Origin of the sequence: Mucilaginibacter sp. (genome assembly GCF_035492695.1) — a bacterium.
Taxonomy (GTDB): Bacteria; Bacteroidota; Bacteroidia; order Sphingobacteriales; family Sphingobacteriaceae; genus Mucilaginibacter.
Genome location: NZ_DATJJC010000006.1, coordinates 230687 through 288357, shown reverse-complemented (window position 1 = coordinate 288357; position 57671 = coordinate 230687). Strand labels below are relative to the sequence as shown.

At 45.3% G+C, this 57671-nt stretch carries 45 protein-coding genes (2 of these 45 running past the window's edge); 15 read left to right on the top strand and 30 right to left on the bottom strand.

Translation table 11 applies throughout. The features are described 5' to 3' along the window. The 14 genes from VL525_RS03700 to VL525_RS03635 form a co-directional block, all read right to left on the bottom strand. Positions 1-631, bottom strand: partial view of a nucleoside permease gene (locus VL525_RS03700; protein ID WP_325383475.1) — the 5' portion only. It extends 620 nt beyond the left edge of the window; only the first 631 of its 1251 coding nucleotides appear in the window; its start codon is at positions 629-631; the stop codon falls past the left edge of the window. Between the two features lie 19 nt (positions 632-650). Beyond that, a complete protein-coding gene (locus tag VL525_RS03695) occupies positions 651-1103 on the bottom strand; it encodes a c-type cytochrome (protein ID WP_325383473.1) in 453 nt (150 codons plus the stop codon). Between the two features lie 73 nt (positions 1104-1176). Continuing rightward, the gene (locus tag VL525_RS03690) at positions 1177-2385 is read right to left on the bottom strand and encodes an MFS transporter (protein ID WP_325383471.1); all 1209 of its coding nucleotides are present in this window, start codon (positions 2383-2385) and stop codon (positions 1177-1179) included. Between the two features lie 36 nt (positions 2386-2421). Next, entirely contained in the window at positions 2422-3477 is a 1056-nt protein-coding gene (locus VL525_RS03685) for a sugar phosphate isomerase/epimerase (RefSeq protein ID WP_325383469.1), read from the bottom strand. A gap of 55 nt (positions 3478-3532) precedes the next feature. Further along, positions 3533-4705, bottom strand: coding sequence for a Gfo/Idh/MocA family oxidoreductase (locus tag VL525_RS03680; RefSeq protein WP_325383467.1), 1173 nt, complete (start codon positions 4703-4705; stop codon positions 3533-3535). A gap of 124 nt (positions 4706-4829) precedes the next feature. Beyond that, positions 4830-5402 carry a gluconate 2-dehydrogenase subunit 3 family protein gene (locus tag VL525_RS03675; protein WP_325383465.1) on the bottom strand — a complete coding sequence of 191 codons (573 nt, stop codon included), beginning with the start codon at positions 5400-5402 and terminating at the stop codon, positions 4830-4832. A 91-nt stretch (positions 5403-5493) separates the two neighbouring features. Continuing rightward, positions 5494-6963 carry a Gfo/Idh/MocA family oxidoreductase gene (locus VL525_RS03670; protein ID WP_325383463.1) on the bottom strand — a complete coding sequence of 490 codons (1470 nt, stop codon included), beginning with the start codon at positions 6961-6963 and terminating at the stop codon, positions 5494-5496. Positions 6964-7034: 71 nt separating this feature from the next. Beyond that, positions 7035-8717: a GMC family oxidoreductase gene (locus VL525_RS03665; RefSeq protein ID WP_325383461.1), complete on the bottom strand. Its 1683-nt coding sequence runs from the start codon at positions 8715-8717 to the stop codon at positions 7035-7037. A 169-nt stretch (positions 8718-8886) separates the two neighbouring features. After that, complete coding sequence (locus VL525_RS03660) at positions 8887-10602, bottom strand: GMC family oxidoreductase (RefSeq protein ID WP_325383459.1); 1716 nt, start codon at positions 10600-10602, stop codon at positions 8887-8889. 1 nt (position 10603) lies between these two features. Further along, the gene (locus VL525_RS03655) at positions 10604-11188 is read right to left on the bottom strand and encodes a gluconate 2-dehydrogenase subunit 3 family protein (protein WP_325383457.1); all 585 of its coding nucleotides are present in this window, start codon (positions 11186-11188) and stop codon (positions 10604-10606) included. Positions 11189-11341: 153 nt separating this feature from the next. Beyond that, entirely contained in the window at positions 11342-12259 is a 918-nt protein-coding gene (locus VL525_RS03650) for a sugar phosphate isomerase/epimerase (RefSeq protein ID WP_325383455.1), read from the bottom strand. A gap of 32 nt (positions 12260-12291) precedes the next feature. After that, positions 12292-13827, bottom strand: coding sequence for a hypothetical protein (locus tag VL525_RS03645; protein ID WP_325383453.1), 1536 nt, complete (start codon positions 13825-13827; stop codon positions 12292-12294). A 167-nt stretch (positions 13828-13994) separates the two neighbouring features. Continuing rightward, positions 13995-15893, bottom strand: a complete 1899-nt coding sequence (locus VL525_RS03640; protein WP_325383451.1) for a tetratricopeptide repeat-containing sensor histidine kinase — start codon at positions 15891-15893, stop codon at positions 13995-13997. Between the two features lie 61 nt (positions 15894-15954). Next, on the bottom strand, positions 15955-16518 hold the full coding sequence (locus tag VL525_RS03635; RefSeq protein WP_325383449.1) for an acyl-CoA thioesterase: 564 nt from the start codon (positions 16516-16518) through the stop codon (positions 15955-15957). A gap of 375 nt (positions 16519-16893) precedes the next feature. Between VL525_RS03635 and VL525_RS03630 the strand changes: the two genes are divergently transcribed. Further along, positions 16894-17655 carry a hypothetical protein gene (locus VL525_RS03630; RefSeq protein WP_325383447.1) on the top strand — a complete coding sequence of 254 codons (762 nt, stop codon included), beginning with the start codon at positions 16894-16896 and terminating at the stop codon, positions 17653-17655. A gap of 15 nt (positions 17656-17670) precedes the next feature. On the opposite strand, the gene VL525_RS03625 is transcribed toward VL525_RS03630, so the two are convergent. Beyond that, complete coding sequence (locus tag VL525_RS03625; RefSeq protein ID WP_325383445.1) at positions 17671-18171, bottom strand: peptidylprolyl isomerase; 501 nt, start codon at positions 18169-18171, stop codon at positions 17671-17673. A gap of 24 nt (positions 18172-18195) precedes the next feature. After that, the gene (locus tag VL525_RS03620; RefSeq protein WP_325383443.1) at positions 18196-20214 is read right to left on the bottom strand and encodes a thioredoxin domain-containing protein; all 2019 of its coding nucleotides are present in this window, start codon (positions 20212-20214) and stop codon (positions 18196-18198) included. 160 nt (positions 20215-20374) lie between these two features. Here VL525_RS03620 and VL525_RS03615 point away from each other — a divergent pair, with 160 nt between their 5' ends. Further along, positions 20375-22342 (top strand): M1 family metallopeptidase, encoded by a 1968-nt coding sequence (locus tag VL525_RS03615; protein ID WP_325383442.1) that lies wholly within the window; start codon positions 20375-20377, stop codon positions 22340-22342. Positions 22343-22478: 136 nt separating this feature from the next. On the opposite strand, the gene VL525_RS03610 is transcribed toward VL525_RS03615, so the two are convergent. Both VL525_RS03610 and VL525_RS03605 read right to left on the bottom strand, forming a co-directional pair. Continuing rightward, positions 22479-23402, bottom strand: a complete 924-nt coding sequence (locus tag VL525_RS03610; protein ID WP_325383440.1) for a helix-turn-helix transcriptional regulator — start codon at positions 23400-23402, stop codon at positions 22479-22481. Positions 23403-23432: 30 nt separating this feature from the next. Beyond that, the gene (locus VL525_RS03605) at positions 23433-24476 is read right to left on the bottom strand and encodes an NAD(P)-dependent alcohol dehydrogenase (RefSeq protein WP_325383438.1); all 1044 of its coding nucleotides are present in this window, start codon (positions 24474-24476) and stop codon (positions 23433-23435) included. A gap of 219 nt (positions 24477-24695) precedes the next feature. On the opposite strand from VL525_RS03605, the gene VL525_RS03600 reads away from it, so the two are divergent. The 3 genes from VL525_RS03600 (at position 24696) to VL525_RS03590 (ending at position 28093) form a co-directional block, all read left to right on the top strand. After that, on the top strand, positions 24696-26975 hold the full coding sequence (locus VL525_RS03600; RefSeq protein ID WP_325383672.1) for an ATP-dependent helicase: 2280 nt from the start codon (positions 24696-24698) through the stop codon (positions 26973-26975). Positions 26976-27216: 241 nt separating this feature from the next. Then, positions 27217-27585: a helix-turn-helix transcriptional regulator gene (locus VL525_RS03595; protein ID WP_325383436.1), complete on the top strand. Its 369-nt coding sequence runs from the start codon at positions 27217-27219 to the stop codon at positions 27583-27585. A 220-nt stretch (positions 27586-27805) separates the two neighbouring features. Beyond that, entirely contained in the window at positions 27806-28093 is a 288-nt protein-coding gene (locus VL525_RS03590) for a hypothetical protein (RefSeq protein ID WP_147033617.1), read from the top strand. A gap of 85 nt (positions 28094-28178) precedes the next feature. Here the strand turns inward: VL525_RS03590 and VL525_RS03585 are convergent, their stop codons facing one another. Next, complete coding sequence (locus tag VL525_RS03585) at positions 28179-29621, bottom strand: tetratricopeptide repeat protein (RefSeq protein WP_325383434.1); 1443 nt, start codon at positions 29619-29621, stop codon at positions 28179-28181. A 418-nt stretch (positions 29622-30039) separates the two neighbouring features. Here VL525_RS03585 and VL525_RS03580 point away from each other — a divergent pair, with 418 nt between their 5' ends. Together VL525_RS03580 and VL525_RS03575 are read left to right on the top strand one after the other, a co-directional pair. Next, complete coding sequence (locus tag VL525_RS03580) at positions 30040-30273, top strand: hypothetical protein (protein ID WP_325383432.1); 234 nt, start codon at positions 30040-30042, stop codon at positions 30271-30273. Positions 30274-30618: 345 nt separating this feature from the next. Then, on the top strand, positions 30619-31992 hold the full coding sequence (locus tag VL525_RS03575) for a dipeptidase (protein ID WP_325383430.1): 1374 nt from the start codon (positions 30619-30621) through the stop codon (positions 31990-31992). Positions 31993-32071: 79 nt separating this feature from the next. Here the strand turns inward: VL525_RS03575 and VL525_RS03570 are convergent, their stop codons facing one another. After that, positions 32072-33169 (bottom strand): dipeptide epimerase, encoded by a 1098-nt coding sequence (locus tag VL525_RS03570; RefSeq protein ID WP_325383670.1) that lies wholly within the window; start codon positions 33167-33169, stop codon positions 32072-32074. 286 nt (positions 33170-33455) lie between these two features. Between VL525_RS03570 and VL525_RS03565 the strand changes: the two genes are divergently transcribed. The 4 genes from VL525_RS03565 (at position 33456) to VL525_RS03550 (ending at position 37720) form a co-directional block, all read left to right on the top strand. Continuing rightward, positions 33456-34184 carry a DUF4290 domain-containing protein gene (locus tag VL525_RS03565; protein ID WP_325383428.1) on the top strand — a complete coding sequence of 243 codons (729 nt, stop codon included), beginning with the start codon at positions 33456-33458 and terminating at the stop codon, positions 34182-34184. Between the two features lie 116 nt (positions 34185-34300). Next, positions 34301-35608, top strand: a complete 1308-nt coding sequence (gene murA, locus VL525_RS03560) for a UDP-N-acetylglucosamine 1-carboxyvinyltransferase (protein WP_325383426.1) — start codon at positions 34301-34303, stop codon at positions 35606-35608. 91 nt (positions 35609-35699) lie between these two features. After that, complete coding sequence (locus VL525_RS03555; protein ID WP_325383424.1) at positions 35700-37244, top strand: glycosyltransferase family 39 protein; 1545 nt, start codon at positions 35700-35702, stop codon at positions 37242-37244. A gap of 104 nt (positions 37245-37348) precedes the next feature. Continuing rightward, entirely contained in the window at positions 37349-37720 is a 372-nt protein-coding gene (locus VL525_RS03550) for a DMT family protein (RefSeq protein WP_147033625.1), read from the top strand. A gap of 44 nt (positions 37721-37764) precedes the next feature. Here the strand turns inward: VL525_RS03550 and VL525_RS03545 are convergent, their stop codons facing one another. Together VL525_RS03545 and VL525_RS03540 are read right to left on the bottom strand one after the other, a co-directional pair. Next, positions 37765-39696, bottom strand: a complete 1932-nt coding sequence (locus VL525_RS03545) for an LTA synthase family protein (RefSeq protein ID WP_325383421.1) — start codon at positions 39694-39696, stop codon at positions 37765-37767. A gap of 71 nt (positions 39697-39767) precedes the next feature. Further along, complete coding sequence (locus VL525_RS03540; RefSeq protein ID WP_325383419.1) at positions 39768-41129, bottom strand: pyridoxal-phosphate dependent enzyme; 1362 nt, start codon at positions 41127-41129, stop codon at positions 39768-39770. A gap of 110 nt (positions 41130-41239) precedes the next feature. Between VL525_RS03540 and VL525_RS03535 the strand changes: the two genes are divergently transcribed. Next, complete coding sequence (locus tag VL525_RS03535) at positions 41240-47104, top strand: carboxypeptidase-like regulatory domain-containing protein (RefSeq protein ID WP_325383417.1); 5865 nt, start codon at positions 41240-41242, stop codon at positions 47102-47104. A gap of 45 nt (positions 47105-47149) precedes the next feature. On the opposite strand, the gene VL525_RS03530 is transcribed toward VL525_RS03535, so the two are convergent. The 6 genes from VL525_RS03530 to VL525_RS03505 all read right to left on the bottom strand — a co-directional run bounded on the left by VL525_RS03530 (position 47150) and on the right by VL525_RS03505 (position 53567). Next, entirely contained in the window at positions 47150-48004 is an 855-nt protein-coding gene (locus VL525_RS03530; protein ID WP_325383415.1) for an AMP nucleosidase, read from the bottom strand. Between the two features lie 185 nt (positions 48005-48189). After that, complete coding sequence (gene clpX / locus VL525_RS03525) at positions 48190-49428, bottom strand: ATP-dependent Clp protease ATP-binding subunit ClpX (protein WP_325383413.1); 1239 nt, start codon at positions 49426-49428, stop codon at positions 48190-48192. A 91-nt stretch (positions 49429-49519) separates the two neighbouring features. Next, positions 49520-50236 (bottom strand): ATP-dependent Clp protease proteolytic subunit, encoded by a 717-nt coding sequence (locus VL525_RS03520; protein WP_325383411.1) that lies wholly within the window; start codon positions 50234-50236, stop codon positions 49520-49522. Between the two features lie 247 nt (positions 50237-50483). After that, complete coding sequence (tig, locus tag VL525_RS03515; protein ID WP_325383409.1) at positions 50484-51830, bottom strand: trigger factor; 1347 nt, start codon at positions 51828-51830, stop codon at positions 50484-50486. Between the two features lie 250 nt (positions 51831-52080). Beyond that, entirely contained in the window at positions 52081-52803 is a 723-nt protein-coding gene (locus VL525_RS03510; protein WP_325383407.1) for a head GIN domain-containing protein, read from the bottom strand. 137 nt (positions 52804-52940) lie between these two features. Beyond that, a complete protein-coding gene (locus tag VL525_RS03505; protein WP_325383405.1) occupies positions 52941-53567 on the bottom strand; it encodes a GIN domain-containing protein in 627 nt (208 codons plus the stop codon). A gap of 286 nt (positions 53568-53853) precedes the next feature. On the opposite strand from VL525_RS03505, the gene VL525_RS03500 reads away from it, so the two are divergent. Continuing rightward, entirely contained in the window at positions 53854-54222 is a 369-nt protein-coding gene (locus VL525_RS03500) for an iron chaperone (RefSeq protein ID WP_325383403.1), read from the top strand. Positions 54223-54486: 264 nt separating this feature from the next. Then, a complete protein-coding gene (locus VL525_RS03495; RefSeq protein ID WP_325383401.1) occupies positions 54487-54843 on the top strand; it encodes a helix-turn-helix transcriptional regulator in 357 nt (118 codons plus the stop codon). 193 nt (positions 54844-55036) lie between these two features. On the opposite strand, the gene VL525_RS03490 is transcribed toward VL525_RS03495, so the two are convergent. Beyond that, positions 55037-55645 carry a GIN domain-containing protein gene (locus tag VL525_RS03490; protein ID WP_325383399.1) on the bottom strand — a complete coding sequence of 203 codons (609 nt, stop codon included), beginning with the start codon at positions 55643-55645 and terminating at the stop codon, positions 55037-55039. A 990-nt stretch (positions 55646-56635) separates the two neighbouring features. Between VL525_RS03490 and VL525_RS03485 the strand changes: the two genes are divergently transcribed. Beyond that, positions 56636-56941 carry a hypothetical protein gene (locus VL525_RS03485; RefSeq protein ID WP_325383397.1) on the top strand — a complete coding sequence of 102 codons (306 nt, stop codon included), beginning with the start codon at positions 56636-56638 and terminating at the stop codon, positions 56939-56941. Between the two features lie 719 nt (positions 56942-57660). Here VL525_RS03485 and VL525_RS03480 read toward each other — a convergent pair. Continuing rightward, positions 57661-57671 carry the end of an ATP-dependent DNA helicase RecQ gene (locus tag VL525_RS03480; RefSeq protein WP_325383395.1) on the bottom strand. It continues 1879 nt past the right edge of the window, so the window shows 11 of its 1890 coding nt (coding positions 1880-1890); its start codon lies beyond the right edge, outside the window; it ends in the stop codon at positions 57661-57663.

The following is a 57671-nucleotide window of genomic DNA, read 5'->3' as shown; positions in this document are numbered from 1 at the left end:
AAGACCTTTTTTTCAGAAGGCCTATTGAATCCAGCCCCATTATATCGCCGATAGAAGTTTTCTGCCCTTTTTTCCCGGGCGGGGTATCAGGAAGTGTGAAACTTAAGAGGCCTAATATAAGTGATGCCCCGGCAGCCATTTTGAATGTCAGCGCCAGCGAACCTGTCTGTTCCCAATTGAGCCAGCCTATCACAAACCCAGCAACCATCCAGCCAGCAGTGCCAAAAACCCGAACCAGCGGAAAATCCTTGCTTGGGTCTGTCATTTGTTTAAACGAAACCGAATTGACGAGGGCAAGTGTGGGCATATATATAATCATATAAGCCAGAATACCTGGAAAGAACGTCGCGAAATCGGGTGCAGTAGACTCATAATATAACAACCCTGCCCCAACCAGGTGTAATACGGCCAATATTTTTTGTGCAGAAAAATATTTGTCTGCTATAAGACCAATTACGAACGGCGCGATAATAGCGCCAAAAGCCTGCGTAGCATAAGCGGTTCCATTTTGTTCGCCAGTTGCATGCAGGTTGTGGATAAGGTACGTTCCCATCGTTACAAACCACGCTCCCCAGATGAAGAACTCCAGGAACATCATTGTTGACAGTTTGACTCGGATGGTTGGTGTCATTGACCGGATTTTATAAATATTATTGCTTTTTTACTGACAAAATATATTTAACTATGGTACGGGCATCGTCCATAGATATTGAAGGGTGACCAACCATTGGTGTGGTGCCCCAGTTACCGCTGCCACCCTTAATGATCTTGTTGGCAAGTGTATCTACAATGGCATCGCCCTTGTCCTTATATTTATCGGCAACTTCGGCAAAGGCAGGGCCAACGATCTTTTGCTGTTCCTTATGGCAGGTGCTACAGTCCGATTTAGCGATCAGTTGCGCGCCGGGTGCAGCAGGCGTGCCGCCGGCTTTGTCGGTGCCATCATGGCTTGCAGCAGTGTCCTGAGCAGCGCTCGATTCTGCCGTCGCAGCGGTTTGATTAGCGGCAGACGTACTATCTGCGGATGAATCGTTACCCGATTTATTGCCACCACAGGCGGCTACTGCCAAACTCAGGCCAAGAACGATAAATACTTTTTTCATAATAAAATAGAAAGTTGTTGTGTTGTGATTTTATTTTTTGTTCAGCCTGCAATTTAAACAATCCGGCAATAATTTATACAGCTACCTGCTGCAAAGGTTTTGATTTATTTTTTGAGCGCATGTATAGGACAAGGCCACCAAATGCAACGATCAATACCAATGGGATAACTAACGTTGCCAGTAATATTTTTTGACCGGCAAAACTACTGTCGCCGTTAGCTTGCTTCACAATTTCATCATAGTGCGAACCCATGATAATGGTGTATAATGAAACAGCGAACATACCTGCGCCGCCCATTAAATTAAGTCCTAACGCTCCTGTTTTAGGCAAGTTTGTGTTAACGAATCCAAGCATAGTTGGCCAAAAATAGCAAACACCCATGCCGAAAATAATTGCGGCAGCATATATAGCAGGTCCGGTTACTGTACTTAGCATGTAAATACCCAGCGCTGCTAAAATGGTCGATATCAATAACAGTACTTCTGGCGGAATCAATTTTAATACAGGTTTGGCAAACCCCCGCCCGATAACCATCACCCCTGTATCCAACGTTAATATCAGTATCGCATTATCGGTTACGTTTTTGAGCAATACGTCTATCCACTGGCCAGTAAACAACTCTGTGATTGCAGTGCCGAACATGCAAATGAACATAAATATGAACAGTGGGTTCAAAAGCGCCCTATACATACCGCCAGTTGAAACTCCTGAAGAAACTCTTTCAGTAACGGGAAAATCTAATTTTGAGAACAGGAAACCATAGATAATTGTCGGTATTAACATCACACCTACTTGTACCTGCCATCCAATGTTAATTTTATTGAGCAATAAAACGATGAGTGTACCAATTACAATACCACCAGGGAACCAAAGGTGGAAATGGTTAAGTTTGGTGGTCTTATTTTCAGGATACAATGCTGTAACCAATGGATTACAAGCAGCTTCAACTGTACCATTTGCAAGACCAATTAGCAATGTTGACAGGAACAATGTCCAGTAACCCTGAGCAAACACCGTAAGCAATATTCCGGCAAGATGAAAAACAAAGGCCAGTACAAGCAACTTCTTCATGCCGATCATATCCACAATGATACCACCAAATACCACAGCTAATGGGAAACCCCAAAATGCTGTTGCCGTAATAGAAGCTAATTGAGCTTTATCCAATTGAAAATCTGTTCCCAGCTTATTCAGGATACCCGCACGGATACCAAACGAGAGTGATGTAACCAACAAGGAAAGGCAACTTGCCCTGAATAGTTGTGTACGATTGATCTGCATTGTTATAATTTTAGGTTAAAATTGGTTCATTTTTAATTAGTCTATCCCGAGCAATTTGCGGTTAAATCCTTCGTCGCCCCCCGAGGCGGCAAAATCGTCAAATGCCTTTTCGGTTACACGGATAATGTGATTTTTGATGAATTCGGCGCCTTCTCTTGCACCGTCCTCAGGATGTTTTAATGCACACTCCCACTCTAAAACCGCCCATCCCGGATAATCGTAAGCGGTTAATTTACTGAATATCGATTTGAAGTCAACCTGTCCATCGCCCAACGAACGGAAGCGGCCGGCACGGTCAACCCAGTTCTGGTAACCGCCATACACCCCTTGTTTCCCCGTTGGGTTAAACTCCGCATCCTTCACATGGAACATTTTGATACGTTCATGGTAGTTGTCGATGTATTCCAAATAATCCAGGCATTGTAAAACAAAGTGTGAAGGGTCATAAAGCAAACAGGCACGCTTGTGATTGTTTACCTTTTCCAGGAACATCTCGTAAGTTATACCGTCGTGCAGGTCCTCGCCGGGATGTATTTCATAACAAAGGTCGATGCCGCAATCTTCGTAAACATCCAATATCGGCTTCCAGCGTTTGGCCAGTTCATTAAAACCGGTGTCGACCATTCCAGGCGGGCGCTGCGGCCAGGGGTATACCATCGGCCAAAGTAATGCCCCACTAAAAGTAACGCTTGCGTTCAGCCCCAAATTTTGCGAAGCTTTTGCCGCATCCTTTACCTGTTGGACGGCCCATTTTTGCCTTTCCTTTGGATTATTTTTGAATTGATCGGGCGCGAAAGCATCAAAAAGTTCATCGTAAACAGGGTTAACAGCCACTAACTGTCCCTGCAGGTGAGTTGATAATTCCGATATTTCCAACCCGCATTCGGCTACCTGTCCTTTGATCTCGTCGGCATAAGTTTTGCTTTCAGCAGCCTTATGCACATCGATGAAACGCAGGTCGTTGGTGGGCAACTGGACGGCCTTATAGCCTAAACCTTTTGCCCATTTGCATATCGAAGTAAGATTATTGAATGGTTCCTGGTCGCCTATAAATTGTGCCAGGAATATGGCGGGTCCTTTTATCGTTCTCATTAAGCCTCTCCCCAACCCTCTCCAAAGGAGAGGGAGTTTTTATTTGTGCTAAAAGTTATTCTACTATGTGATCGTACCATTTTTTGTCCGACTGGCTCGAAGCGACCACGTTATCGATAAAGGCCATACCCCGGATGCCGTCCTCAACTCCCGGAAAATCCAACCATTCCTTATGGGGTTCCTCACCATTCATTTTAGCGCTAAGCGCCAAAGCGAAATTACGGTAAAGGTTCCCGAATGCTTCTAAATAACCTTCGGGGTGGCCTCCCGGCGTGCGGCAGTTACTTGTGGCATAAGATGATTCCCTGTCGCTATAATTTGAACCGGCGCGCAGCGTTTCGGCAGGCTTGTCGCTCCACCTCAATGTTAAAGTATTCGGCTCCTGTTGGGCCCATTCAAGGCCACCGTTTTCGCCATATACACGAATCTTCAATGCATTTTCCTCTCCGGCAGCTACTTGCGAAGCGGTGAGCACGCCAGTCGCATTTTCTTCGAAACGCAGCAGTATCGCGCCATCATCATCCAGCATGCGTCCTTCCACAACGGTGTTTAGCGACGCACACATCTGCTTGATCTTTAAGCCTGAAATATATTCGGCAAGGTGGGCGGCATGTGTACCTATATCGCCCATACAACCGCTTTTGCCCGATCGCTTTGGGTCGGTGCGCCAGGCGGCCTGCGCATTGCCTTCCCTTTCGGAAAGTTTACTCAGCCATCCCTGGTGATATTCTACATATATTTTTCTTACCTTCCCAAGTTTGCCACTTTTTACAACATCACGCGCTTCTTTCACCATCGGGTAACCCGAATAAGTGTGAGTCAACAGAAGCATCAGGCCAGTTTCTTCGAGCTTTTTCTTCAGTTGCTTTGCTTCTTCCAGCGTAAAGGCGATGGGCTTTTCGATAACCACATTAAAGCCATTATCCAATGCAAGCATTGCCGGGGCGAAATGTGCAAAATTTGGGGTAACGATAGTAACAAAATCCATACGCTGATCGGCCGGTAGCCTGGCTTCAGCATGGATCATTTCTTCAAAATTCAAATAGGTCCTGTTTTCGGGTAGAAATAGCATTTTTCCGCTTTCACGGGCCACATCTTCGTGTATGCTCAATGCTCCGCAAACAAGCTCGATCAGGCCATCCATATTAGCGGCTATGCGATGAATGGCACCTATAAAGGCATCCTTACCACCGCCAACCATACCCATGCGCAATTTTCTTTTGCTCATTTGTTGTATTTAGTTAAGTAATTATTAGGTAGATTGATTTGCGTTAAGTCAATTGGGTCGATCAAGTTCGGGCCGGAATGAACCCGATAACTTAATCAACCCAATCAATTCGGTCCATTTATGATCAGGACAGGGCCCAGGCTTTGTCGCCTTTTTTGTATGGGATACAACCATCATAACGGCCTGGTACCGGAACGTAACGCAGTGCTTTGGTACAGCCGACTTCCGACGTAAAATAGCCCAACAAAGTAAGCTCCTTCATCATCCTGAAATAATGGTTAGGATCCTTTGGTTTCTTGGTTTTTGAATATCCCTGTTGCTCTTTATCCAAATCGGTTAGTAAAGCAGTACGCTGGGTAGCGTCCAGGTCCATAAATTTTTTGCTGAATTTTTTGTTGCTGGCGTCATCGATCTGTGTTATACCTTTCAGGAATATATCCTGGTCAGGAGTTTCGTAACAATCACGCACCATCACCGCCATAAAGGCGCCTACTTTTGCGGCTTTTGCGCCAGGGCTGCTGGCTGTATCAGGCAAAATAGTATCGGCCACTTCGTCCATAAAGGCAACATGATCCTGGTCGAAAAGGTCAGCTACCTTTGGAGCGTTTGGTTTACAACCCGAGAGCAAAAATTCAGCACCTATCATAGTACCGCCCATTATCAGGGCTACTCTTCCGATGGCATCTCTTCTATTCATTGTAGTTATTGATTTACTAAATTAATGAATTATTGATTTTTAATTGGTTTGACGAATTAAATATAGGTAAAATCAAAGTAAATGCAATGCTTTAAACGGTTAATGCAAAGCCTTCGCGATAATTACGTTTCACGTATTGATTTACTTCGTCGAAGTTGGTTACCTTCATATTCGCATTGTCCCAAAGCAGTTTTACCTGGCCCGGGTAAGTATTGCGCCCGTTTGCACCTTTTACAGCCAGGTCGTGACCCCTTACTGCCAGGTTTGCCATCAGTAAAGCTTCGGTAAGCGGGCCTGCCTTATCAAACGGCGAGCTTAATTCGGTTTTTCCGTAACCGGCAATGCAACCTTCCACCCACTGTGCGTAATGACCGTTAGCGCCGCCGGGTACACGTGCCCAACGCTGTTTTGCATCTTTAACAGCCTCTTCCTGCATACGCGAGCTTGGCAGCAGGTGGGCAGCGTCCGAATAAGTACTTGAATACATTTTTCCTTTTGTGCCGATAAACAAGCAACCGTTGCCTTCTTCACCACCATAGGGCTCATTAGGTCCAAGTTCCTCCGGCCTTTCGGGTTCAATGCCGCCGTCCATCCAGTGCAATGTAACATCGCCTTTGGTTTTAGCGGTTTTGGGAAAAGTCATGGTAATATGGCTTGATGGCGGGCAGCTTTCAGGGAAAACACCTTTGGTGAATTCGCCTACATAAACAGAACCCACGCTGGCCTGCACATCTTTTACATACTCAAGGTCGAGCACCCTGAACGGCGCCTCCACCAGGTGGCAGCCCATATCGCCCAATGCGCCTGTACCGTAGTCCCACCAGCCCCGCCAGTTGAAAGGCACCAGGTTATCCACAAAATCCTTATATGGAGCATTACCTAACCATAAGTTCCAATCCAGCGTTGGCGGAACCTCTGCTTTAGTTTTTGGCCATGCAACGCCCTGTGGCCATACCGGGCGGTTAGTCCAGCAATATATCGTATGCACATCGCCTATTAAACCGGCATCATACCATTCCGACATCAAACGTGTGCCGTCGTTGGAAGCGCCCTGGTTCCCCATTTGGGTAACTACCTTAAATTTCTTTGCGGCTGCTGTAAGCGTGCGCGCTTCCCAAAGATCATGCGTCATTGGTTTCTGAACATAGACGTGTTTGCCGCGGGCCATGGCATTATAAGCCACTACAGCGTGGGTATGGTCGGGAGTTGAAACTGAAACGGCATCAAAATTTTTCGATTCTTTATCAAACATTTCGCGCCAATCCTTATAACGTTTGGCTTTAGGGAAGTTTTTAAACGTGGTGGCAGCTTGCTTATCGTCAACATCGCACAAGTAAGCAATATTAGCTTTGCCGCTCCTGGCAAACATAGCTATATCACTTTGCCCTTTGCCACCGCAACCTACACTGGCAACGGTAAGCATATCGCTTGGTGCGCGATAACCCTTGCCGCCCAGCACAAAGCGGGGAACGATCATAAATCCGGCTGCCGCGAGGGCGCCTTTCTTAATAAAATCCCTCCTTGTGGGATCCTGGGGTAAATTTTCAGGTTCTTCAGTCATTGGTATCTGTTTTATAATTATTGAATTACTGATTTATTGAATTATCGATAAATTGATCAATAATCCCTAAATTAAATATTCCCTTTTTTAAGCTCTTCCACGGCGTGGTTTGCTGCACGCGCAGTTAAAGCCATATAAGTTAACGAAGGGTTTTGACAGGCTGTAGAGGCCATACATGCACCGTCCGTAACAAACACGTTTTTTGCATCCCAAACCTGGTTCCATTCGTTCAGCACCGAAGTCTTCGGATCGCGGCCCATGCGGGCGGTGCCCATTTCGTGGATACCACGGCCCAGTACCGGTTCACTGACGAAAGTATGAACGTCCTTCACCCCGGCAGCTTCCAGCATTTCTTTAGCGTCGTTTGCCATATCAATACGCATTTTCTTCTCGTTATCTTTTACCGTTGCGTCGATAGCCAAAACAGGCAAGCCCCATTTATCTTTTTTGTCCTTGTCCAGGTAAGTCCTGTTCTCGTGGTATGGCAGTGTTTCGCCAAAGCCACCCATACCAAAATTCCATTCGCCCGGTTCAGCCAATGCGTCTTTGAACGCACCGCCAATACTTAATTCAGGAATAGTCCTTCCCCATTCATCGCGGCCACCGCCACCCTGATAACCAAAGCCACGGATGTAATCGCGTTTTTCGCCATTGAGGTTGCGGTAACGCGGAATATAAATGCCGTTGGCACGGCGTCCGAAATAATATTTATCGTCGTACCCTTCAACCCTGCCGCCTGCGCCTACACCCAGGTGATGGTCCATCAGGTTGTGACCCAATTCGCCGCTGCTGCTGCCCAAACCGTCGGGCCAAACGTCTGTTGCTGAGTTCATCAGCACCCACGCCGAGTTTAACGTTGATGCATTTACGAAAACTATTTTAGCGTGGTACTCATAGGTCTGATTGTTCTCAGCGTCCAAAACTTCAACGCCCGTAGCTTTTTTGGTGTTCTTATCGTAAAGTATTTTCGTCACGATAGACCATGGCCTTAGCGTAAGGTTCCCGGTTGCCATAGCAGCGGGTAATGTTGATGATTGTGTACTAAAATAAGCGCCGAATGGGCACCCCAGCCAGCACTTATTACGATACTGGCAGTTAGTACGACCGGGAAGCGGCTTGGTGATATTTGCCGTACGGCCGATGATCATGTGCCTGCCTTCTTTTTTATAATGTTCGTTTATACGTGCTGCAACGTCTTTTTCCACACAATTCATTTCCATTGGCGGCATAAAATTACCGTCGGGCAGGATAGGCACACCATCGCGGTTACCTGATATACCGGCAAAGCCTTCAGCATAAGTGTACCAGTGTTCCAGGTCCTTGTAACGGATAGGCCAATCGACGCCTATGCCATCTTTCAGGTTAGCTTCAAAATCGGTATCGTGCCAGCGATAGCTTTGACGGCCCCACATCAGCGAACGGCCACCAACGTGGTAACCGCGAAACCAATCAAACCGCTTGATCTCGACATACGGGCTTTCCTTTTCGTTAACCCAGTAATCCAGGTTGGTTTCATTGAGAGGGTAATCCCTCTTTAGTACGGGATAATCCTTCTCCATCTGCACGGTACGGCCTCCCCTATGTTCAAACTCCCAGGGCGCCTTATTGGCGTTTACATAATCCTTTACGTGTTTGATATCCCTGCCCCTTTCGAGCATGATCGTTTTCAGGCCCTTTTCAGTAAGCTCCTTTGCTGCCCATCCCCCGGATATCCCAGAGCCGATCACAATAGCGTCGTATGTGTTGGTTGACATGTTAAAAAAATGATTGTTTTAGTTAAATCTTGGTTAGTGCGACTAATGTAAAAAATTATTTTCCTTTTATATAAATCCCATTGCGTTTTTTTAACACAATAAGGGCTTTGCAATTACGTGGAGGCCTTTTTTCCTTGGTTTTATATAAGCTTTTTTGCGGCTTATAGGATCATAGATTCCCCTTTTTCGATTCGCTTACGGCATGGTCAACTGCGCGGGCAGTAAGAGCCATGTACGTAAGTGACGGATTCTGGCATGAAGTAGACGTCATACTTGCGCCATCCGTTACAAAAACATTGGTGCATGCGTGCAACTGGTTCCATTTATTCAGCATGGATGTTTTAGGGTCCCTGCCCATCCTTACACCTCCCATTTCATGAATATCCAATCCCGGCGCCTGGTGGTTGGTGGACGGCTGGATATTTTTGAACCCGGCGCTTGTGAACATTTCGGTAAGCTGTTCGATATAATCCTTTTTCATTTTCTCGTCGTTGTCATCATAATCAACTGAGATATCCAGCAAAGGCACGCCCCATGCATCTTTATTACTGTTATCAAGCTTTACAAAATTGGTTTCCTTCGGAATAGTTTCGCCCATCATGTGTGAACCTACGCGCCACGGCCCATATTCTTTTGTTGACAGACCGGCTTTGAAATCTTCGCCAAAGCCGTCGTAGCTGTGTTTGAAACCCCGATAGGCACTGAAGCCTGATGCGTAACCGCGCAGAAAATCAGTTTCCTGCTTATATACATTCCTGAAGCGCGGAATATATCCTCCGCCGGCTGGGTTGCGACCATCGGTTGCCCATTCTTCAAAGCCTTCCACCTCGGCGCCTATGTGTGCCGAATAATTATGGAATGCCACAAACTTACCCAGCACGCCGCTATCGTTGCCCAGCCCATTTGGAAAACGGTTCGATTTGGAGTTGAGTAATATCAGGTTGGTGTTAAGGGCCGCCGCGTTTACAAAAATGATACGCGAATAAAATTCTTCCGCTTTTTTGGTGTTGGTATCTACAATGCGGACACCGCTTGCTTTCCCCTTGTTTTCGTCATATATAATAGACTCGACTACCGAAAATGGCCTTATTGTTAGGTTGCCGGACTTAAGTGCCCAGGGAATGGTTGAAGCATTACTGCTGAAATATCCACCGAAAGGGCACCCGCGTTCGCAAATAGTGCGCTCCTGACACTGCGCCCGGCCCTGGTCGAGATGTATTTGGTTTGGTTTGGATAGATGCGCACAGCGTGCACTAATAACATGCCTGTTCTGGTAATTTACTTTAACGTGCTTGCTAAAGTATTCTTCCACAGCATTTAATGGAAATGCAGGCAAAAACTCACCATCAGGCAGTTCGGCAATACCGTCCTTATTACCAGATATACCTGCGAACTTTTCTACGTGACTATACCAGGGCGCAATATCTTTATAACGAATAGGCCAGTCGACCGCGAAACCGTCCCTTGCCGGACCTTCAAAATCAAACTCGCTCCATCGCTGGGTTTGCCTCGCCCAAAGCAGCGATTTACCACCCACCTGGTAACCACGTATCCAATCAAAAGGCTTGGTTTGTATATAAGGATGTTCTTTGTCCTTTACAAAAAAATGAGCGGCACTCTCGCCAAAAGCATAACAACGGTTCACTATAGGATTGGCCTCCTGCACATCCATGGGCAACTCGCCCCGGTGCTTGAATTCCCAGGGGTACATATTGGTGGTAGGATAATCCTTAATATGCTTTACGTCGCGGCCGCGCTCCAGCATCAAAACTTTAAGGCCCTTGTCAGTCAGTTCTTTGGCCGCCCAGCCTCCGCTTATCCCCGATCCAATTACAATAGCGTCAAAGGTGCGCTCTTTCGCGCTGTCTATATTCAGATTAGCCATTTTATGCCTTCATATTATTTTTAACAGGGAAATGTGCGTTATACCGGCCCGGCACCAGTTCATAAACAATTTCTTTAGTCATGAAATATTGGGATTGGGTGTAACCGAAAACCGTCAACCCTTTTACAGTACCATAAAATGCCTGCAAATCATCTTTCTTTTCGGCTTTGTCTCCTTTTTTTCCTGCAGCTCTGCTGCCGGCGGGTTTATCGCCCGGTTTCTTTTCAAAGGTGCCCAGAATCGCTGCTTTCTCGGTTTTACTACAGTCGGCAAAGCTTTTGTTATACATCTTTTTGGTAAGATCATTAAACTTATCCATGCCCTTGAAAAAGGCATCCTGATCCTCTTTTTTTGTACAATCATCCAGCATCAGCCAAACAAACTTATCGAGATTAAGATCCTTTGCCCCGGGTGTGGTTGTTTTGGGAATGATGGTTTCTGCCAAATCTGCCACCAATGTTTCCTGGTCGCCGGTGATATCAAAATGTTTGAAATGAGCCGTTGGATTATCCTTAGTACAAGCCGGTAATATTGCCGCGCTACTGAGTACCAGAGCTAAATTTCGGATCGCTGTACGCCTGTCCATTTGTTAAATTAGGTTATAATGCCTGTTTTAGGGGAAACACTGGCAATATAGTGTATAATTGACATGATAAAATAAAAACGCAAAAAAATACCCCTTATTCTGGCAATACGCCGCAACGGATTTTTTACCCGATGAAAAGTAACGAAAAAGGGGTTAGAAACCCCATTTTTTCATAGTTTGTAAATCAATTTTTACACAATCGAACGGATCCTTACCCTGGTACGATTCCTGCTCGATGATGAACCAGCTGGTGCCACCATGCTTGCGGGCTTCCTTCACAATATCCCTAACCGGCATAACGCCTTCGCCGAGTATGGTGCTATCGTAGCCATCCATACCCTGGCCGGTAGTACTTTTTATTTCGTCCTTTACATGCAACAGTTCAAAACGACCGGGGTATTTTTTCAGCAGATCCAGCGCAATACCGCCTGCGCCCAGCATATTGCCCACATCCATTTGCTGTGCAACCAATTCAGGGTCGGTGTTGGCTAAAATATAGTCGTATAGCGTACCATCGCCCACTTTGGTGCTGAACTCAAAGTTGTGATTATGATAACCGAATTTCATGTTATATTTTTTGCAAAGCTCGCCGCATTTGTTAAACTGATCCATCGTCTTTTTTAATTTATCAGGATCGTGACGCAAACCTTCGTCAAGCCACGGACTGATCACATAGCGCTGGCCAACTTCGGCTGCATCCTCAACGGTATATTTCCATTTATCAGTAAAATCGTTTTTTGCATCGTCCCAATCATGCGCTGTCATTACGGTATGGCCGCTATGCATTTGCAAGTCCATGCCCGATAATAGTTTTTTAAACTCCTTAGCGGTATACCCATAGAATTTACGGTTTACGTAATTGGCATGTTCCACATGAACATATCCCATATCGGCCAATTTCTTGAGCGAGCCTGCGGGATCTTTGTCCATGGCATCGCGGACCGAATAGAGCTGTAGTCCTACCCTTTCGATCTTTTTTGGTGCGGCGAACAGGTCGTTTGACGACACTAAAGCTGTACCGGCAACCACAAGGGCTGTATTCCTGATGAAGTCTCTGCGTGAATTATCCATTTTTTATCTGATTTTTTAGCGTGTTTCTTTTATTACTGTCCTATCGGAAAAGCCGGAAATAACAGGCTCGAGTTGCTCACCAACGCCAGGTGCTTGCTGTCCGGCGCCCACGACGGGGTATTGATGGTGCCTTGTCCACCATATAAATATGCCACCACCCGCGATGGGCCGCCGCTCACAGGCATCACCCTTAAATAAACATGTTTATAAAACGGGTGATCTCCGGGGGATACTTCATCTTTCAAAAAAGTGATATAAACTATCCACTTACCATCAGGCGAAACATGGGGAAACCAATTGTTAAAATCATCGTTGGTAAGCTGGGTCTGCTCGCTTCCATCCGCTTTCATACGCCATACCTGCATCAGGCCCGACCGCACCGAGTTAAAGTAAATGTATTTGCCGTCGGGACTGTATTCGGGACCATCATCTAATCCTTTTGCATCGGTCAGCCTTACTTCAGGACCACCGCCTGAAGGGATGCGGTAAACATCATATTCGCCATTCCGGTCGCCGCAGAATACGATGTATTTCCCATCTGGCGACCAGCCGTGCATGTAAGAGGGCCCGGTAGGCGTGATCTGTTTCGCCTCTCCACCGCCAATAGGCACGGTAAAACCAACAGAAGCGCCCTTTTCGCCGTTGCCACTGCTTACGGCCAGCATTTTGCCGTCGAAGGAGATCACATGATCGTTATTGTTGTGGCTGGCCACACCCGTATTGATAGCTGTTGGTGTACCAGTTGCCAGGTTGAAATTGTACAGGATGCCGTCGCGGTTATAGATCAGTGATTTGCCATCTTGCGTCCAGTTTGGCGCCTGAAGCGAATTAGGTATCTGGTAGATCACTTTTGCATTCTGATCTGCCAGGTCGAGAATTTCTATACTGCTTCCTATATAATTGCGGTATGGCACCAGGTTTTTGGGGGCCGGTACCACTATACGTACATTATTAAAGGTTGCCTTTTCGACCACGTCTGCGTTGTGCGAACAGATAAAAAGGCCCACATACACATCGTCACCCAAAAAATCAGCAGTATCCAGTTTTACACTAACAAATGTCTCGCCTTTATGCGCTACCGACATGGTATATATACCATCCTTCCGTTCCAGTTGAATCACATCGGCGCCGGTGAGCTCAAACTTTTTTTCGAGGGTGGCCCCGCCAACAGACGCTCGGTACTGCAACGATGTTAATCCGCTACCATGCACCACAGCGCTCAGATGTTTTGAATTTGTATCAAGCGAGGAGCGGACCATCCATCCCACTTTGCGATGCTCCTCAACCCCTTTACCGATAAAACTGATATTGGTGCGCAGGATGAAATCGCCCTTCATCTTTTTCCATAAGTAATGGAACTCATCGTGTGTGGCCCAAACATTAGTGCCTGCCCCTTCCACTTGATATTGCTGTACGTTGCTGTCGTACGTCGCGCCACCCTTATGCCTTACGAGGCCAATGTCGGACTGTCCGTCAAAAATGCCTACCGGGCCGGTTTGAGCATGGGTGCTAAAAATACCTGCGCATAAAAAGGCAAAAACAGCAACCAGGCGTATTTTATTTTTCATCAGGAAACGGTGTTTAATTGACACTAATAATTGGGTTAGCTAATTTATAAATTACATTGAGAAAAGATGCAAATAGCTTGTGTAAATTTTACAGCGACGTTTCGGAACCTGAATTTACAGCGTCGGTTACTTTGAATTAAGGAGAAAGGGCAGGGTAAAACCAAAGATCAGGCATACGCCCTGTTCAGCGGGAGGCTGAAATAAAATTTGCTGCCTTTGCCAGGAGCGGAAGATATCCAGAGTTTACCGCCGTTAAGTTCAACCAGCTCCTTACAAAGCATCAGGCCGATGCCAGTACCGCTTTCGCCGGAAGTGCCCCGTTGGGAAAAATGTGTTTGTATGGAGAATAACTTTCCCATTTCGGCTTCGCTCATACCTTTGCCGGTGTCTTCTACGCTGATAATGAGACCATCATCGCCAAAGGTAGAATTAAGGGTTATACGGCCTTCGTTATCCGTAAATTTAACGGCGTTGCTTACCAGGTTACGCAACACAACCTTGATATGGTTCTCATCGGCCAGGGCAGAATTACCGGTAACTGCCTTATTAATAAACCTGATATTCTTTTTTTCGAGAGCCTGGCTAAAAACCTGCTCCACTTCCGCCCCCAGGAGGGCAATATCCAGGCCGGATGAGTTGACACCGCGTTCCTTTATCTTGCTGCCTGCCCAGTCCAAAAGATTCGACAGGGTAAGTTCTGCGGTTTTGACCATCGGGTTTATATCCTTCATCAGGATATGAACCTCTTCTTTGGACAGGTAATCCACGCCAAACATGTCGGTGATATTCCGCAGGTTAGCCAGCGGTGTGCGCAGGTCGTGCGCTATGGTAGCCAGTAGTTTGTCTTTTATATTGGCAACCACTTCAAGATTAGCAGCCTGCACTTCTATCAGTTGCTTTTGTTTCATAAGACCTTCGTTCTGCTCGTTCAAACGTTCGCCCAATTTCTTTTTCTGCGTATAGAAATAATAGGTAATAAACAGCACAAAAACAACAACCAGCAGTGCAACAGCAAGCGTTACGATAACGGCACGCTGCCATTTCAGCATGGCCTTATTTTGCTGGCCTGCCCGTTCCATATCAGCAATATCATTCAGGTGCTTTTCGAGGGCGAAATAATCCTGTATCAGTTCGGTGTTTTTTATCTTATTAAATGTGCTGAGGCTATCCTCCATTTTGTTGAACCTTTTCTGGTAAAACATGGCCATTTTCAGATCGCCCTTTATTTCATAAGTATTTATCAGGGCCTTATAAGCGCCGGAAATAGCGTCTACCACTCCGATAGTATCGGCCAGGTTACCGCCTTTTACCGCATAAAACACCGCCTTTTCGTAATCGTGCAACTTATTATAAACTACGGCATATTCCACAAAAGTGGTAGCACGCAATCGTTTATTGTGTGTCGTAAAGCTCATTGCCAACGCGGTATCCGAATAAGCTATCGACTCCTTATACCTTCCCATTAAGGTATATATAGTGCTTAAACGGCCATATAATACAGCTGTATTAGGCTCGTCGTGTGCTTTCGCATTAAGTTTTAAAGCCTTTTTAGCATCGTCAAGCGCCGCCCCGTATTTACCCTGCCTGCGGTAAACTAAAGAGCGTTCACTATAAACTTCGGCCACCCGGTCCGGATCGCCGTGGGCGTACTGCTCGGATAGATTAAGATTATACAGTGCCAGTTTGAAGTTTCGCAGATCGGAGTAGGTGCGCCCGATGATATTGTAACAGCTTGAAATCAACAGATGATCCTCCTTCGGAATATTCATTAACGCTTTATTAAAATAAAACAAAGCGATGGGGTAATAGGATTGCGACCAGTAAACATGGCCTACGTTGAGGAAACTGCGGCCAATGCCATCGGCATATTTTACCTTTTCAGCAAGAATGAGTGCCTTTTCCGCTAAATGGCGGGCTGAATCCGGGGATTCCAGATAAATATTAAAACTAACAATATTGAGGCTGTCGACCGTTTTCTTCGGTGCGGGCGGAACCGCGACTATGGCTCGGGCAAAAACACTGACTTTTACCGCTAACAGAATGATTAAACCAAATAAAGCCCGCATAAATGCTATTACGATAAAAAAGTGTTAAGGTTTGGCAAATATCGCATAAAAACGCACATTATCAGGCTATGGTACAGCGTTCGCCTTCAAGCATTTCCCGGCACAGTTCCTCGTTATCCGGCATCACTATCTTATCGGCCTCCTGTTTATAATTATGTTTAAGCTGCTTACGGCGAACAGCTTCAAGAAAACGCCTTACCTGGGTGCGGTTCTGCAATACCAGGCCTGGTACCATAACAGGCAGGTTATCCTCGTTCTTTGCCACCATAGTAAAATAGCTGGTATTGGTATGGTGCACGGTATTGGTTTTGATATTTTCCGAAATGACCTTAATACCTACAACAAGCGACGTTTTACCCACATAATTTACTGACGCCATTAGCGATACCAGGTCGCCAACCTCTACCGGCGCCAGGAAATCCACAGTATCAATGGACGCTGTAACACAATAATTACCCGCGTGCTTGGCTGCGCATACGTAAGCCACTTTATCCATTAGCGACAATAAAATACCACCATGTATCTTGCCGCCAAAATTGGAGTAAGATGGTATCATCAATTCGGTTATAACCGTCTCGGAAAAACTTACCGGTTTATAGGCAGAGGCGTCGGTTGGAGTTGTCATCTTCGAAATAAAGGTATCATTATCCGGCAAAAATATATACTATCCGTCAGTAAATATACAGGGAGATCCTTTTAAAACATACAGCGCCTATGGAGCAATTCAACAACTGTTTTAAAGCCAAAAGCAGGGTTAACATGGTTAACACATTTTTGCCGTGAATGTTAATTAATCAACTGATTATCAATTACTTAATATAAATAACAGTAAAAACGTGTAACCCATCAATACCACAGGTTCTGTTTGACTTCTATGAATAAGTTTAAAAACTGCCCGGTTGCCGCCTCAGGTTAACCGGTTTGATGTTAAAAACGATTTCTCCGGGTAAACAGGGGTACAATTTGAATTTACGTGTCTATGCTTATATTGCCTCGTCTTATGTGCAACAAAAAATTACTGCTTTTTCTGCTTATTTTTTCCTTAAGCGCGAGGTGTTTTTCGCAGGACCTAATTGAAAAAAAAGAAAAACTGGCCGACAAGATGACCGCGGTTTACACCGTGCTGAAGAGTGACGAGCAAGTTAAAGACGGGCTTTACCAGGAGTTTTACAGGCGCAAGCATCTTATTGTGAGCGGTATATATAAAAAAGGCAGAAAGACCGGCGTTTGGCGCTATTTTAACCCAAAAGGTGTGTTAATGCAAACCTACAATGTCGACAAGGATTCCATCGTTTATGAAGCGTTTGAGAGCCGTGCATCTGGATTTGATTATTTGGTTGACGAGGAGTTGACCGACTCCGACAAAACCACCAAACCCTTAAAAATAGGTGGCCGTTATTATGGTTACCTGCCATACCTGGCTATTTATAAAACGCCTTTTATCAGTTATTACTGGGGTTCGGGATTATATGAGGGGAAAGTGGAACTTTTGATAAGCCCGCTTGGCCGCCTTGCCGACATGAAAGTAACGGTAATGGGCCCTGACCTTCTTCAGGGAACTCGCCTGTCGCTAAAGCTGCTTAAAGAAGAAGACAAGCAATTTGTACCCGCTACAATAAATCACAAACCGGTAATATGCCGGATCATTATCCACTGCCGGGTTGACGGCGATGGCGGCCTGGTGCTTTTTGACGATGATATGCGGCGGGGTGTAAAGTACGACCCGCCGCATATTAATTATGGAGTTGATGACGATTTTTGAAAGTCGCCTGAATATTTAATGATGATGGTGACCATCCGGACCATGAGCATGGCCGTGGGCCATTTCGTCGGCTGTTGCAGGGCGTACGTTGATAATATTTCCTTTGAAGTGCAGTTCGTGCCCGGCCATAGGGTGATTGAGATCGACTATAACTGCGTCTTCCGCAATTGATACGACGCGGCCCTGGAAACGGTTACCGTTGTTATCCTGCAACGGGAGCATGCTGCCTATTCCGGGCATATCTGTACCCTCAAACATATTTTTTGGCAGATTAGCTACCGCTTCTTCGTCATATTCGCCATAAGCATCACCGGCTGAAAGCTGGAAATCGTATGGGTCGCCCGTTGAAAGGGTACTCAAATTTTCTTCAAACTTAGGCAGCATCTGGCCCGCGCCGAATAAAAAAGTCAAGGGCTGCTCTTCGGTGGCGCTTTCTACTAAACCTTCTTTTCCATCCTCGTCTTTTACGTACAGATCGTAGGTTAAGGACACTACGTGTTTTGGTGCAATCTTCATGCTGTCTCTTTTTTTGATAAGTATCTAATTATTGATTTGTTTTAAAGCGTCGTGGATATTTTCGGAAGGCAATCCGCAGGTTTTGTCTTTACAAACAAAAATGCGGGTGTTTTCGGCTATCCTGCCCTGCAGCAAAGGTAAACTTCCTTTTTTACCGCCCAACACAATTTTGTTGGGGATATAATTTTTTTCCAATTCGATGCGCGTTGCTTCATACTCATTCCCTGTTATGGCAACTTCGTTCAGCCCGAAAACCTCGTTCAGCATCAGCATAGCCCAATTAGAATAAGATGATCCATAACGCGCCATCTGCGGTGCTACACCAGCTAAAAGCCTGCTGGATATCTCCAAATAATGATCACTATCAAAGAAATGTCCGAGTTTTTGAAGATTTTGCGCCATCACTGAGTTTGATGCCGGGATAACGCTATCCATTACCTCCGATTTGCGGGCTATCAGTTGTTCATCATCAGCAGCGGTATAAAAGAAAACTCCGTTCTCCCTGTCATAATAGTTATCAATAGCGATACCAGCCAGTTCTTTGGCTTTATTTAGCCATTGTTCATCAAAAGTAACCTCGTATAAAGCTATGAAAGCATCGATGATGTTGGCATAATCATCTAAAAATGCGGTCCCGTTCCCCGTCGCCGCGGCAATGAAGGGGCCTTTATATATTCTTGACAGCCTGCCATCGGTTGCTATCATGTTATCTAAAATGAAACCTGCGTTTTTCAGTGCCAGTTCCAGGTATTCTGGTTTATCGAACGCCCGGTAAGCTTCACAAAGGCCTTTCAGCATCAAGCCATTCCACGAGGCCAATATTTTGTAATCCAGCCCCGGTCGGATACGTTCGCTGCGGACATCAAACACTTTTTGGCGAAGGGTTTTGATCTTTGAACCGAGTTCTTCCGGCGTCAGATCGTAGCGCTTTGCCAGTTGTTCGCTATTCTCGTCGCGAAAGAATACGTTGGTCAGCTCCTCTTCCCAATTGCCATCTTCTGTTACATTATAATAAAGCGAAAATAATTCTGCATCGGCCCCTAATATGCCTTCGATCTCTTCGCCTGTAAACGTATAAAATTTGCCCTCCACCCCTTCGCTGTCAGCATCCAAAGCGGAATAAAAACCGCCTTCAGGCGACGTCAATTCGCGCTTTATAAATGTAATGATCTCATCAACCACTACCGGATATAGAGGACTTGGTTGCCATATTGCAGCTTCAGAATACAGGCTGGCCAATTGGGCATTGTCGTACAGCATTTTTTCGAAATGCGGCACATGCCAGCGGCCATCAACTGAATAACGTGCAAATCCGCCACCTATATGGTCATAAATACCGCCGAAAGCCATTTTGCGCAGCGTCAGCTTAACCTGCCCGGCAATATCATCGTCCTTCATCAAATGTGCATAACGCATCAAAAACTGCCAGTTGTTGGGCATCGGGAATTTAGGCGATGAGCCCATGCCGCCTTCATTCCTGTCAAAATAGCGCAGCCAGTTCCTGACGATCAGTTCAAGATCGTCCTTTGTATACTGCACTTTTTCGTTTACCGGGGCGAATGATTCGTATTGGCGGATACCTTCGGTGAGTTTCACCGCGTATTCTTCGGCCTCTTCGGGTTTGGTCTTATAAAAATCGGCCAGGTTAAACAGCAGGCTCACCCAATCGTTCTTGCGGAAATAAGTTCCGCCATAAATTGGCCGCTGGTCGGGCAGGCAAATGCAGTTAAGCGGCCAGCCGCCGCGGCCCGTCATTAACTGGAGGGCAGTCATGTATATCTGGTCGATGTCCGGGCGCTCCTCGCGGTCGACTTTTATACAAACAAAATACTCGTTCATAACTGCCGCTACCTTTTCGTCCTCAAAACTTTCATGCTCCATCACATGGCACCAATGGCAGGCCGAATAGCCAATACTGACAAGTATCAGTTTATTTTCATCCTTCGCCTTTTGCAATGCTTCAGGCCCCCAGGGGTACCAATCGACCGGGTTATTGGCGTGTTGTAAAAGATATGGTGAAGCGGAATTGGCAAGACGATTCATAGGCATTAATGCAATTTGCGAAGATGCATATTCGATATTAAAATAAGGTAATCCAACTGTCTGAAAATATGCAATTATCACATTTCCAGTAATTAGGAAGTTACAATTGGAACATCGTCAAATAATTTTGGTTTCTTTGTTCCTCAAATTCTCAAAAATAATGAACCAATTAAAATTAAACCCCATTTTGGGAGTATGCTTTGCGCTATTGCTGGCGTTTAACGCATCGGCACAAACTACCGATTCTATCAAATATGATCACCAGGACCTTTTCGGCCCGATAACCTGGCCCGTTACCAGCGGTAATACCCGCTTGGCTGACGGTTTACCGGGAGCAAATTACTGGCAAAACCGCGCTGATTACAGCATTAGGGCCACATTGACCGAAGGCACGCAGGACACAACCGTGACCGGGGAAGTAACCATTAGCTATACGAATAACAGCCCTGACAAGCTTGACCACCTGTGGCTGCAGCTCGACCAAAACCTGTTCAAACCTGATTCTCGCGGCGCTGCGGTTACCCCTATCACCGGCGACCGTTTCGATGTACGCGGGTTTAGCCGCGGTGGGTACCATATACAATCGGTATCGGTTACTTATAACAAACAAGCTTATACTGTAAACCCCGTAATTACCGACGCCAGGATGCAGGTACGCTTACACGCCCCCATGGCGGCAAATGGCGCAAAAATAGAGCTGAAAATAAAATACTGGTTCTCGATACCCATGTATGGCGCCGACCGTATGGGCCGCAAGAAATTTAAAGACGGTTATGTTTACGAAATAGCTCAATGGTACCCGCGCATGTGCGTTTATGACGACGTAGAGGGATGGAACACACTGCCTTACATGGGCCTGGGCGAGTTCTACTGCGAATATGGTAATTTTGATTACTATATAACCGCACCGGCCAACATGCTGGTTGTTGGGTCGGGCGACCTGCAAAACGGCCAGCAAGTGCTAACCCCTACCCAGCTTTCGCGCCTGGCAGAGGCCCGCAAAAGCGATAAAACAGTGTTTATCACCAAGCCAGATGAGGTTTTGAAAAATGCCAATGCCACCGGTACCAAAACATGGCACTTTAAAATGCAAAACACCCGCGACGTATCGTGGGCAGCATCAAAAGCTTTTATATGGGATGCTGCGAGGGTGAACTTCCCCTCAGGACGCAAGGGCATTGCTATGGCCACCTACCCGGTTGAAAGCGCAGGAGACGATTCGTGGGGCCGTGCTACGGAATATTTGAAGTACAGTATCGAAATATATTCGAAGAAGTACTACGAGTACCCATGGAATTCGGCAGTGACGGTATCCGGCGTGGCTTTAGGCATGGAATACCCGGGTATAGTATTCTGCCTGGATAACCTGAAAAAAGGAAACTTGTGGGGCGATGTAACGCACGAGATAGGCCACAACTGGTTCCCGATGATCGTTGGATCAAACGAACGTAAATATATGTGGCAGGACGAGGGCTTCAATACCTTCATCAATGAGTATTCGACCAGAATGTTTAATCACGGCGAATATGACGACACCACAGCGCGCCCTGCGCATAACCTGGTTGGCTACCTGAAAAGGCTGAAAGACCCACTGATGGTGGCGCCGGAAGCCATGGGCCTTAATGACTACGGGCAGTATTACGTGAAAACATCCGCGGGACTGGACATGCTGCGAAACGTGGTGTTGGGCCCTGATCGCTTTGATTATGCCTTTAATGAATATGTTAAACACTGGGCATTTAAACACCCCTTGCCATACGACTTTTTCCGCACCATGAACGATGCTGCCGGTGAGGACCTGAACTGGTTCTGGAAAGAATGGTTCTTTACAACATGGGAACTTGACCAGGCCGTACAATCTGTAACCTATGTAAAAGGCGATGCAGCCAACGGCGCCATCATCACCTTAGTAAACAAGCAAAAAATGGCGATGCCGGTTGATCTGAAGATCACACAATCGAACGGGAAAGTGGAAGTACTGCACCTGCCGGTTAATATCTGGCAGCGTATCGGCGGGGTTTGGAAATTCAAATATCCTTCCACATCAACCATTACCAAAGTGGAAATAGACCCGGATAAGCAAATGCCGGATGTTGACGTGAAAAATAACGTTTGGGAAGGGAAATAAGCGGAAAGCTTTGAAGTTTTTAAATAATAAAGACCGGGTTGAGAAGATCCGGTCTTTTTTGTTTAGATAGGATACGATCGGACAAGTTGCTTAATAAGCTGGGGTACCTCCGACATGAAGATCGCCTGTACCGCAATCAATTCTGCAAAAATGATTGCCGGAACGCTACGGGCGATTGGTTGGTTTTGCGTTTGAACAATTTGTTAAACGACTGCGGATGTTCGAACCCCAAACGGTAGGCTATTTCGGCAATGGTGAGATTGCTTGTGCTGAGTATCTCTTTAGCTTTTTCGATCAGTTTGTTGTGAATGTGCTGCTGGGCGCTCTGGCCGGTGTGCGAACGAAGCATGTCACTCAGGTAGCGCGGCGATACATTAAGCTGATTGGCTATATCCTGCACTGCAGGCAAACCAGACATGGATGCTTTTTCGGTATCAAAATAAGCAGTCATCAGATCTTCCAATTCTGTTAGCAGGTCGTTGTTAGCCGCTTTTCGGGTGATGAACTGGCGGTTATAGAAGCGATTGCTGTAGTTGAGCAATAGTTCTATCTGTGTTACGATGACATCCTGGCTAAACTGGTCGATAGGCAACTCCAGTTCATCCTGTATCATTTTGATGATGCCAAATATGGTTTCTTTCTCCTTTTCTGAAAGATGGAGCGCCTCTGATGCCGAATATGAAAAGAAACCGTAGTTCTTAATGGTTTTCGCAAGCTGATAATTCCGCAGAAAATCAGGATGGATCAACAGTGAAAAGCCGCCATAATCCTGGTCTTCCTCATCAACAACCATCACCTGGTTTGGCGATGTAAAACACAGGCCGCCTTCATTAAAATCGTAATAATTCTGCCCGTATTTAAACTTACCGGTGTAATTGGTTTTATAAGATATCTTATAAAGATTCATGACCATACCTCCGCCTAATCTGTTCCAGTCGGGTTTCATGTCTTTGTAATAGTTAATCCCCACCAGCGGATGCAGCGGCCCGGGCAGGCCCAGCGCCTGGTTCAACTCCGAAACGGAGTTGAACACATGCGGCTGTTTATTTTCTTTCTTCATTTCGACTTACGATTCAAGACTTCTGGCTTATTACAAAGTTGCCATGTCTATTACAAAGCGATAACGTACGTCACCTTTTTCCATACGCTCATAGGCCCGGGAAATGTCTTTGATATCGATCATTTCGATATCGGACACAATATTATTTTCGGCACAAAAATCCAGCATCTCCTGCGTTTCTTTAATTCCGCCGATGCCGGAACCTGCTACACTTTTGCGGCCAGCCAAAAGACTGAACGCCGATATTTCTGCAGGTTTTGAAGGCGCGCCAACACACATCATAGTACCGTCTGTTTTTAGCAGCGACAGGTACATATTAAAATCGTGCTCGGCTGAAACGGTGTCCAATATAAAGTCAAAAGTGCCTTGCGCGGCTTTTATCTGTTCAGGATCGGTTGTAACCACAAAGTTATGGGCACCCAATTTTTTGGCATCAGCTTCTTTTTTAGGCGAAGTACTCAGCACGGTAACTTCGGCGCCAAAAGCCACCCCGAATTTTACGCCCATGTGGCCCAATCCACCCAGGCCCAAAACAGCCAATTTATGCCCCTTGCCTACTTTCCAGTGGCGCAAAGGTGAATAGGTAGTAATGCCCGCGCATAGCAAAGGTGCAGTTGCTGCCAGGTCAAGTTTATCGGAAATGTGCAAAACGAATTCCTCCTTAACCACAATGGTATTTGAATAGCCGCCGTAGGTTGGTGACGAACCATCGCGTTCCATACCGTTATAGGTGTAGGTACAGCCCTCAAGGCAGTATTGCTCCAGGTCGTGTTTGCAATTATCGCAATGACCGCATGAATCAACCATGCAGCCGGTACCGGCCAGGTCGCCTACTTTAAAATTCTTTACATGGTCGCCTACTTTAATTACGCGACCGACGATCTCGTGACCAGGGACCATCGGGAAAATGCCCGGGAACCAATCGTCTTTTATCTGGTGCAGATCGGAGTGGCAAACGCCACAAAATAAAATATCAAATTGCACATCGTGCGGGCCAACCTCGCGGCGGTCAAAGTTCCAGGGAGCAAGATCGGATTTGTTGGTTTGGGCTGCATAGCCTTTTACTGGGATCATAAGTTTCTGATTTTATAACTCAAAGTTGAGCATTAAAAACCGAACACGTGTATCCATTCCGGTTTTTATTGTAGCCAAAATGCGGTGCGGGGCAGAAAGCCAAAAGCGGAAAGCAGAAAGCTAAATTATATCCACAAATATGAAAGCTTCACGCTTTTGGCTTTTAGCTTTCGGCTCAAAAAAGTAACTTCGTCCCCCGACAGAAAAGAGGAAAAGAGATTGGATTATTTAAAGGGATTGAACCCGGCCCAGCAGGCCGCTGTAATGCAAACCGAAGGACCAGTGATGATCATCGCAGGCGCCGGCTCGGGCAAAACGCGCGTTATTACCATGCGCGTGGCGCACCTTGTAGCTAATGGTGTGGATGCCTTTAATATATTAGTACTCACCTTTACCAATAAAGCCGCACGCGAAATGCGCGAGCGTATTATGCACGCTGTAGGCGCCGAGGCAAAAAACGTGTGGATGGGTACTTTTCACTCGGTATTCGCCAAAATTTTGCGGGTTGAGGCTGACAAGATAGGCTACCCAAACAATTTTACTATTTATGATACCGATGATAGCAAAAGTGTATTGCGGGCCATTCTGAAGGAGCTGAGTCTTGATGATAAATTGTATAACCCCAATTTTGTCTATAACCGGATATCCGCAGCCAAAAACAACCTGATATCATGGCAGGAATACCAGCAGAATGATCAGATACAGGCCGATGACTTTTCAACAGGTCGCGGGCAACTGGGCAAAATATATGAAACCTATGCAACGCGCTGTTACCGGGCCGGTGCGATGGATTTTGACGACCTGCTTTTCAAAACCAATGAATTGCTGAAACGCTACCCCGACGTACTTTATAAATACCAGAACAAGTTTAAATACCTGATGGTGGATGAGTACCAGGACACGAATTTTTCGCAATATCTTATTGTAAAAAAGCTTGCTGCCATTAACGAGAATATTTGTGTGGTGGGCGACGATGCGCAAAGTATTTATGCGTTCCGGGGTGCGAATATCCAGAACATCCTGAATTTTGAAAAGGATTATCCCGACCTGAAAGTTTTCAAACTGGAGCAGAATTACCGTTCGACCCAAAACATAGTTAACGTTGCCAATAGCATTATTGCCAATAACCAGGAACAGCTGAAGAAAAATGTATTCTCGGAAAAGGAAGAAGGCGATAAGATAAAGGTAATGCGAGCCTTCAGCGATAACGAGGAAGGTAAAATAGTTGCCGAAGGCATTTTACAGGAGCGCAGCACCAAAGGAATGAAATGGCACGACTTTGCTATTCTTTACCGTACCAATGCTCAGTCGCGCTCGATGGAAGAAGCGTTACGTAAGCTGAACGTACCTTATAAAATATATGGCGGCCTTTCGTTTTACCAGCGAAAAGAGATCAAGGACCTGATAGCTTATTTCAGGCTGACGATAAACCCAAACGACGAGGAAGCCATGAAAAGGGTGATCAATTACCCTAAACGCGGCATCGGCGATACTTCAGTGGACAGGATAATACTCGCTGCTGATCAGAATATGATCACACCCTGGGAAGTTATCGTCAATCCGTCAAAATACATCGATGGGCGCAGTTCGGCACAGGTCAGCGTGTTTGCGACCATGATACAGGCCTTTGCGGTTATTACCAAAACCCAGTCGGCTTATGATGCCGCGCTCCATATCGCTCAACATTCAGGTTTGTTAAAGGACCTTTACGAGGATAAGTCGGTAGAGGGGCTTAACCGGTACGAGAATATCCAGGAGTTACTGAACGGTATCAAAGAATTTTCGGAGCGTGAGGATATCGAAGATAAAAGCCTTGCTGTATTTATGCAGGATGTAGCCCTGCTTACCAACGACGATAAAGACAATAATCCCGACGCCGATACCGTATCACTGATGACCATTCACTCGGCCAAAGGGCTTGAGTTTCCGCATGTGTTTGTAGTTGGACTTGAGGAAAACCTCTTTCCTTCGCAAATGTCACTTAATTCGCGCACCGACCTGGAAGAAGAGCGGAGGTTGTTTTATGTGGCCGTTACCCGCGCCGAAAGCAAGCTGACCATCAGTTATGCAACATCGCGCTTCAAATTCGGTACGCTGATCAGTTGCGAACCCAGCCGTTTCCTTGATGAAATAGACGCCCGTTACCTCGAGCTGGACTTTACCGCCAAACCAACTGTCAGCAGTTCGAGCTTTTTTGATGATGAACGAAATGCGTGGAGCAAGCGCGGTGATACTTTCTCCAAACCGCGCCCCGCTACCACGGCACCGGTTAAAACCACATCTATATTGGCCAAAGCTCATGTTCCATCAGCCGGCTTTGCCCCTTCCGATACATCCAACCTGCAGGTAGGAATGGAAGTTGAGCACGAACGCTTCGGCTTCGGCAAAGTAATCAGCCTTGAAGGGAATAAACCAGATATTAAGGCAACTATTTTCTTTAAAGAAATAGGCCAAAAACAATTACTCCTAAAATTTGCCAAGCTGCGCATTGTGACCTAATTAATTATTATATTAGTAGTTAATTATTCTGACCCGCATTATTAAGTATTTCTGAATACATTAATTCATTTACAATTGGTTAAAAATCGGTCTATTTTATTTTCGTATCGTAGAATAATTTCCCCGCGATGTAATCAAGTAATTTGCTTTTTATGCAAAAACAGCCTATTTAAGAGCAAAAAATTTGTGGCACACCGTTTGGATATAAAGTCCTAACCCCCTAATTAAGGCACAATTGATTATGAACGATTTAAAACAAAGAACAGCAAACAAATCCGTTGGTAAGAGCATCCGCATCTTACGACACCAGCACGGATGGAGCCAGGAAGATATAGCCAGCCGTTTAGGTATATCGATCCCGGCATTTTCAAAAATTGAAACCGGTGTAACCGACGTCAACCTGTCCCGTTTGGAGCAGATCGCCAACATTTATGAAGTGAGCGTAGTCCAGCTGCTTACCGTTGACAGCGAGCAAACTGAGGCAGCCCCTTCGCATCTGAATGTTATGCAAAAGAAACTTAGTGACCGTGAGGCTGAAATTGCAACCTTACAGCGCAAAGTTATTGAACTGTACGAGGAATTGCGTAATAAGAACCCGGTAGCCGTATAAGTATCGTATGTTTAGTAAAACCGACACTTTATTGTTTGATAAAGTGTAAGGTTACTCTTATTCGGAACACGGGCATCCAGTGATTTTTAAACACTAATTAACAATCTTAATTGTAACAAACAAAGATTTCTAATTAGTAAAAATCCAAATAAAACATCTGTTTAGCAGGTACTTTGGAGTAATAATTGCATCATAGCAGATATAACAACATATCCAGCCTATGATGCTTAATTATTTGATTTCGACCACGAAGAGTGGCCATTCGAAAAAAGCGGCCATTCATGACCCTGAAAGTAAGCTAAAGATCAAGGTATTCGACCTTGTAAAATCCAGGTTTATTCCCAAGAAGGGCGAGGTGACTTATTTTGTTACAGCCGGCACAGAAAAGATCGGCTTTCAAACCGAGGGATATAAGAAGCACAAAACATTACTTATACTGCACATGATAGCCTGGTATTGTATGTACCTGGGGCTGATGGAGGCTCAGATACATCCTAATTGGCCGTGATCGTTAAGGCGCGAGTCAAAAGTCATGAGTCTTAAGTCTCGTATATTATATTAAAAATATAGTTTGTTGCTTTAAGATACCGGACTTATTGAAAGCTTGTCCGTTTGGGGTCGTGAAGGATATCGGTCATATCGATGATCTTTTCGTCAATATCAGACACGCACTTGTTCATCATGCTGATACACTCCTTCTCATCAACAAGGCCCTCTTTTTCAAGATTCATCAATCCTTTAAGTGTAGCTATTGGGCCGCGTATCTGGTGCGACAAATAAGAAGAGTATTCCGAAAGTTTTTTATTCTTGATCTGCAGGTCGCGCGTACGTTCATCAATTATCTCCTCGAGGTGATGATTGATACGGTCGAGATTGTCTTTCTGGCGCGAAACTTCGCTGTTCAATTCCGTCAACCGGAAATTGGTTTTCGCTTTGCGCTTCACATTGCCGATCAATAAGGCTATGACAACCAAGAGCAAACCAGAGCCTGAAACCGCCCACCAAAATTTAACACGGTCGTTCTTCTGGCGTTCTATGATCAGTTCACTCTCTCTTTGTTTCTCCTGCTGATCGTGCTGTTGCTGCATCAGTGTTAAGTCGGATGATAACGTGCTTTTCTGCAGCGTACTATCACGTTCATATATTGTATGTAATATGGCTACCGCCCGTTCGTAGTTTTTACGGTGCAGTTCTAACTGGTACGAGTTATAGCTAAAATCGGCCTCAAGCTTCTCATCTTTTGTTACCTGGGCAAAGGCTATCCCTTCATCGAGAAATTTCCTGGCCTTATCATAGTCCTTTTTTTCAATATAAATTGAGGACAAAGTCAGGTCGGTTATACCTATAGTTGTATTTTGGTCCTGGAGCCGTGCCTGCTCATGCGCCTTAAGCAGCATTTCCTCTGCCTTGTCGTACTGTTTTAATTTGTAATGAATAACGCCCGTATTCTGCAGGCAGATAGTGAGGTTAGCCTGGTCATTTAGCTGCGTTAACAATTGCTGGCTTTTAGTATAATATTCCAGCGCCAGCGAAAAATTCTTTTTACGGAGGTATACGTTACCTATATTTAAGGTAGCGTAAGCGATCAGTTTGGTATCGTGCAAACTTTGCGCTATCGTAAGACCCTTTTCAAGATAATCTAACGATTGATCGTAATCTATGGTCAGATATAAGTTGCCGATATTATTGTAAACCTTTGCCTGACCCAATGTATTGCCGGCTTTCCTGAAATAAGATAGCGCATACGAATAGTTGGCAATAGCCTTGGCCTCGTGGTTGGCGTAAGCCTCACCTACCCCCATTACGCGGTAAGCTTCGGCCATGCCGTTAATATAATTTAATTTTTTTGCCAGTTCGAGGGCCTGCTCCGCCTTTTTGATCGTCTCGTCGTGATCGGTCATACGGCTTTTAAACCCCTGCTTATTCAACAGATTTACCTGCGCGGTGTCCTGGCTGGCAAATTCCATGGCAGCTTCGGCATATACTCTTGCCAGGGCAGCGGTCAGAAATAATATGATGAGATAAGCTTTTTTCATTAACCTGGTTTCGTCACACAAGCCATATTAAAGTGCATAGTTTAGTGTGATAACACCTTATTACGTAAAAAAATTAAAAATGATGCAAAAAATATTCTTTAAATAATGTTTTTATTTCTGAAAAACATTTTTACCTTTGTGAAGGAACTTTAGTTAAGGACTGCAACTACCTAAAACAGAGCTTGTTATAAGCAAGACATTTATTGCAATTTTGATGATTTTTGATAGATATATTATCAATTTTTCAAAATATCGTCCCTTAGAATAAAATAATTGCAATTTTTGGATAAAAAACAGGATTATAAGCATTTATAGCGCTTATATGATGTTAACGTAGTTTGGCCTTTAACTAAGGATTTTTAGGAAGAATTTTATTAACCAAATAATATTTATAACCATTTCTAACACATTCAAAACAATGAAAAAAGTAATCTTCGCAGCTCTATTAATGGCGAGCATCGGTACACTTTCATCTTTCAAAGCCGATACTTCTGCTGTAAAACACGACACTGTTGCTGACAAAAAAGAATTAGGCACTGCTGACGACAAAAAAGAGCTTGGTACTGCTGATGACAAAAAAGAGTTAGGTACTGCCGACGCTCACAAACGCAGCACCTTGAACGACAAGAAAGAATTGGGTACTGCTGACTAATTAAAGCCAGCATTACCTGGCAGTAACTTGCAATAAGTTACTGGCAGTGGGGTTGCATATATTGGAATTTTCCAATATATGCACAAATGATCGGATTGACTATTTCATTCGGGGTTGGGCTGTATTTTTAAAAAATCCAGCTTTATAATGTTCGAAAGCTTTAATCTTGTCCCTCAAGACGTTAGCCTTTCCAGGCGATGTTATTTTAGTTACCTATCTAAAGCAGCCCTTTAAGTTTCTCTCCGTTCCTGACGGCTATTTTTATGGCTGAACAGGTTTTCTTTTTAAAAAATTTGACGGTTTGGCATTCAACAGAAACTCTATATTTGTTGCAAATTTTCCTGTATGCAAAATATTAAGCAGTACGTCGAGCAAAACAAACAACGTTTTTTGGATGAACTTTTTGACCTGCTGCGCTTCCCCTCGGTAAGCGCCGATCCGAAATATAAACCAGATGTCTTAGAAACTGCTGATTATGTGGCAAAAAAACTGTCGGATGCCGGGGCCGATAAGGTTGAGGTATGCCAGACATCCGGGTATCCTATTGTCTATGGCGAAAAGATAGTTGACGCTACAAAACCCACTGTGCTGGTATATGGGCATTATGACGTACAACCACCTGATCCGCTGGAACTTTGGAAAACCCCACCGTTTGAACCGACTATACGCGACGGCAAAATATACGCCCGCGGCGCCTGCGACGACAAGGGGCAGTTTTATATGCATGTAAAAGCATTTGAGCTGATGATGCAAAACGGCGGCCTTCCCTGCAATATCAAATTTATGATAGAAGGGGAAGAAGAAGTAGGCTCGTCGAACCTGGAAATATTTGTTAAAGAAAATAGGCAACGCCTTAAAGCTGATGTAGTGCTCATCTCGGATACGTCGATGATCAGCATGGAGCACCCCTCGCTGGAAACAGGGCTAAGGGGCCTCTCCTATCTTGAAGTGGAAGTAACAGGCCCAAACCGCGACTTGCATTCGGGTGTATACGGTGGTGCAGTGGCCAACCCGGCTACCATACTGGCAAAGATGATAGCATCGTTGCATGACGAGAACAATCATATCGCTATTCCAGGGTTTTATGATGATGTAATAGACCTGACACCAGAAGAACGCACAGCGCTTAATGATGCACCGTATGATGAGGCTGAGTATAAGACCGACCTGGGTGTGGATGAATTGTGGGGCGAAAAGGGTTATACCACTTTCGAACGTACCGGCACGCGGCCAACATTAGAAGTAAACGGTATTTGGGGCGGATATATTGGCGAAGGCGCTAAAACTGTGCTGCCGTCAAAAGCCAGCGCCAAAATATCGATGAGGCTTGTGCCTAACCAGCATTCGGACAAAATACGGGACCTGTTCACAGTACATTTTGAAAAAATCGCTCCCAAAAGCGTAAAAGTAAAGGTAACGCCGCACCACGGTGGCGAGCCGGTAGTTACCCCTACAGATAGCGTGGCTTACAAAGCAGCGCAAAAAGCAATAACCGAATCCTTCGGAAAAGCGCCTATACCAACACGCGGCGGCGGCAGCATTCCTATCGTAGCTCTATTTGAGGCCGAACTGGGCATCAAAACCGTATTGATGGGCTTTGGCCTGGACAGCGACGCGCTCCATTCGCCAAACGAGAAATACGATATTTATAACTATTACAAGGGTATCGAAACCATTCCGCTGTTTCATAAATATTTTGCAGAGTTGAGCGGGAGTTAGTGATTTGTTAATTGGTGATTAGTTAATTAGGGATTGGCTGGCCTGCAAACTATACAAAGCACTAATCACACACCAACAACTAAACCACAAACTTCTCACATCCCGCCAGGAAAGCTTCATTCGCATCGGCGCCTATGCCGGGAGTATCCGCTATTTTGAGGTGATAACCTTCGTAAATTACGCCGCCAACACATGGGTCTGCCAGGTGGCCCAGCATGCAAGTGTCCATATCAAAAAATTTGATGTTCGGGCTGGCATATACAAAATGAAGCTTGGCGCTTAAAGCGATACGGCTTTCAAGCATCCCTCCCATCATACAGGGAATACCGTGCTTCGCGGCAATGTCGTGTATTTTCTTTGCCTCAAAAATACCGCCCGATTTGGAAAATTTAATATTAATATAATCACAGGAGCCGCTTTCGATCTGCTTGCGGGCATCATGGTGATTGAAAACACTTTCATCAGCCATGATCTTTACCGGTGAAAGTTTTCTCAATTCCGGTAAACGGTCATCATACCAGGTGCGCATAGGCTGTTCACAAAATTCAATATTGTAGGGGTTTATTCCTTGCAGTGCAAAAACCGCGTCGTCAAAACTCCATCCCTGGTTGGCATCCACCCGTATCTTCATTTCATTCCCTACTGCCTCTCTAATTTGTTGAATGCGCCCGACATCAGTCCGTGCATCTTTGCCCAGCTTTACCTTCAAAACAGAGGCACCGTTTTGTTTGAACTCAACCGCCCTCCGGGCCATTTCAACAGGCGTAGCTATGCCGATAGTAATATCCGATTCCACTTCACCTACCGATCCGCCTAAATATTGATATAAAGGCAAACCTGCATTTTTAGCGGCAATATCGTGCAAAGCAATATCGAAGGCGCTTTTGATGGTGCTGTTACCTGCCGTAAAATCGTGTAGTTGCTGTAGCCGGGCCGAAACATCGAGTGCATCCTTATCTTTCCACAATTTTGCAAAGTCGCGCGCCATGACCAGGCAAGTATCCTGTGTTTCACCGACGATCATCGGGAAAGCCGAGCATTCCCCCACTCCATAAAAACCGGCATCGGTGTGCACACGGATAAAGATATTCTGCGCGTGGTCCATGGTTCCGGTAGCAATGGTAAACGGCTCCATGGGTATGCTGAAGCGGTATATTTCGGTATGGGTGATCTTTATTGGTTGCAATGTTGTAGCGTTGAAGTTTGTAAAGTTAGTATGTTTTGTGTAATGAATAAATGCGGTTGGTTAGGCTAAAGCCATATTGTTTTAAATTATCCCGTCGACTAAAGCCGGCGGCAATGAAAGAACTTTGCAACTTTCCAATAAAATGCATTTGCACATTAACACATTTGGATTATCTTTGCGTTACTTCAATAACAATTCAACTTTGGCCGCCCCGGTAATATTAGGGGATCTGCGCTAATTTTAGTATTTCACTTTAACGTTTTAAACTAATTTTTTTATGGGCACAGAACCATCAAAACCATTTGATTATAACTCCACCAGGAGTAAACTTATATTATCGGAGTACGGGCGTAACGTGCAAAATATGGTAAAATATATTTGCGAGTTGCCGACCAAAGAAGAACGTAACCGCTATGCACAAGTCGTGATAGACCTGATGGGCTTTTTAAACCCGCACCTGCGCGACGTGGCCGACTTTAAACACAAACTTTGGGACCATTTACATATCATCTCCAATTTCCAGATAGATGTAGATTCGCCATATCCAAAACCAGAAATGGATGTAATTAACATGAAGCCGGAGCCATTGAAATACCCGCACCAGCGCATCAAATACAAGCATTACGGCAAAACCATCGAATTGATGATGGATAAGGCGAAAACTATAGAAGAGCCGGAGCGCAAACAGCACATGGTGCAGGCCATTGCTAACTTTATGAAAATGGCTTATGTACAGTGGAACAAGGACTCCGTTGCAGACGAAAGTATCATTGCTGATTTGCGGGCAATGTCGGGCGGGCAATTGCAGCTGGAAGAGAATGTGAACCTGAACAAGGTGGAATTTCGTGCCAACCCTTATGTTAAGGAAAATAATGCACGCGGAGGACGCACCAACAATAACAACCAAAATAACCGGGGACGAAGTAACCAAAACAACAATCCGCGGAACAATAATAATCAGAATAATCGTAACCGGAACAGCGGCGGCGGCTCGCGCAAGTATTAATTGGCCTGCAGTTCGTGGTTGATAGTTCATGGCAGATCGCAGATAATTTATAATCTTTGCAGCGATCTGTTCATTCCAACTGGCTATGAACTAGGAACCATCAACTATGAACCACAATGAATAACGCATTCGAAATAATAGGTGGCAAGCCACTAAAAGGCGAAATTATACCGCAGGGGGCAAAAAACGAGGCTTTACAGATACTTTCGGCAGTGTTGCTGACCAGCGAGAAAGTAACGATCAGCAATATCCCCGATATAAAAGATGTCAACAAACTGATAGAATTGCTGGGTGATATGGGTGTAGTGGTGGAACGGCTTGCCCCGGATACCTATAGCTTCGAGGCCAAAGACATCGACCAAAATTTTTTCCAGTCGGACGCTTTTAGGAATAAGGGCGGCAGCTTAAGGGGATCGGTAATGATCGTAGGCCCGCTGCTGGCGCGTTTTGGCAAAGCAGCTATCCCGAAACCAGGTGGCGATAAAATAGGCCGGCGCAGATTGGATACACACTTTTTGGGTTTTGAAAAGCTCGGCGCAAAATTCAACTATGACCCGGAAAGCGGATTTTTCAATGTCGATGCTTCGGACCTGAAAGGTACTTATATCTTACTGGACGAAGCGTCGGTAACTGGTACTGCCAATGTAGTAATGGCCGCGGTGCTTGCCAAAGGCACCACTACCATCTATAATGCCGCCTGCGAACCCTACCTGCAGCAGCTTTGCAAAATGCTGAACCGAATGGGTGCTAAAATAAGTGGCATTGGCTCAAATCTACTGACTATTGAAGGTGTAACCGTGCTAAAGGGCACCGAACACCGCCTGTTGCCGGATATGATCGAGATAGGCTCGTTCATTGGCCTGGCTGCTATGACCGGCTCCGAGATCACGATCAAAGATGTCCACTATGATGAATTGGGCATGATACCCGATGTATTCCGGAAACTTGGCATCAGGATCGAACGCAAAGGCGACGATATTTACATACCTGCCCAGAAGCATTACGAGATAGAAACTTTTATCGACGGCGCTATCATGACCATAGCCGATGCGCCCTGGCCGGGTTTTACACCCGATCTGCTGAGCATCGTACTGGTGGTTGCCATCCAGGCAAAAGGATCGGTACTGATCCATCAAAAGATGTTCGAGAGCCGCCTGTTTTTTGTGGATAAGCTGCTGGATATGGGCGCCCAGATCATCCTTTGCGACCCGCACCGGGCCACGGTAATAGGCCTGGACAACCAGGTGCAATTGCGGGGCATATCGATGACCTCGCCCGACATACGTGCGGGGGTTTCGTTATTAATAGCGGCATTATCGGCCCAGGGCAAATCGACAATTTACAACATTGAACAGATTGAACGCGGCTACCAGCATATCGATGACCGTTTAAGGGCGTTGGGAGCGGATATTAAGAGGATCTGATTATTTAGTTGGAAAGTCCGGATTCCGCGTAAGTCCGAAAGATGGATAGTCTTTCGGACTTATTTTTTACCTTTATAAAAAACTAACCAACTTGCCTGCCGACAAACACAATCAACAGAAATTAACTTCTTTTATCCTGCTGTTCGTTGTTATCAAGATCGGCCTGAACATGCTGGCCATGTTCCATTTTGGGTTTCAGCGCGACGAACTTTTACACCTGGCACTGGGCGATCATTTAGGCTGGGGCTTCAAGGAAGTACCTCCATTTATCGCTTTACTGGCAAAAATATCTACGACACTGTTCGGCGGTTCGGTATTCGCTACGCGGATATTCAGTACGTTGGCAAGCGGCTTTATTATTTGGTTTACCGGAAAGATAGTTGAGGAGTTAGGCGGCGGCAGATTTGCAATAGCGTTAGCCTGTCTTGCGCTGATATTTGCACCTGCATTTGCCGCAAGCGGGTACTTATTTCAGCCGGTAGTGTTCGATCAGTTATGGTGGGTATTATCTGCCTACCTGGTCATTAAGTATATTAATACACCTGACAAGAATTACCTGTACCTGTTGGGTATGGTGATCGGCATTGGTCTGCTTACCAAGTACACCATGGCATTTTTTGCAGGCGCTTTGATAGCCGGGTTGTTGCTGACCAAAGAGCGCAAGGTGCTCTGGAGCAAGCATATCGCATTTGCCGTATTGATTGCCATAGCGATATTTCTACCTAACATTTTATGGCAATTTAAACACCATTTACCGCTGATGACCCACATGAAAAACCTGCGGGAGGAACAACTGAACTATATTAAGCCGTTAGATTTTATCAAGCAGCAATTGCGGGTTAATGGCATTGCTTTGTTTGTTTGGCTGCCAGGCTTAATAACCCTGCTGTTTTCTGCAAGGCTAAGCAGGTTCCGGTTTGTTGCTTTCGCTTTTATCATTGTATTTGTTTTCCTGCTTGAAATGAATGGCAAGGAGTATTATTTATTTGGCGCTTACCCCATGCTTTTTGCCGCCGGCGGATATTGCTTTGAAACCTGGATAAAGCCAAAGTACAAGATACTTCGCGTGGCTGCTATCCTGGTATTGGCTTTTACGAATGTTATTTTTCTGCCGTTGGCCTTACCCTTGCTTACTGTGGACAAAACGATCGCGGCATTTAAAGCGCTGCATGTGGCCCCTAAGTGGGAGGACCAAAAAGAGCACCCGTTATCACAGGATTATGCGGATATGTTTGGCTGGGACGAGATGGGCAATAAAGTTGCCTGGGCGTACTCGGGCCTTACACCTGACCAGCAAAAACACACCCAGATATATGCTGACAATTATGGCGATGCCGGGGCAGTGTACCACTACGGAAAAAAATATCACCTGCCCGAGGTTGCAAGCCTGAATAGCAGCTTTACCCTTTGGGCCCCGGATACCCTGAGCGCACATTACATTATTTATGTGGATGACCAGGGCGGAGGGAATGTAATCAAGAGGCTCGCGCCTTTTGTCGAAAAATATGTAAAACTGGGCGAGGTTACAGCGCCATATGCCAGGGAAAAGGGGACGGCCATATTTTTACTGGTGAATCCGAAGCCCGGACTAAATGACATCTATCAAAAAGAACTCGCCCGAAAAAGGCTGGAGTGATTTGATGTGCACATGAGGATGAGCGGGTGTGCAAATTTCAGATGTGCAGATGAGTTTAGTGAAACAATTTGTTATTATTGACTATTAGATTGTTTATTGATCTTATGCGCGGGCTTAAAACTATCATCTTCCTTTTCATTTCCAATACCTTTATGACCTTTGCCTGGTACGGGCACCTCAAATTCAAAGAATTCTCGTGGGGGAAAAACCTGGGGCTTTTTGCTATCATCCTCATCAGTTGGGGGCTGGCGTTTTTTGAATACGTGTTCCAGGTTCCGGCCAACCGCGCCGGTTCACAGGAAACCGGGGGACCATTCAGTTTGGTTCAGCTAAAAACTATACAGGAGGCCGTTACGCTTACCGTATTCATTATTTTTACCACCATTTTCTTCCGCACAGAAAAGTTAGGCTGGAACCATCTTTTAGGCTTTGCGCTTATCGTACTCGCCGTATTTGTGATATTTAAGAAATGGTAAATTGAGCAGAAAGCTGAAGTCGAAAAGCAGAAAGCTGAGAATTATTATGGATTCAGTTTCTTGTTAACTATCCTGTCCGTATAATCCTGGATAAATGCCTTGCAATCGAGCATGCCTTTGCTCATTTCGGCGTTCAGCATTTCGCCCTCCAGGTTATGTTTCAGGCTCTTATCCGAGATGGCATAGATACCGATGATCTTTTTCCCATCAAACAAATAAATATAATTGTCCTGCATAAACTGGTAAATGTTTCCGGGCGAATTGATAACACGCGGGGTTTCTACAGGCGAGTTGGTTATCAAACTCCTGCCCCACGACCGGAAGGGCTTGTTGTAGCCGATCAGGTCGACCAGTGTGGGGTATATATCCATTTGCGAAGCCAGGTCCGTCCTGACGCCTTTAAGGCCGTAGGCCGGGTTGGCGCTGTAAAGCAATATCGGCACCGCAAAGCGGTTTATTTCCTTGCTGTATTCCGGGTAATAGGTTTGACTGGTGTGATCGGCGGTAATAACGAATATGGTATTGCCATACCAGGGCTGCGTTTTGGCGTAATTGAAAAATTCGCGCAGCGAATTATCGGTGTATTGCACGCATTTGTCGATAGCCAGCGGACCACCTTTGAAACGCGTTTTATATTTTGATGGGATCTGGAAGGGGTCATGAGAGGATAGTGTGAACAAAGTACCCAGGAACGGTTGTTTTTGCGTGCCGAGTGTTCGGCCCACAAACTGGAAGAAAGGTTCGTCCCAAATACCCCAGATACCATCAAAATCTGCGTCATTATTGTATTCCGTCCGCCCGTAATAATGCTGGTAACCCAGTATATTGCCAAAACCCTGGAAGCCCATGGAGCCGTCTGCCGCACCATGGAAAAATGAAGTTTGATACCCCATGCTATCGCAAATAGATACGATGGATTGTATCTTTTGCTTGGCATAAGGTGATGAGGTAAAAGCGGTCTGGAATGAAGGAATACCCGCCAGGATAGATGACATGGCATGAATGGACTGCCGCCCGTTAGCATAGGCATTGGTAAATATTAAACTATTGTCCGACAATGAATCGAGGAACGGTGTATATGATTTGAAACCCGGAATGTTAACGCCCCGGTTCATACTGCCCCAATATTCCCGCGCCATGCTTTCAAGGATGATGATCATCACATTGGGGCGGGTTGCCGGATGGCTGTTGTATTGCTTAATGGGTTTGATATTGGTGTTGATATAATTTTCGTCGGTCCAGTGTTCCAACTTAAAACTGCTGCTGGTTATGGTACGGATGATAGCGAAAGGGGTATTTAAAACAATATCGCCCTGGTTGGGGATGGCTACATGCTTATAGGCATCGACCATGTTGATCGGCCGGGTGCTGTGCTTGAAATCACCGCGAACGCCGCCGATCATTAAGGCGATTACGGCTACAAATACAACCACCGAAAGGCCGAAATATATCTTTTTGTTCTTAACAGCCGCTTGCTTACCCTTTACCCTGTAGTACAGCCAAGCCCAGCAAACACAACATACGATAAAGATCACGATCACATACCAATAGGCCCAGGAAAAATGGGCGAATAGGGCTTTCTTGTTGCTCTCGTCGGCAAGTACATCGAGCGTGGCCTTGGTCGACCGTACCTGGCTGAACCGATAGTAGATAATATCGACGAAATTGGTGGCATACGCCAGGAAATTGGTAACGAAATATAAAATGGCCAGACCTTTTTGATATCCGGCGCGGGTATTAACCGTTAATGGCAAAATACTCAGAACGATGAACAGGCTGTTGATATACAGCAAGGCTGTCGTATCGAATGCCAGGCCGTGGTAACACAAAGTAAGAAAGGCCCAAATCCCATCCACCGCAAACAAATGGGTATTGAAAGCAAAAAACAATACCCTGCTGATGAAGTAGAATACGTATGCTAAAAGTATCCTATAAGCAAGCGCCTTGTATTCTGTTGATCTAAACTTATCGCTCATGTATATTAACGCGGGGTTAAATATACATTGCGATAACGTTAATGTGCAATCATATTAAAGTAAAATCCACTTCAACCCGATATCGCATTGATAATATCATACTGCGTAATGATCTCGATCCTGCCCTGTTCATCTTCAGCCAATACCGCAATGTTATCCTTGTTGATCATCGACGATATTTTGTCGATAGAAGTATTCAGATCGATAAATGGGAAAGGTGCGGTGGTGATAGTTTGAACCGGCGATGATTTCAATGCTGGGTTATCCAACAGGGCATCCAGGATATCGCTTTCGGTTATTTTGCCTATCACCATGCCTTTCTGGGTAACCGGTATTTGGGATATGTTAAGCGATTTGATAACATTGATGGCTTCCAGCACTGTCTTTTCGCAATCGATGGTGATGATCTCCTGGCGCTCCTTCTTTTTGATAATGTCCCGGGCTGTCAGTTTTTCGTCTTTCAAAAATCCGCGTTCGCGCAGCCAGTCCTCGTTATACATTTTTCCCATATAACGCGAGCCATGATCGGGGAAGATAATAACAACTACATCGTCCTTTTTAAAGGTGTCTTTTAGCTGCAACACACCAGCGACAGCAGAGCCGGTTGAGTTACCGGCGAAAATACCTTCTTTCAAAGCCACCTCGCGTGTCATTAAGGCGGCATCCTTATCGGTTACCTTCTCGAAATGATCTATGAGGCTGAAATCAACATTTTTGGGCAGAAAGTCCTCCCCTATGCCTTCGGTTACATACGGATATATTTCTTCCTTGTCAAATATGCCGGTCTCTTTGTATTTTTTGAATACCGAGCCGTACGTATCGATGCCGATGACTTTGATGCCGGGATTCTTTTCCTTCAGGTATTTTGCGATACCTGATATGGTACCGCCCGTGCCCACCCCTGCAACCAGGTGCGTTATTTTGCCCTCGGTTTGTTCCCATATCTCGGGCCCTGTACTTTGATAATGTGCAACAGAGTTCGACAGGTTATCATACTGGTTGGGTTTCCACGAATTAGGCACCTCGCGTTCCAAACGCGATGAGACTGAATAATACGAGCGCGGGTCCTCCGGATCTACATTCGTAGGGCAAACAATAACTTCTGCACCGAAAGCACGCAGCGCATCAAATTTCTCTTTTGATTGCTTATCGGTACTGGTAAAAATACACTTGTAGCCCTTGATAACTGCTGCAATAGCCAAACCCATACCGGTATTGCCCGAGGTACCCTCTATGATAGTTCCGCCCGGTTTAAGCAAACCATTTTGTTCGGCATCTTCTATCATTTTCAGCGCCATACGGTCCTTAATAGAGTTGCCGGGGTTGGTAGTCTCTATTTTGGCCAGCACCGTTGCGGGGACGTCTTTTACTATTTTATTCAGCTTTACCATGGGCGTGTTGCCTATGGTTTCGAGTATATTGTTGTACCACATATCGTGTTGTTCGTGTCTGCCCCAAAATTACTTTTTCTAAAGTGATATTCCTTTATGGAAAAGCAAACAGTTGTGCATCATGCTTAAAACAACTGATAAACCCGTATCCCATGTCACGTCTCTGCAAAAAAACAACAGCGCTTTTATTGTTTATCGCTTTCATACAAGGCGGCTTATTCGCACAGCAAAAACTACTGACTCCCAGTCGGCAGAGCAGTTATTATACTTTTATCTACCGGCTGGAGCCGGATGAGGTGATGCGCTTTTATGGCAGGGCCGACGAGCTGCTACCCGAGAAAATGATGCATACGCTGGTAGATTCGTTTAAAACAGATGAGCGCTGGCGGAATTACCTGCCGCCGGGTAATTACCTGAAGGTTTATGCGGAGAAAAACGTGCTGCAGTATAAGCTGATCGAAAATCACACAGCAGACCTGAAGCTTATGCATAATACCGGCGATATTTCATTTTCCCTGGTTAACCGCCAGGGCGAAAGGATAAGCAACGCGGTAGTGCATATCAAACATAAATTGATAGCTTTTGACAGCAAAAGCGGGCTATATCATGCCAAAAGCTCAAAAAAAGTAAAGCTTATCCGGGTAGATTACCAGGGTGTGGTAAATTTCTTTACTGTAGCTGAGCAACACCGCTATCGCCGTAACTGGCTGAAGGCAAAATGGTACGGTATTAAACAACTGTTCAGGCATAAGAACAACTATAGTTATAACCGCTATCCAAATAACTATAGCGACTATTACACCGGCTTTATGATTTTCAATAAGGCCATTTACAGGCCCGGTGATACGGTAAAGTTTAAAGCTTTCATCCTGGATAAAAAGAGTAAGAAACCGATAACCGTTCCGCGTGTGCTGGTAAGGCTTACCGACCGCAACAATATTGACGATGTAATTACCGGGTATGTGAACAGCTACCGCGATGGCGGTTACGAAGGCAACGTGGTTTTGCGTGATACGCTGGACCTTGATCTCGATGAACAATATACAATCAGCCTGGAAGACCCATCGAGCGCCAAATATGGCCTGGACGATGACAACACTGACAGCGAGGACAAGGCTGCTATGGCCAAACGCAGGGTTTTTTTCGCCGCTCAGTTTAAGTACGAAGAATATGAGTTGAAGTCAGTCAATTTCAGCACCCGGCTGGATAAGACCGAGCATTGGACCGGCGACCCGCTGGTGGTATACCTGAAGGCCGTGAATGAAAACGATCTGCCGGTAAGCGACGGCCGTGTTACTCTGACATTGACTAACCCCATATTGAAGTACAATCAATCAACAAAAATTTTTGTGCCTGATACTTTGTGGGTGCACCAGGTGACGCTCGAACCGGTTGGTGAAACAAAGGTTCTTATCCCCGATTCGATATTTCCGAAGGCAAGCCTGGGTTACGAGATACAAGCTCAATTTTTAAACAGCAATAACGAGTCGCGGTCGACACAAAACCAGGTGACCTATAATTACGAGCGCTACCGCATATCGGGTGAAATAAAGGGCGACACGCTGGTTTCCTCGTATTTTAAACTGGGTAAAGAGATAAAAGGCGAAGCGGTGATCAGCGCGCTTAGCGGCGAGGATACCCTGTCAAAAACGAAAGTGATGCTGCCGTCTAAGATCATCATCAACCCAAATGCTGTAAGCTACAATATTGAAACCGACAGCACCGACATGGATGTGGATCTGAAAGAAAGTCAAAGTGGTATCTCGCTCTCTGGTTACCGCACTGCCGATTCACTGTTTGTAAGGGTGACCAATGAGCGTAACCTGCATTTATGGTACGCTGCATTTGCGGGTACCGACTTGTTGGAAACCGGTGAAGCAAGCACCCTGTTTTACAGGAAAGCGTATAGCGGATCGAAGGATATCAATTTTGTGGTGAATTACATTTGGGCCGGCAAAAGTGAATCGGAACAAACTACGGTGCCTTACCAGGATAAATTGCTGAATGTGTATGTAAAGCAGCCCGTAACCGTTTATCCCGGCCAGCGGGTACGTTCGGAGATAGCCGTAACCGACCAGGCAGGCAAGCCCGTGGCCAATGCCGATATTACCGCATGGGCCCTTACACGAAAGTTTACCGACTACCACACACCATTTATACCCTATTTAGGTAAAGAGAATTATTACCGCAGGACCAACCGCGAAAGATACCTGGAGCAAAACAACAATACTACGGGTATGAGCCACCTGGATTGGAAACGCTGGAGCCGCGAAATGGGGCTCGACAGCATAGCCTATTACCAATTTACCCACCCGCATCCTGTATACCGCAGCGAGGAGGCGTTGCATGATACCATTACCCAGATTGCGCCTTTTGTTATGAAGAATGGAGATATTGAACCGGTACATATCCTTTTTATCGACGAGCGGCCGGTATACTTTGACCAGGCGCAGCAAATGGAGCGTTACAGCTTTGCCGTAAAACCGGGCAAACATAACCTGAAATTCAGGACCACTACGCAATTCATTAAGCTGGACAGTGTACAGGTTGACGCTTACAGGAAACTCATCATCAGCCTGAACGATGATACATCGAACCACGCTGCAACATTTGTCAAAATGGCCGATACGTTAGACCGCTACGAAGCCAATTTTGTTGATCAGCATATGGTTACCATTACCGACAATTTCAACGGTAAGCTGGCGCTGCTACAACAGGGCGATCAGTTGGCGTTGCTGAACCCTGTTAACACAGGTTACCGCAACAGTAACCAGGTGCTTGTTGGCCCGTTGGCCTATAACTATGCCGACCTGCTTTTACCCGGCGAAAAGCCGAGGAGCTTCCTGGTTGAGCCGGATTACAGCTATTTGTTTGAACCGGGCCTGTTGAAGCAGAAAAGCATTCCCTCGAGATATCCGTTCCGCACGGCGCTGATATTCGGACAGGGCGCAACCGACTACAAACAATACGTGCTTACCCATAGCGAGGCTGACAGTATATGGGACCAATACCAGTACCTTAAAAGCAATACCCAGCAATTGTTTATTAATGAACCTGTTACAGGCAGGGTTACCGGGCGGCTGGAAATTTCGGTACAGGATTATAAAGACCATAAGGGTCCGCTGATCAAAAACATCATCCTGTACCGGTACGATGACCCGGATTTTATACAGGTACATTCAGGCAATACAACCAGGTTCAGCCCGTTGAGGCCCGGCAAATATCGCATACTGTTCCTGCTGAAAGGTGACAGTTATGATATTAAGGACGATGTGGTTGTTAAGGCGTTTGGGGTGACAATGTACAAATTTGATGTGCTGCCCACCCACGCCAGGGATTCTGTCAGCATTAAAATAAACCGGGTAATGGCCAACCGGACAAGCGCCTATAAAGCCGGCGACAGCGATGTACAGAACGACGCGCTAAAATTGAAAGAGGCTTTTAACGACCAGTATTTTGATATGACGAACTTCGGCGATTCGATGAGCGGTACCGTCATCGGCAGTGATGATAAACAACCTATTATTGGTTGCATGATAAAAGTAAAGGGAACCAACCACGGCGTGGTTAGCGATGTGAACGGGCATTTTAGGCTTAAAGCACCTTCATCAGGAAAGCTGATCGTGAGTTATATTGGCTACGTCACGCAGGAGATACGTATAGAGCCAGGGCGCCAGGTGACGATTAGCCTTACCCCTGCAAGCAACCAGTTAAACGAAGTGGTGGTAACCGGATACGCGACGGTTAGAAAAAAGGATATTGCATATTCTATGGCGGTCGTTACTACGACAGAGCAGGGCCTGATGGGACAAGCTGCGGGTGTAATGATTGAAGGCCAACCGGGTGGCGGAAGTACCATATACATCAGGGGCATATCAGACAAGTCAGGTGCAAAGCCACTCATTGTTGTGGATGGTGAAATTGTTGCGGACCTGAACAGTATCAGCCCGGCCGATATAGGGGAAATATCGATGCTAAAAGATGCCGCAGCAACTGCTTTGTATGGGTCGCAAGCTGCGAACGGCGTAATAGTGATCAATACCAAAAAGAAGTCAAAAGCTGGCCAGGGTGCCGACACCACCAGGCAGGGGGAAGGATCGCAAAGTCTTCGCAAAAATTTCTCGGATTATGCTTACTGGCAGCCTAAATTAACCACCGATGCCGAAGGTAAGGCCAGCTTTGTTTCGATATTCCCGGATGATATTACCAACTGGCGCACTTTTGTTGTAGCTATAAACGGCCAAAAGCAAACCGGGTTCAGTGAGAAGCAGATCAAATCGTACCGCCCGGTGAGCGCTAATTTTGTATCGCCCCAGTTTGCTGTGAGAGGCGATGAACTGCATGTAATAGGCAAAGTGCTGAATTATACAGCGGACACGATAAAAGTGGAACGGGGTTTTGCTTTCAATGGCAAACCCATAACCCACGATCTGCTGCAGATAAAAAACTCGCACATTGATACCATGAGCGTGACTGCCGGGGGTGCCGATAGCCTGGCATTTGAATATACCATTAAACGCGACAATGGCTACTTTGATGGCGAACGTCGAAAAATACCTTTGATGGAACAGGGAACCAAAGAGACCAAAGGTGTTTTTGAGGCGCTTGAAAAGGATACTACGGTCAGCCTGAAATTTGACCCTGCTTTGGGTTCGGTTACCTTTCATGCAGAATCGTCGGTATTGCCGGCTTTACTTGAAGAGAGCGATAAGTTAAGGAACTATCAGTATTTGTGTAACGAGCAGCTGGCGTCCAAGTTGATAGGGCTGCTGAGTGAACGGCGCATCAAAAAGTTTTTGAATGAACCTTTCGAACACGGAAGGAACATTACGGAGATCATCAAAAAAATCCAGCAAAACCGGAATAGCCAGGGCATATGGGGCTGGTGGAAAGATACGCCTGAAGAGTTGTGGGTGAGCCTGCATGTGATTGATGCTTTGCTGGACGCCGAAAATGACGGCTATCAAACCGGACTGGATAAAGTTAAGCTTACCCAATATTTATTATATCAGCTGGATAGCTATAAGGAGCGGGACAGGTTAAACTGCCTCGAACTACTTAAAAAATTGGGTGCAAAGGCTGACTATGAAAAGTACGTCGCTATTATCAGCAAGGAAATCAGCCTTCAGAAAACACCATCGGAATATAATAAGATGCGGCTGATGCGGATAAAACAGCAGGCCGACCTCCCGGTAAAAATGGACAGCCTGCTTGCGAAAGAACTGCACACCATGTTCGGTAACATTTACTGGGGTGAAGAAAGCTACCGCTTTTTTGACAACTCAGTTCAATTGAGCGTACTTGCTTACCAGATCATCAAGAATGATGGGAAACATCCGGAAGTACTGGCTAAAATAAGAGGCTACTTTATGGAGCAGCGTAAAGGTGGAGACTGGCGCAATACCTATGAATCGGCATTGATACTGGAAAATATTTTGCCAGACCTGTTAACAGCCGATAAGGAAATCAAACCTGCTTCGATCACTTTGTCCGGCGCAAAAGAAGAGACCATTATCAAATTCCCTTACACTGCTACTTTTACCACTAATGACCTGAAAATTACCAAAACAGGCACCCTACCGGTTTATATCACTGGTTACCAGCAATTCTGGAACAGGAAACCTGAAAAAGTAAGCAAAGACTTTACTGTTAATAGCTGGTTTGAGAAAAAGGGCGACAAGCTGACCAAATTAAAAGGCGGTGAGGCTGTTGAACTTAAGGCAGAGGTAACTGCCCGCGGCGATGCCGATTATGTGATGATCAATATCCCGATACCGGCCGGATGCTCGTACGAAAGCAAAGAGCAAAACTGGGGCAATGAAGTACACCGCGAATATTTTAAAGACCGGGTAAGCATTTTTTGCCGTAGCCTGAAACAAGGCACGTATACCTTTACGATAAATTTGATGCCCCGTTACAGCGGTATCTACAACATCAACCCGGCAAAGGCCGAGATGATGTATTTTCCCGTGTTTTATGGCAGAGAGGGGATGAAGAAGGTAGCAGTGGGTGATTAAGTTGATTGAGTTTTGCAAGTCCGGAAGGATGGTCAACTCAATCAACTAAAACTTCAAATGCTTTACCGTTAACCCGTTGTTGATGAGTTGTTTCAATGATTCGATACCAACGCGCAGGTGGGTTTCTACATATTGTTCGGTAACAGCTGAATCACTTTCGGAGGTTTTGACACCTTCCGGGATCATCGGCTGATCTGATACAAGCAATAACGCGCCGGTGGGTATCTTATTGGCGAAGCCGGTAGTGAAGATAGTAGCCGTTTCCATATCCACGGCCATGGCGCGTAATTTTTTGAGGTATTGTTTAAACTCTTTATCGTGTTCCCAAACGCGGCGGTTGGTAGTGTAACAGGTACCTGTCCAGTAATCGCGTCCAAAGTCGCGAATGGTGGTCGATATAGCTTTTTGCAAGGCAAACGCGGGCAAAGCCGGCACTTCGGCGGGCATATAGTCGTCGGAAGTCCCTTCGCCCCTTATCGCGGCTATCGGTAATATCAGGTCGCCTACTTTATTCTTCTTCTTCAATCCGCCGCATTTACCCAAAAATATAACGGCTTTGGGTTTTATAGCTGTTAGCAGGTCCATAATGGTGGCAGCAACCGGGCTGCCCATTCCAAAATTGATAATGGTAATGCCGTTGGCCGTAACGGTTTGCATGGGTTTATCCAAGCCCATTATCGGCGTATTTTCGTTCCAGTCTGAAAAGAGCTGCAGGTACCTGGAGAAATTGGTAAGGATGATATACTCGCCGAAATCAGCCAGCGGCCGGCCGGTATACCGGGGCAGCCAGTTGGCTACTATCGCTTCTTTGGTTTTTAAGCCCGATTTTACTGGCGAAGTTACTTCTGCAGGTTTTTCGGTTTCAGGGGCGTCTTTTTTGATGTCTTTTTCTTCGTTCATAGTATGTAGAGTTATAAGGTGGATGTCATGTTGAGGCTCCCGAAACATGCGGGCAAAGGCTTTTTCACTCATCCTTCGGGTATCTCAGGCTGACACCCCTATTTTGATTTTATATTATACGACAAACCCCGGTGTTTCACCAGGGCTTGCGGTACAAATATACGTGTTTTTAAATTTATGCTATGTTAAGCCACCTTTAATTTTTTCAGGTCCGACTTTTCAAATTTCTCCCTGGCGTAGTCCATGGTCACATTCAGGCGTTTAACATCTTTTTTTGACGGAAACTCGAACATGGCGTCGATCATGATCGCTTCACAAATAGAACGCAGACCACGGGCACCGAGCTTAAACTCCATTGCTTTATCCACGATGAAATCTAGTACCTCCTCATCAAACTCCAGCTTCACGCCCTCGTATTCGAACAGTTTTTTATACTGTTTAAGGAGCGAGTTTTTAGGTTCCGTCAAAATATTCTGAAGGGCTTCCCTATCCAATGGATTAAGGTAGGTCAATACCGGCAAACGACCTATCAGTTCGGGTATCAAACCAAACGACTTCAGATCCTGTGGAGTAATGTATTTATACAGATTCTTCAGGTCTACATCGCCATCGTGGTTCTTAAATTTGTAACCAACGGTTTGCGTACGCAGCCTGCCTGCTATCTTCTTTTCAATGCCGTCGAAAGCGCCGCCGCAGATGAACAAGATGTTATTTGTGTTCACGGTGATCATCTTCTGATCGGGATGCTTGCGACCGCCCTGCGGTGGTACATTCACCATAGTACCTTCAAGAATCTTCAACAAAGCCTGCTGAACACCTTCACCAGAAACATCGCGTGTAATAGAAGCGTTGTCGCTTTTGCGGGCTATCTTATCCACCTCGTCGATATAAACGATACCTTTTTCGGCAGCAGCTACGTCATAATCGGCAGCCTGTAACAAACGGGTCAGAATGCTCTCCACGTCTTCCCCCACATAACCGGCTTCAGTTAATACTGTCGCATCACAAATGCAGAAAGGAACGTTAAGTGTCTTCGCAAGCGTTTTGGCCAGCAGGGTTTTACCGGTACCTGTTTCACCCACCATGATGATGTTGGATTTTTCAATTTCCACCTCATCCTTATCAATGCGTTGGTTAAGACGCTTGTAGTGGTTGTAAACAGCTACGGAAAGGATTTTTTTGGCGTCATCCTGACCAATAACGTACTGGTCGAGGTGCGCTTTGATCTCGGATGGTTTCAGCAACGAAGGGGCCGATGGAGATGTTTTTACTTTGCGAACCTTCAGTTCCTCGGCCAGTATCTCGTTAGCCTGGTTTACACATTTATCACAAATATGTGCATCCAAACCAGCGATAAGCATCAGCGAATCCTGCTTTCCGGCACCGCAAAATGAACACCTTATCTCTTTGCTATTCTTATTCATCTTATCAAATATAATTAAAGCCCGGCATTATCACAACGAACAGGGCCATTTATTTATTATTAATACGTTGTAAATGACCCCGTTGTTTTTATTATTTCTTGCTGTTTGTGCCACGCAGTATCTCATCCACCATGCCAAATTCGATAGCTTCTTCCGAAGTCATCCAGTGATCACGGTCCGATGCTTTATCAACTTTATCATAAGATGCACCGCTATGATCGGCAATGATCTGGTACAGTTCCTTTTTCAGCTTGGTGATCTCGTGGTAAGATATTTCGATATCCGACTGCTGGCCCTGCGCACCGCCCGATGGCTGGTGTATCATCACGCGCGAATGCGGTAATGCGGCCCTTTTTCCCTTTGTACCCGCGCAAAGCAGTACAGCGGCCATCGAGGCGGCCATGCCGGTACAGATGGTTGCTACGTCGTTCGAGATAAACTGCATGGTATCATAAATACCCAGGCCGGCATATACCGAACCACCCGGCGAGTTGATGTAGATCTGGATATCGCGTTTGGCATCGGCCGACTGCAAAAACAACAACTGCGCCTGGATGATGTTGGCGATATTGTCATAAATAGCATCGCCAAGGAAGATGATACGGTCCATCATCAAACGCGAGAATACGTCCATTTGAGCTACATTCAACTGGCGTTCCTCAATGATGTACGGCGTCATGCCGGTTGGGGCAATGCCCATAGGCATACCGGTCGCTTGTACATTGCCAATAAATTTATCTACATACAGGCTGTTTATACGATGATGCTTAACAGCATACTTCCTGAATTCGTTTTTATCAATGTTCATGTTTTTGATCTTTCTTTTTGAGTTAATCGGGTTAAATATAGTTTTTAGTTGAATATGATTATTCAACCAAAGTTTTTTAAAAGTAAAATTATCAGGTGGAGTTTTATAAAACAGCAAAGCAACCCGGATGAGTTGCTTTGGTTATCGTAAGTGTCTGAACCCGAATTTTTAAAATTCAAGAATTAGCAGAATTTGACTTGCATGTCCAGAGATGGCTTCGCTCCTCGCCATGACGTGAAGTGGAAGATTATTTTTCCAGCTCAGCGAATTTCTTCGAAGTGATCTCTTTCTGATCCAACGTTACAATACTTTTCAGATGGTCAAGCACTTTAAGCGCCTTTACTTCTTCAAATATCTTGTTGGCTTCATCCTTGTTCTGTAAATACTGAACAGTGTACTGGCCTAATTGCTCGTCGCTTAGCGGCTGCGGGCTGTACATTCTGAACTGCGCATCCAAACGTGCCTTTGCTGCCTGGAAAACTTCCTCGTATTTGATCTCGATCTTGTTATCCTTGATCACCTTGTTCTCGATCAAAGTCCATTTAAGGTTCTGGGCGAAATCGTTATAACCACCTGCCAGTTCCTCATCAGTCAGTTTATCATTCGTAGCTTTAAGCCAGCGTTTCAGGAACTCGTCGGGCAATTCAAATTTAGCTTTGTCAACGGCCAATTTATACAAGTCGTTTTGCAACTTGCGCTCCGAATCCTGGGCATACATAGCTTCCACTTCTTTGGTTATCTCATCCCTGAAACCCTCTTCGGTGGTCACCTTACCTTCACCAAATAATTTATCAAAGAACTCCTGGTTCAGATCACTTTCTTCCAGGCGGTTCACATTTTTAACCGTCAGGCGGAAGTTTGATACAACGTCTGCAGCAAAGTCTTCGTCTATTTTTAATATAGCCGCTATACGCGCTGCGTCCTTATTGTAAGCTTTCTGAATATCCAGTGTTACCACATCGTCCTTTTTAAGGCCGATAAGCGATTTTTTTATTTTCGCATCCTGCACCTGGTCCAATCGAACGGAGGTGGTATTGGTAATGCCATCCTCAAAAACAGAACCATCGGGAGAAAGCTGAACTAATTCGGCATAAAGCACATCACCTTCTGCCGATACGTCAGGATTTGTCATTTTGCCATAGCTTTTGCGGATATTGGTAATACGTGCAGCCAGGGTTTCGTCGTCAGCTTTGATCACATATTGGGTCACTTTATCCTTCGACGAAAAGTCTATCTCGAAAGCAGGCGCTAAGCCTAATTCGTAGTTAAATTCGAAATCGTCGGCAAAATCCCAATTATATTCTTTGTCGTCAGCTTTTGGCAGGGGTTGGCCCAATACTTCCAACTGCTGCTCGTTAATGTAGTTATTCAGCGTATCCGAAAGCAGGTTGTTCACCTCGTCGACCAAAATGCTTTTGCCATACATTCTTTTTATGTGCGATGCCGGCACCATGCCCGGGCGGAACCCTGGTATCTTGGCTTTCTTCGCGTGGTCGCGTATAGCTTTTTCAACCCTTGGCTGGTAATCTTCGGGTTTGATATTGATTTTTACAACTGCATTCAGGTTGTCGATCTTTTCCTGTGAAATATTCATCTTTTTCGGCGTGTTTTTACTTTAAAATTCAAACGGCCGGGCGCTAAATCATTTGCACACAACCGATTTTGGAGGGGGCAAAGGTAAGAAGATTTTTTGGAAAAAATAAGTCAGGCTAATGTCTTTTGGAGAGCCCTGTTGCGATATGCCATGAAGTTTTGGTTTTTCGACAGGCTATCGACCTGCCTCTGTACTCTTCCACTCGCCAGCCCTCTGTATGGTTTGCCATAAAGAGGGCTGAAAAGCTGGATTAGTTCACATGCGTTACTGTAGCAGCGCCAAGTTTAGATGTATTGACATTGGCGGGATTACCCTTGTACTTCACGTCAGCAGCACCGGTAGAACTTACCTGCAGATCGTTCAATACATTTATCTCGCAATCGCTGGCGCCGGTGGTATGTAAATCATATTTGCCCACCACAAAATCAAAAGCGTGCACGGTTCCGTTACCGGTCATTTCAATGCGGTGCGAGGTTGCCTGGCCTCTTAACGTGATCTCGCTGGCCCCTGCGCTTTCGGTACTTAAGTTTGCCGCCGACAGGTCCATATTAATATTACTTGCGCCGTTAAGCTTAATGTCAAGGTCTTTGGTATTGATCTTTCCATCTGATACAAAGTTAATGGCACCCGACCCTTTTAGTTTTTCGAGGTTACGCACGCCGATGCTGATCTCCATCTGGCCGCTCGGGCAAACATTCTTTTTATAATATACTTTCAGTTCGTCGCCGTCCGATTCGACATGAATATATTTCATCAGGTTATCGTCGGCATTGATACTTACATTAAGGCTGCTGTCCTGTTTCAGGGTTACCTTGAAGCCGCCTGACACATTGATACGGGTGAAATCACTCACTTTATGGTTCTCGGAAACGTGATTGCCCGAACCTTTAATGCACCTGAACCTGCATGATGGCAGTATTACTATGGCGAGAAAAGCGATAAAAGCTATTGAAATAAAATAAGTCCTTTTCATGGTTTGGTTGTTTTGATATGTTAGACTATAAGGTAAATATAAGGGTTACAGCAAAAATACAATAAAAAAAGCCGTCCGATCTATTGGGATACGGACGACTTTTTGAACATATATAATTGAATCCTTGCGATGATTAATTATAAACCTGCGAACTCGTCGGCTTTTGCGTTGTTTTTTGTCACGCCGTCAATAGTTCTTACCAGGTGTGCGGCTGCAAATTCGGTGCTGTTTAAAGTAGCTGAATGGTCGTATTTCAGATTGCTTTGCTCAACACTGCCTGCTATATCGGCTTTTGCGCGGCCTTTCAGGATCACATTCATGCCGTAACCGTCAACTTTCAATTTTGCGTAGGCATTGTCGCTCAAAGTTACAGTCAGGTCGAGTGGTGAAAGTTTGCCAAATGACCTCACTTCGGCATTGTCATAAGCAGTAATGGAGCGAAGATCGGCTGATTTAACCCAAACTACCAGTTTCTGACCAGCGTAAGATGAGATGCGCAATACGCCGTTCTGGCTTTGTACCAAGGCGCTTTGCTCGTAGTATTTGTTGTAAACTTTTACCTGGTCGGCCTCGCCGTCAGATACATAAAGTTCGACATTGCCGCGCACTTCTATCTTGCTGATCTTCGATACATCGGCAAGCACGGTGCTTACCTCGTTACTGTTTTTGGCGACTGAGTCATTTTTGCCGTCTGCCAATGCTGTGTTTCCTATTCCGAGTGCGATTGCTGCAACTGCTACCAGGGAGAATATTTTAGTTTTCATATAAGTAATATTTTAAAGTCGGTTGTTTTTTTATTTCCTAATTACACTCATAAGACTATACACAAGGGGGCGCCGTTACATCAAAAAGGCCTCTATTAGTTATACAGGGGCTTTTTTTCGGTAAACCGGGGATTTCAGTCGGTGAAAGTTTTTATCGTCCATACCACCGGGCGCAAATGGAAGCAGTTTCGTCCTATGTCGCAATGGTACCGTAACATTGTCGCTCTTCGCTATCACAACAATTGCATCCGCATCGTACCTTTATGTGGAAAAAACCTGGTTACTTATGACAACGTCCCGGATCAAATTTGAAACAGTGGAACAATACATCGCCTCATTTCCGGCAGATGTGCAGCAAAAGCTCGAAACTTTAAGAACAGCCTTTAAGCAAGCGGTACCCGAAGCCGCAGAGCTGATACACTACCAGATGCCTGCGCTCGACTATCACGGCAAGCTGGTCTATTTTGCCGCCTTCAAAAATCATTATCATATAACTTTTCCGCACGCCGGTAAAGTGTTCGGTGCTTTTAAGGATGAACTACCTGGCCTTGATATCTCAAAATCGTCCATCAGGCTGCCTGCCAATAAGCCACTGCCGCTGGACCTGCTTACCCGGATGACGAAATTCAAAGCAGACGAGCTTAAGGGGAAATAGTATAGCTTATATACCCTAAAAAAATAGTAATAAATCAAAAATTAGTGTTAGAACATCCTTTTAAATATAGGACGTTTGCTATGTAGCCAGCTATCCTTGAAGTGAAATTTGCACTAAACTGTTTATCAAACATTTATTTATCCACAACGCTTCTTTTTTAACTTTTGCTTTTCTTATATTTAACCCGCAGATAACCTTGTGGTTACTTTAATACCAGATAGTTAATTTGCTCGACCAAAAATTATCGCACGTACCCTAATTAAAATGGCAAAAAGTAAATCAAACTCACCTGTTGGAAACAACATCAGGCGCCTGCGCGAAAACAACAAATGGAGTCAGCAGGTAATAGCTGAGCGGCTGAACATTTCCATCCCCGCCTATTCAAAAATCGAAACCGGCGTTACGGATGTAAACTTATCCAGGCTTGAGCAGATAGCTCATCTTTTTGAAGTGGGACTTCCGGGTTTATTTGGCGGGGATACCATACCTGCGCCAATGCCGACCCCTGAATTTGAAAAGCTTGAAAAAGAGCTTACCGAATGCGAAAAGGAGATATTATACCTGCAGCGCAAGGTAATACAGCTTTACGAAGAGCTTAACAAGGTAGCGGTTAACCAATAAGATCACTACCCTTTGGATTAAAGGAGCAGCAGGACATTCACCTGCTGGCTTGTCTTACTTTTCACTTCATTTTCCTAACTGCAGCCACCGTTGGCCAATATTTTCCGCAAAAAAAAAGCCATCTGTATCATACAGATAGCTCTCTGAAATATATGCTGAACTTATACCCCCAACCGGGGTAAAAGGGGATTGCTTATAAAGTAGCCATATCTAACTGGTAGGCTGGTACGTTCCTGTTCTCGGTCATGTGCAGGGCAGTAAGGTTTACCTTATTTACACTGGTAGCCAAATCGTGCTTCAGGGTCATATCGGTAGCTGTACCGCTAAGGTCGGCTTTGGCATGATCGGCCAGGGTAACATTGGCGCTGTAAGCGTCCAGGTTCAATTTCGCCGATGCATCGTTGTGAAGGCTTACATTCAGGTCGATCGAACTTAACTTACCGAATGATTTTACTTCTGCATTATCATAAGCGCTGATGGCACGCAGATCGGATGATTTTACCCAAACCACCAATTTCTGGTCTGCGTATGACGAGATGCGCAGCACACCATTCTGGCTTTGCACCAATGCGCTTTCCTCATAATATTTGTTGTAAACCTTTACCTGGTCGGCATCGCTGTCAGATACATAAAGTTCAACATTGCCGCGAACTTCGATCTTACTGATCTTGTTAACTGTGGTAAGCACCGTGCTTACTTCGGCTTTGTTTGCTCCACCGTCTTTATCGGCTGCCATTGATTTATTTCCAGCGCCTAATGCTAAGGCTGCGATGGTTGCGAGTGTTATGATTGTAGTTTTCATTTTTGTAATTGTATGATTGTGAATTATATATGTTCTTTTGTTTTTAAATACATCCATAAGACGATGCCCCTGAATAAACGTTACAGGCAAAACCCGACTATTAGATGTACGGCCCTATTTTCACGGTGAACGGGCAGTAATCGTCGGTGAAAAGTTGGGGGATAGTGATTGGTTATTGGTGATTAGTGATTGGGAGAAAGTAGACGGCGTGATCGGAAAAGCCAGTTACAACTATTACCTGTAACTATTCAGCACTCACTACACTAAGTGTTCACGCCGCCGCCGCTTGCCGAACCAAATCATATTTAATTATTTGATAATCAGATAATTGATGTTGCGAAACCACCAAAAAGTGCCCTATTTTTAACATTTTCGTGAACACCTCTTTGTTATATAGCTGTTAATCAGGCAAATGAATATTCATCCTGCATGCTCGTTTGTCTCGCTTTTTCACCGAAATTTCAAAAAAAGTCAACAAAAGTCAAAAAAAACCATCTTTAGCCCGTTTTAGTCCGGTCACATTTGCCCGGACAAAAAATAAAAACATATCTCCGCGATACCTTTTTTCAAATTCCATACACTAACTGAATCTGCCCTCTCCCTGCTGCCGTTTCTATGGTACATAAAGAAGTACTCTTTTCATTTTACCACAACCCTCTTTACCGCTTGCGGTAGAGAGGGTCGACCAGCGCAGCGTCGTCGGGGTGAGTCAACCGGTGAAGCGACCGTTCAACTACAACCCAAAAGGGGATAATGTCATTGCTTCGCTCGACCACCCTCTCTTCGCTGTGCGAAAAGAGGGCATTAAAGAAAAGAGGAAATTAAATAAAAAGTAAAAAAACAACCCTCTTTGTTGCTCGCAACAGAGAGGGTCGACCAGCGCAGCGTCGTCGGGGTGAGTCAACGGCGAAGCGACCGTTCAACTCCACCCCCCCCGCTTAACCTGAGTTTGTGCAGCAAACCTGAATAAATAACCCCAAGTTCGGCGACATGTATAACGACCGCGCCCCCATAACCGGCAACAACGATGACCCGAAAGGCGACAACGACGGCAAAAAACACAACATGACCATACCCGGCTGCCCCCGCGAAAAGTTTACCGGCATACCACGTTTCGTAACCGTAAAAGGCGGCGGATACTTCTTTCTGCCGTTATCCCTCTATCCCACGTCATGGCGAGCGATAGCGCAGCCATCTCTGCACATGCTTATCGGGGATGTCTGTTGGAAGGTTGAAATAAGATGCTTAGTGTCAACATTATATAATAAGATCAAAGGCTCCGTCCGGGTCAGATGATTATTTTTGACTTCCGGGCCGGGTCCTTATTTTTATTTGTGAGATTTAAGTCGCCCTTCGGAAGACTTAAATGAGAATGTGGGTTTCTTTTTATATTAGCACAATGAGACAAATATTCTTTTTTAGTTTCGTTGTATTCATAACCGCTATTTTGGCAGGGCCGATCCTGACCGGCATTATTCTTTCATTGACCGATCCATTGGTTTATCAAATAAGTGATATTTTTGATGGCCTCAAATATGGTGTTCCCCTGGGAATATTATTATGCGTTCCCTCATGGCTTTTATTGTCGATCGCGATCAGGTTAGTTGCAAAGCCGGGCATGTCCGTTATTCGCGTCAAGTTTTTTGCGTGTTTGGCTGCAGCTCCGCTTATTATTTTGCCTTTTGGTATTTTAAATTTCAATGAATTATTCAATAAGTTTTTTTGGACTTCAAGTGTATTTCAATTCCTAAGCTATTATCTTATCACATTAATAAGCATCTGGAGCTACAAGCTTAAATTGCCGATGGTGCAAACGGAAGTTTAATTTAAAGATTTAAAAGAAATTGTTTTTTTACCCCGCCCATTCGAGCGTCTTTTCGCTCGAATGATCTGATCTTAAGCGTCCACGCTTAAGTCTTAATGTAAGCGTAGACACTTACATAGGCTGGTGTCCAAGTGCAGACACTTGAACAGGCGAGAAGTTATTAAGCCATGAACTATCAACCATCGCCACCTCACAAATAAT

Coding starts and splice junctions, on each gene's coding strand:
- VL525_RS03695 (WP_325383473.1), bottom strand. CDS start 1,103: ATGAAAAAAGTATTTATCGTTCTTGGCCTGAGTTTGGCAGTAGCCGCC.
- VL525_RS03690 (WP_325383471.1), bottom strand. CDS start 2,385: ATGCAGATCAATCGTACACAACTATTCAGGGCAAGTTGCCTTTCCTTG.
- VL525_RS03685 (WP_325383469.1), bottom strand. CDS start 3,477: ATGAGAACGATAAAAGGACCCGCCATATTCCTGGCACAATTTATAGGC.
- VL525_RS03680 (WP_325383467.1), bottom strand. CDS start 4,705: ATGAGCAAAAGAAAATTGCGCATGGGTATGGTTGGCGGTGGTAAGGAT.
- VL525_RS03675 (WP_325383465.1), bottom strand. CDS start 5,402: ATGAATAGAAGAGATGCCATCGGAAGAGTAGCCCTGATAATGGGCGGT.
- VL525_RS03670 (WP_325383463.1), bottom strand. CDS start 6,963: ATGACTGAAGAACCTGAAAATTTACCCCAGGATCCCACAAGGAGGGAT.
- VL525_RS03665 (WP_325383461.1), bottom strand. CDS start 8,717: ATGTCAACCAACACATACGACGCTATTGTGATCGGCTCTGGGATATCC.
- VL525_RS03660 (WP_325383459.1), bottom strand. CDS start 10,602: ATGGCTAATCTGAATATAGACAGCGCGAAAGAGCGCACCTTTGACGCT.
- VL525_RS03655 (WP_325383457.1), bottom strand. CDS start 11,188: ATGGACAGGCGTACAGCGATCCGAAATTTAGCTCTGGTACTCAGTAGC.
- VL525_RS03650 (WP_325383455.1), bottom strand. CDS start 12,259: ATGGATAATTCACGCAGAGACTTCATCAGGAATACAGCCCTTGTGGTT.
- VL525_RS03645 (WP_325383453.1), bottom strand. CDS start 13,827: ATGAAAAATAAAATACGCCTGGTTGCTGTTTTTGCCTTTTTATGCGCA.
- VL525_RS03640 (WP_325383451.1), bottom strand. CDS start 15,893: ATGCGGGCTTTATTTGGTTTAATCATTCTGTTAGCGGTAAAAGTCAGT.
- VL525_RS03635 (WP_325383449.1), bottom strand. CDS start 16,518: ATGACAACTCCAACCGACGCCTCTGCCTATAAACCGGTAAGTTTTTCC.
- VL525_RS03630 (WP_325383447.1), top strand. CDS start 16,894: ATGTGCAACAAAAAATTACTGCTTTTTCTGCTTATTTTTTCCTTAAGC.
- VL525_RS03625 (WP_325383445.1), bottom strand. CDS start 18,171: ATGAAGATTGCACCAAAACACGTAGTGTCCTTAACCTACGATCTGTAC.
- VL525_RS03620 (WP_325383443.1), bottom strand. CDS start 20,214: ATGAATCGTCTTGCCAATTCCGCTTCACCATATCTTTTACAACACGCC.
- VL525_RS03615 (WP_325383442.1), top strand. CDS start 20,375: ATGAACCAATTAAAATTAAACCCCATTTTGGGAGTATGCTTTGCGCTA.
- VL525_RS03610 (WP_325383440.1), bottom strand. CDS start 23,402: ATGAAGAAAGAAAATAAACAGCCGCATGTGTTCAACTCCGTTTCGGAG.
- VL525_RS03605 (WP_325383438.1), bottom strand. CDS start 24,476: ATGATCCCAGTAAAAGGCTATGCAGCCCAAACCAACAAATCCGATCTT.
- VL525_RS03595 (WP_325383436.1), top strand. CDS start 27,217: ATGAACGATTTAAAACAAAGAACAGCAAACAAATCCGTTGGTAAGAGC.
- VL525_RS03590 (WP_147033617.1), top strand. CDS start 27,806: ATGATGCTTAATTATTTGATTTCGACCACGAAGAGTGGCCATTCGAAA.
- VL525_RS03585 (WP_325383434.1), bottom strand. CDS start 29,621: ATGAAAAAAGCTTATCTCATCATATTATTTCTGACCGCTGCCCTGGCA.
- VL525_RS03580 (WP_325383432.1), top strand. CDS start 30,040: ATGAAAAAAGTAATCTTCGCAGCTCTATTAATGGCGAGCATCGGTACA.
- VL525_RS03575 (WP_325383430.1), top strand. CDS start 30,619: ATGCAAAATATTAAGCAGTACGTCGAGCAAAACAAACAACGTTTTTTG.
- VL525_RS03565 (WP_325383428.1), top strand. CDS start 33,456: ATGGGCACAGAACCATCAAAACCATTTGATTATAACTCCACCAGGAGT.
- murA (WP_325383426.1), top strand. CDS start 34,301: ATGAATAACGCATTCGAAATAATAGGTGGCAAGCCACTAAAAGGCGAA.
- VL525_RS03550 (WP_147033625.1), top strand. CDS start 37,349: ATGCGCGGGCTTAAAACTATCATCTTCCTTTTCATTTCCAATACCTTT.
- VL525_RS03545 (WP_325383421.1), bottom strand. CDS start 39,696: ATGAGCGATAAGTTTAGATCAACAGAATACAAGGCGCTTGCTTATAGG.
- VL525_RS03540 (WP_325383419.1), bottom strand. CDS start 41,129: ATGTGGTACAACAATATACTCGAAACCATAGGCAACACGCCCATGGTA.
- VL525_RS03535 (WP_325383417.1), top strand. CDS start 41,240: ATGTCACGTCTCTGCAAAAAAACAACAGCGCTTTTATTGTTTATCGCT.
- VL525_RS03530 (WP_325383415.1), bottom strand. CDS start 48,004: ATGAACGAAGAAAAAGACATCAAAAAAGACGCCCCTGAAACCGAAAAA.
- clpX (WP_325383413.1), bottom strand. CDS start 49,428: ATGAATAAGAATAGCAAAGAGATAAGGTGTTCATTTTGCGGTGCCGGA.
- VL525_RS03520 (WP_325383411.1), bottom strand. CDS start 50,236: ATGAACATTGATAAAAACGAATTCAGGAAGTATGCTGTTAAGCATCAT.
- tig (WP_325383409.1), bottom strand. CDS start 51,830: ATGAATATTTCACAGGAAAAGATCGACAACCTGAATGCAGTTGTAAAA.
- VL525_RS03510 (WP_325383407.1), bottom strand. CDS start 52,803: ATGAAAAGGACTTATTTTATTTCAATAGCTTTTATCGCTTTTCTCGCC.
- VL525_RS03505 (WP_325383405.1), bottom strand. CDS start 53,567: ATGAAAACTAAAATATTCTCCCTGGTAGCAGTTGCAGCAATCGCACTC.
- VL525_RS03500 (WP_325383403.1), top strand. CDS start 53,854: ATGACAACGTCCCGGATCAAATTTGAAACAGTGGAACAATACATCGCC.
- VL525_RS03495 (WP_325383401.1), top strand. CDS start 54,487: ATGGCAAAAAGTAAATCAAACTCACCTGTTGGAAACAACATCAGGCGC.
- VL525_RS03490 (WP_325383399.1), bottom strand. CDS start 55,645: ATGAAAACTACAATCATAACACTCGCAACCATCGCAGCCTTAGCATTA.
- VL525_RS03485 (WP_325383397.1), top strand. CDS start 56,636: ATGTATAACGACCGCGCCCCCATAACCGGCAACAACGATGACCCGAAA.